The organism is Lacrimispora amygdalina, assembly GCF_900205965.1.
Taxonomy (GTDB): domain Bacteria; phylum Bacillota; class Clostridia; order Lachnospirales; family Lachnospiraceae; genus Lacrimispora; species Lacrimispora amygdalina_A.
Map to the genome: position 1 here is coordinate 1 of NZ_OAOF01000005.1, position 57,671 is coordinate 57,671.

The following is a 57,671-nucleotide window of genomic DNA, read 5'->3' on the forward strand; positions in this document are numbered from 1 at the left end:
AAATCCAGAAATAACTTGCAATCCAGTCGATACAGAGTTAACATCAACAACCAATAAAAGAAATAACTTGTCCTTTCACCCATTGGTTTGTTGTAGATAGGCTGTCGAACCCTTGCGGAGTCAATAAGAGTTTACGCTGTCATCTGAGGTTGCCGGTACGGGAACTAATTGGTTGGAAACAAGATCAGGAGGGAGAGAATTGCAGAGAAGAGAAAATCTGCTTTATGTGGGGATTGACCTGCATAAGGAAACACATACCGCAGTGATGGTGAACTGCTGGAATGAAAAGTTAGAGGTAGTAGTGATAGAAAACAAGCCCATTGAATTTAAGAAACTAGCGGAAAAGGCAAAAAGAAAATCCAATCATCTTGGTCTTGAGCCTATTTACGGATTGGAGAATGCATACGGCTACGGCAGAAGTTTAGCTGTCTGGCTGATTGAAAATGGTTACATAGTAAAATCTAATCATCCGGTATTTTATGACTACTATATGCGGTAAATTGGTGAAGGTAAGACAAAGTCTCAGATACTGGTTACTATCATGCGCCGATTGGTGAACATCGTGTATGGATGATATTATTGTTGCTGTATGGATTGCTTTCATTGATGTAAAAAAGTTAAACGTGAAATAGATAATATATTTAGACATCTTTACACTGCTGTAAATGTAAATCAGCTGTAGATCTGTAAAATATCATAAAAATCATCTCTATTTTGAAACATATTTTTCATAAAATCCCATTATCTGCTATCTGAATCACAAAAATATTTCGATATTGAATATAAGTGATATAATCTTCAGATACTGAATCACATAAACATTTTCGAACTGAATTATATCAATAGCAGACTATGGAGGGTACTATGAAAAAGAATCAGAGTGAAAACAGAATTATAACAGAAGGCGTAATCGAAGAATACTGCAAATGGCTGTACTGCCAGGAAAAGAGCCAGGTGACCATTCAGAAATACCGGTATTATCTGGAGCAATTTTCATACTTTATGGAGGGGAGAAACATAAACAAAGAGCTGGTAATCTTATGGAAAGCCCAGCTGCGAAAAAGGTTTTCCCCAGTAACTGCCAACGGAGCACTGGCTGCAGTTAATGGATTTTTTAAATACAGCGGCTGGCCGGATTTCACTGTGAGATTTTTTAAGATCAGCAGCAGTGTGTTCTGTACAGAACAGAAGGAGTTAAGTAAAGGGGAATATAAAAGGCTGGTCAAGGCAGCACAGGAAAATAAAAATGAACGTCTGGCCATGATCCTGCAGACAATCTGTTCCTGTGGTATCCGAATTTCCGAGCTGCCCTTTATTACCGTTGAAGCAGTGAGGAATGGTGTGGCAGAGGTTGAATGCAAAGGCAGGATCCGTACCGTTATGCTGACCCGCCAATTATGCGAATTATTAACAGAATATGCAAAGAAACGGCATATTGTTTCCGGTATGATCTTTATTACCCGCAATGGAAAAGCGGTAGACAGAAGCAATATCTGGAGGGAAATGAAAGCATTGGGATATCTGGCCCGAGTTGCTGAAGAGAAGATATTTCCTCATAACCTTCGTCATTTGTTTGCCAGAACCTTTTATACGATGGAGAAAGATTTATCGAGGCTTGCAGATATATTAGGACACAGTGATGTGAATACTACCCGTATTTACACAAAAGAAAGTGGTCATGCACATTTGAAAATATTGGAGCAATTAGACCTATTAGTCGCACAATACAACGGAATACCTCTTTTGTTGTAATAATACGTCGAATCTATTGAATAATATACTACATAAATCTTTAAAAGTCTACAATTATTTTAAGAAATTGTTTTAAATGTATAAATTTGTTAATTTTGGATAGCACAAACAGGCTGGAGTTGTTAAAAATTCCCCAGCCTGTTTGTGGTGTCCTCCTTTTTTTTATTAAAGGCCCACATCTGGTTAAATTTTAAGTTATTTACAACAAAAGAGGTATTCTGTTGTAACCGTTTTGAATCAGTCATTGAAACAGCATACAAGCCTTATAAGTTTAGGAACATGGGGGGAGAAAATGAATGGAATTATAGTTACTGCCGTTTTGACTGGCATAAGCTGTCTGGTTGGATTTTTTATACCGGAATTATCATATTCCTTTGCCTGTTATAAATGCAGGCGGAAGGGATATCCGGGGCCGATAAGAATCCCCGGTCTCCAGTGGAAAACTGTAAGCCTGATTTTTACCGCAGGCATAACAGGATTGTCCCGCCTTCTATTACCGTTCGATCAGGCCATATTTACGATTCTCATCTGCTATATTGCAGCTTTTGGGATTTGTGTGGACAGGTTAATAAGAATCATCGCCAATGAAATGCTGTGGGTGATTCTGGCAGCAGGTCTTATATACCGTATACATTCAGGCGGCTTGATTGGTCTTATGGGTTCAGCCGGAGCAATGGCGCTGGTTATTGCTATTTTCGGTCTGACAATGATATTCACTTATGTAAGGAAAGGAACTGCCGGAGTTGGAATGGGAGATGTAAAGCTCGCCATGATCATTGCAATAACGGTCGGCTTCCCGGGAGTGTTTTACTTCCTGACAGGGATGGCCTGTGTCATCGGATTTTATTGTGTGGCAGGAATAAAATATGGTTTCCTGGTCCGGGAAAGTACGTTTCCTATGTGTGGCCACATAATGGCAGGTTTTCTGATCGCATTGCTTTGGCCGTACATATCGATCACTATTTTGTGAAATGAGGAGAATATGAAACGATTTCAATCTGAAAATGGACAGGCTATGGTTGAATATGCAACTTTGTTTGCGACAGTAGTAATCGTAGCCGCGATTACCTTCGGAAATATGTCAGGGGCAGCAGTTAAGATTTACGATCTGATTCAGAACACTCTGCTTCCGATGTTTCCATAATATTTGGAGTAACCAGCCGGTTTGGTTAATACATATTAAAGATTTGTGATGAAATGTGGAATTAGTATAATGAAGTCTTATGCTGGTTTTAAATATACAAAAGATGGGGAGGTGAAAAATATGAAAAAACTTTGGGATAAATTTGTTTCTGAGGAAAGCGGACAGGGTATGGTGGAATATGGATTAATTCTTGCTCTGATTGCTGTTGCTGTTATTCTTGGATTACAGGCACTTGGCACTAAGGTTCAGGGTACATTTGATACAATTAATGGTTCAATGCCGTAATAAAAAGTGATAAAAAATCAAACCGGCTGTTGCTTATAGAAAGACGAGGCGAATATTCAGTGAACATCTGCGAGCCTCGTCTTGAATTGTAATGAGGCGTAATACCAGGGAGGAATTAAGGTGAAAAAAATTCGTTTGATTGCATTGGCAGTTGCATTCCTTGTGTTCATAGGCGGATACCGGATGCTTGCAATGAGAGAAAACCATCAGTCCACAACCCGGGCTGACGGTCAGAAAATCGAAGTAGTTGTTGCGGCGCAGGATCTCGCCCCCTACACAACGCTGACGAAGGATATGATAAAGCTTAAAAAGGTACTGGTTGATGAAGATATAAAGGGATATTACAGTAAGCCGGAGGAAGTTGTGGGAAAGGTATGTGTGGCAAATATCTTTCAGGATGAAGTGTTTACAAACCGAAGGCTGGCAGATGACAATGCAGAAGTTCTGGGACTTTCCTCAAGGCTTGAGGAAGGCAAGAGGGCGGTATCCATAAATACCGATTTAGAACAGGGTGTTTCCAATAATCTCAGAGTGGGAAACTATGTGGACGTTATTTTTACAGGAACATTAAAATCGTCTGTGCAGGGGAGCGAAGAAGAGATTCCGGCAGGGCTTACCATGGAACGGATTATGGGACCCCAGAATCCGGCCAATGCCCAGGTTGTAAATGATTCAATAGGCAATGAATTCTCTGTCATTGCCCTGCAGAATATTAAGGTTGCAGCGCTTGGAAACTCGTTTTCCTTTGACAGCAACAAAGACTATAAAGACGAGGAATACGTAAGTGTCACATTGGAGGTTACCCCCTCCCAGGCAGCCCAGATTGCCCTCATGAAGAGCGGGGAAGGGAAAATACAGCTGGCACTCAGACCACAGGAGGACAGCAATGTTGTTAATGAACCCCGTGGATCGGTACTTAAGAATTATGAAGGAAATTAGTTTTCTTTGGGAAAGGGGAATCAGCTTGTGAAAATTAAAATTCTGCTCCTGGGAATACCGGAGAAATGTTCACAGATAAAAACGCAGATCAAAGATGATGAGATGACCGTAGTCGGATATGTGGTAGATGAGAATCAGGTACTGAATGAAATTAACCGGACCATGCCGGATCTGATTCTGATTACAGATACTTCACCCATGGCCCTGCGGTCCTGCCAGCAGATTTATCTGCTGCGTCCGCGCTCTGTACCGATTGTGCTGTCTGATCTGGATGACAGCGATCTGATGTATAAGATCCTGCAGTCCGGAGTCCACTACATACTGCCTGAAAATATAGAACCCATTAATCTGATTGCAGAATTAAAGGGTATCTACAGCAATGAATCTAACCGGATTCTGGCATTGGAAAATACAGGAGCCAAGTCTTCCAAATCAAAAGTAATTATGGTCTTCGGACCAAAGGCTGGAGTGGGAAAGACCACTCTTGCTGTAAATATGTCAATCAAGCTGGCTCAGAAAAATAATAAGGTGGTTATTCTGGATTATGACTTTCAGTCCGGTGACGTTGGTAATCTGTTTGGTATGAATCCAAGAAATACGATTCTGGAACTGATTCAGGAACAGAGTAATCCCAACGTGGATACGATCCGGCAGTTTTTGTCCCTCCATCTTTCCGGAGTGAACTTCCTTCCCAATCCACACAGCCCGGAATACGGGGCTTCCATCACAGCCAGGCAGGTTGAAAGTATCATTGCGGCACTGCGGGTTTATTATGACTATGTAATTGTCGATGCAGTTTCAGGGTTTGATGATACATCAGCATGCTGTATTGACTGTGCCTCCACTGTTTTATTTGTAACAGTAAAAGATGTGCCTGCGCTGCACAATGCGAAGAAAAGTCTGCAGGTGCTGGCAGAGCTGACGGATAAACAGAAGATTAAACTGGTTGTCGGAAAGTCCTGTGGTTATGGAATATCAGACAGCGATGTTTCCCGTGTGCTGGGCATGCCGGTGTGGGGGTCCATCCCCTATGATGAAAAATCAGCAGTGGCAGCAGCAAATCAGGGGCAGCCACTGGTATTGTCATATCCGAAAAGTAAAATCTGCAAGGAAATTTCCAATATAACAGAACAGTTAGAAGGAATGAACGAGGGTTACAGAAATGTGAAAAGCAGAAAAAAGAAACGGATATCATTCCTTCAAAAAGGAAAGGAGACTTTGTAAGCCATGGAGTGGGTAGCTCGTCTGGGTCAGACAAAGGAAACAGACCATACTGTTTCAAAGCATTTCAACGTTTCAAACGCTGAGTCAGGAAACAGGACGGATAAAAATTATGATAAATTGAAGCAGACGGTTCACCAGGAGGTAATACGGGAATACAATGACCGTTTCTCGGACAGTACCAGTGGGAAGTTCATTGATGTTATGGATATAATCCATCAGGCCATTGCCAGGCAGGAGGAGAGTCTGACCCGTCTGGAAGAATCCAAACTTGCTCAGGAAATTTATGATGATGTTATGGGACTGGGTCCCTTAGAGCCGCTTCTTAGGGATGATTCTGTTTCTGAGATCATGGTGAACAGTGCAAGGCAGATTTACATAGAGCGGGGAGGCAGGCTGGAGATGACAGCTGCAAGCTTTCGGGATGATGCCCATGTGTTAAAGGTAATCAACCGGATCGTTTCATCTGTGGGAAGGCGCTGTGATGAAGCTACACCCATGGTGGATGCACGATTGGCAGACGGTTCCCGTGTTAATGCCATCATTCCGCCCATCGCTTTAAAAGGTCCCTCCATCACAATCAGAAAATTCTCTTCCACGCCCCTTAAGATCGGTGATTTAATCGGATATGGCTCCTTGTCCTCCCAGATGGCAGGTTTTCTGGAGGCAGCAGTTAAGGGACGCTGCAATATCATTGTTTCCGGAGGAACCGGTTCAGGTAAAACCACACTGTTAAATGTATTATCAGGGTATATTCCTGACAGTGAAAGAATCGTTACCATAGAGGACGCGGCCGAGCTTCAGCTGAAACAGGATCATGTGGTGACTCTGGAAGGGAGGCCAAGCAATATCGAAGGAAAAGGTGTTGTTTCCATCAGGGATCTGGTAAAGAATGCACTTAGAATGCGTCCGGACCGGATTATTGTCGGAGAGGTCCGTTCCGGAGAGACGCTTGATATGCTGCAGGCCATGAACACAGGTCATGACGGTTCCCTGACTACGGTACATGCAAATTCTTCCAGAGATGTGATATCCCGACTGGAAACAATGGTTTTGATGTCAGGAATGGAATTGCCGGCAAAAGCCATCAGAGAGCAGATCACCTCTGCCATTGATTTAATCGTTCACCAGTCCCGTTTACGGGATGGAAGCAGAAAAATTGTCAACATATCTGAGGTGGTGGGAATGGAAGGAGATACCGTTACCATGCAGGATATCTTCAGTTTCCGCCAGAGCGGTACAGATGGAAACGGAAAAATTGCAGGCAGATTTGAACCAACCGGAATTCATCCGAAAATTCTTGATAAGATCAGGGAAAATGGTGGTTATTGCAGGGATGACTGGTTCCTTGCGGAAAGGAGGTAAAAATGATAATGGTTTGTCTGCTTTCTGCGGCAATATTCAGCTATTTTGCCATTGAATTAATACTGGAATTCCTGTTAGTAAAACAGCTGAAGATCAATAAACGGTTAAGTGATATAAGCCGGGTAAAAAAAGAAACAGCAGCGTCTGACGGAGAAGAAAAAAAGGACAGACAGCTTTTGCGCTTTATACATATTTCCAAAAAACTGAAGGAAGAGGTCAGTTTATCCGGAATCAGGCTGCGTCCGGAGGAGTTTATCATGATCTGGTTTCTTCTTATCTTTGCTCCGGCCATGCTTTTATTTGCATTTGCTCCGGATTTAATTCAGTGTATGGGACTTTTCCTGATAGGACTGGTTGTTCCCCCGTTCTTTCTTAAAATGGCAGCTGCCAGACAGCGGTCCCTGTTCGAGGCTCAGTTAGGGGATGCCCTGATGGTGCTCTCCAATGGTCTGAGAGCCGGTTTTTCCTTTGAACAGGCACTGGAGAATGTTTCAGGGGATTTAGCCAATCCCATTGGCGGTGAACTGAACACAATTGTCAGGGAGCTTAAGCTGGGTGGGGAACTGGAACAGTCGTTTTTAATGGTGGCTGACCGAATGGAAAGCGATGATCTAAAGCTGCTGACCACAGCTGTTGTTATCCAGCAGCGGGTGGGAGGAAATCTGGCAGAAATACTGGATATCATCTCCCAGACCATTCGGGACAGACTGACAATCAAGCGCTCCATAAAGACGCTGACTGCTCAGGGAAGAATCACAGGTCAGGTGATCGGAGCACTTCCGGTCCTTCTGCTTTTTGCTCTTTCCTTTGCCAATCCTGGGTATATTTCCCCGCTGTTTTCTTCTATGATGGGACGCTTATTACTGATGCTTGGCGGAGGAATGGAGATTTTTGGCTTCTTAATGATCAATAAAATTGTAAAGATAAAATTTTGATGAAACCATAAGAGATAAAAACAGGAGAAAAAAAGATGATATTTCTGACAGCCATAGCAGGCGCAGTATTTGCTTATTTTTTTGTGGATGTATGTTTCTCAGCTGCTTTTTCTAAAACACTTGCTCTGAATGAACGCTTAAAATCTGTGGAAGACATGGGAAAACGGCAGAGAGAAACAGGGGAACTGGATGTTTCCATCGCGGAACGGATCATGAGACCGGTTTTTAACCGCATTCTTACCATATTTTCCGTATTTTCACCTAAAAACCCTGCGGCTTTAGAGAGAATAGAGCAGCAGCTAAGACAGGCAGGAATTCATATGAAATCCCAAAACTACAGCGCATCAGTTGCCTTCTTTACGGCAGTCTGCATTGGTTTGGGCGTTTTATACGGAAGGACGGGAGGTTTTTTACAGTCTGTTCTTTATGGTGTACTTGGTCTTTATGCTGGAATTGTGGTGAGCCGCTTTCATTTAAAAAGTAAAATAAAAAAACGGAAAGATGAACTATATCATCAGCTTCCGGAAATGATGGATTTACTAAGTGTCAGTGTTTCGGCGGGACTGGGCTTTGACCAGGCGCTGGGATATGTGGTAGAAAAATCCAGTGGTGCCCTGATCGATGAACTTGATGTAACCCAGAGGGAAATTTCCCTGGGACGCAGGCGAAAGGATGCCCTGCTCGGATTCGCAGACCGGTGTGATAATATGGAGATTCGCACATTTGTTACTGCTGTGGTCCAGGCCGATGAAATGGGATCCTCCATGCAGAATATCCTGTCCATTCAGGCGTCTGCAATCCGGCAGACTCATAAACAGAATGTAGAGGAAAAGGCACAGAAATTGTCTGTTAAGATATTGCTCCCCATGGTGTTATTTATATTTCCGGTCATCTTTATTGTGCTTCTGGGACCGGCAGTTATGTCAATTATGGAAATGTTTGGAGGTATGTAGCTATGATAGTACAGATTGAAGGGGAGAATGGTTTCAATGTGCAGGCAGAAATTGCCGGCACCTTCTTTAAAAGACTGCTGGGGCTGATGTTTCGCCCCAGGCTTAATGAAGGAAATGCCCTGCTTTTAGATTCCTGTTCCCGTATCCATACATGCTTTATGCGTTTTCCTATTGATGTGGTATATCTGGACCATGGTAATAAGATTTTAAAAAAGGAAACCGTGTATCCCTGGAGGCTGGGAAGCTTTGTAAAGGGAACTGGAAAGATATTAGAATTAAATAAAGGTGCTGCAAGAAAGTTGAAGACCGAAAATCAGCTGTTTATCAGCTGTGTTGAAGAAAGGAGGTCGTAATATGAATTATAATCAGGTAAATGATTTCAGACAGGATGCAGAAAACGCCGCACAGATGGGGGGGATGCTTCCTGACGGCATGGAAGGCCTTACAGGTAAGAACATGCAAAACGAGCTTGCTTCAAAGCTCCAGACAACGGTAGTCGGAGGGTATACCAAAAAGAGTGTGGAAGAATATGCTTTGGAAATGAGGAATAATCTGATGCTGATCAAGATGCAGCTGGAGCAGCAGATCCGTGAGCTGACGGCTGAAAAAGTCAGCGTTACCCAGGAATGCCAGGTGCTAAGAGAGCAGTTAAACACGGCAGAGGAAAAGCTTTCCGACGCAATTGCGCAAAAGGAAAGGGCGATGCAGGAGGCCAGGCTGTCAGCAGCAAAATTGGAAGAATTGGAGAACAAATATTCTGGTTATGAAGATATGCAGCAACAGAAAGCACTGTATGAGGAAGAGATCTCCCAAAAAGAACAGGACATTATCCGGCTGAATGGACAATTATCAAATTATCAGCAGGATTATGAAGCTCTGCTGGCAAAAATGAAAGATATGGAGGAAGACCTGCTGAAAGTATCCCTTGGTGGTCTGCCTCAGCCGGAGATGGAAGAACTGCTCCGCCAGAAAGAGGAAGCTGAGCAAAAATATGAGAAGCTTCTTATGAAGATGGAGGAAAACTCCATAGCTTTAGAGCAGGAACGCCAGGCACGAAAGGAAGAGCAGGAGCAGCGGGCCCTGGTGAATGAAAGAGGGAAATGGGAACAGCAGGCTCTGGTTGTTGAACGGGAAAAGCTGGAACAACAGCTTTTGTCAGCCGAAAAGGAGAGATTGGAACTTAAGGCTTTGATTGCTGAACGGGAAAAAATGGAGCAGCAGGCTTTAGCGGCAGAAAAGGAAAAATTTGAAAAAAAGCTTGATGAATTAAAGAAGCAATATGAAGAACAGGAGAACTACAAAAAAGAGCTGGAAGATAAGGTTGACGTTTTATATAAAAATTACGAGGAAAATTCAACCCAGATAAAAAGGCAGGAGCAGCAGATTGAAGAAAAGGACATGCTTCTGAAACATTACCAGGGACAGGAGCAGGGAGCCATACTGACCCGGCAGGAAAATCAAAAGCTAAAAGATACCATAGATTCCTTAAAAGAAACGATACAGATGATTATGGAACAGATGGAAACTCAGTCCGAAAGTATGAACCTTTACATGGAGCGTACAACCCAGGAACGGGATACCCTTAAAAAAGCCATTGGGGAACAGGCGGCGCTGAAGCTTCAGAATGTGGAACTGTTAGACATCCAAAGAGGTCTTCTGGCTCAGATTGAAGAGTTAAAATCCAGGAATATGCAGCTGGAAAAAGGAATGGAGCTGCAGAAAAAAGCTTCCTTACCGGCGGAACGGGAAAAACGGGCGGTATTGCCGGAAAAACAGCCTTCTGTCAGTGCAGAAAAACGGGAGCCTTCTGACCCGGAGCTTTTTACCTGTGACAAAGCTATGCAGAAAGCCAGGGGATTATTCTCTGTGATGGAAGGAGAGTATGCCGAGAAGACCAGGGAGGTAAAGAACATTGGCTGACTTAAAAGGGAACGATGAGAACGGGCAGTCGATACTGGAATTTGCCCTGATTCTCCCTATTATAGTGCTGCTCCTTACTGCTCCTGTGGATTTTTTTATCTGCATGAATACGAAGATGACATTAAGCAGTGCTGCCAGCGAATGCATGAGCCGTCTGGACTATTCTGATATTTCTTCAGGGACGGTGAGTAATAAGGTGACACAGATAATTACACAGAATTTCACGGAGCGGTTAGATCCTTCAAAGGTTAATATTGAGGAACTGAATGCAGCAGGCAGTCAGAAGAATGATTACAGTTATTACGTATACTCTAGCGATTTGTCCAATCCATCTGATTTTGGCAGCCAGTTTGAAGTGCGCCCCGGCAGTTATGAGTATACGGAGGTGCAGATGCAGCTTTCTTATGAGCGTTCTGCAGTAACCTTCTGGGGGACCCTTTTTCTGGGAAATACATATAAAGTGAAGACACCTGTCTATTCCCGTGATATTTATATAAACGGCTATACTCCATAGCATGTACGGGAGGAGGAGGATTTATGAAATATTTACCGGCTTTGAAACAGGATAAAGGACAGGGAATGGTAGAATTTGCACTGGTTTTTCCCATTTTTTTCATGATTATCCTTTTCATAATTGAAGTGGGCTGGATGTCATACCAGCAGACTGTATTTGATCAGAGTTACCAGTATTCCAGCTGGTCTGTCCAGGCGTCGGATTTCGGGGATTCGGATCCCATGGATACCTGCCCGTCCAAAGCTGTCTACAGCGGAAATACGGTGTCAGACCCTTTGGTGGAACGAATAAAAGAGGCCAGTTTTTGGGGCTTTTTACCGGAGAATTTAACAGTCAGTGATGCACAGGCGGTAATGGAGAATGAAGAAGTAACTTTTTCGGTGCCAGGGCGGACACCGGCGGATACCGCAACGGCTATCAGCCGGACACGCTATATGGATTTGAAAGCCACCCTGTCCTATGATATATACCCCCTTACCTTTTTGGGGCGGCAGGTTTTCGGATCCAGAGTGACGAAGGAAAAAAAATTGAGCTGCAGCAGGGTTGTTGCCACCCAGCACAGATCTGAGTAGCTTTGGTAACAAAAAAGGAGTAAAGCATGAAATGTAAATCCAGGTGGAAAAAGAAATTTGCCTGTTTTGGCCGGGAAGATGGAAATATTCTGCTGCTTTTCGCCGGAAGCCTGACTGTCCTGATTTTTTTTATCGGGATATCCATGGATCTGGGGCTCATTTACTTAAAGCGCAATGCACTAATGAATCTATGCCAGCTTGTGAAGGAAGACAGGTTTACGTTCCAGGATTCCATCCGATATTCCGATAATCCTGGGCTGGACAGTTATCACTTAATAGAAGATGCAATGAGAAGGAATCAGTTTAAAGGAACGGTGAAGGTGTATTTTAAAGAAGATACCCCGGAAACCAATTACCGGTATTACAAGATACGGACACAGCTCAGCGAAGAATACTCTTATACATTTTTAAAGATTTTTGGAGCTGATACGACTACGATAACCGTCTTTTTTGACGGAGGGGAAACGTACGGAGAAGGGATTTCGGATGTCATATGGCATCCTGCTTTACCGGTTTCCAGCTACAATGGTTCTTATACCAGCCAGCCTGACGGAAGCTGGGATTATGACAGTGCAGATATGCCGGACGGCTGGTAACGGATTAGAAATGAGGTAACTTAATGCAAAACAAAGCTTTTTCAGCGGTCGTTTTTCTGCTTGCAGCGGTTTGTTCTCTCACAGCATGCAATAAAAACGGATCTATTTTAAAAAAGAATGAGGTAAGGGAGTGCACACTTACATTTTGGAATTGGGACACCGGACATGAGGACTTTTATGAGAAAATCGCATCGGATTACGAGAAGGAGAATGACGGAGTAACTATAAATATCAGGCTGGTTCCCTATGAAACATATACGGCAGAGTGGCTGAAAGCGGCTTCAGAGGGTGAGACTGCGGATGTTTTTGCCATTCCTCCTGAAAGTCTTAAGGAATTTATAAACAGCAGAAAGCTTGAGGCGCTGACCTATGCAGATCTTATCCCTGCAGGCAGTGAAGGGGAAAAGACCTATGCACTTCCTGCAGCAGGCAGTGTTCCGGTGATATTTTATAATAAAGAAATTTATGAACAGAATCAGTTAGTGGTCCCTGTAACACTTTCGGATTTTGTAACAAATTGTGCCATATTAAAACAGTCATCCTGCCGGCCATTTGCCATGTCGCTGACAGAGGAGGGGGTCTTTGACTCTTTTGATTTTGCGGCTGGGATTCTGGCAAACGGAAAGAGTCTGAAAGGAAAAGAATCAGAAAAACAGGATTTTAAAAAGCTGCTGGGTAAAAATACCGGCTATTATGATTTGCTGGGAATTGCAATGGAGTTGTCCCTGGATAAAGAACTCTGTGTGAAGGGACACCAGGCTTTATTAGAGAATTTTGCACAGAAAAAATACGCTATGATCTGCGGCACCACAGAGGATATTGCCTGGTTAAATAATAGCATGCCATCTTCCTATGGCTGGTTCCTGCTGCCGGGAGAGGATTATACAAAAGCAGGAGTCTGGAAAGCAAATCACATGTTCGGAGCTGCAAAAAAAGGGAAATCAGTGAAGGAAGCAAAAAAATTCCTTTCCTATCTCCTGACTCAAAAGAATCAGCTGGCATTTTCTTCCGAGTTTGGGATGCTTCCGGCTGTAAGAGGCTTAAAGCCGGATGATAAGGAGATCAGGCAGGCATATGAACTGGTAAGCGGGAAAAAGGAAGTATATTATCCATTCTACCATGCCATGTCTCAGGATGAAAAAACGATATGTGCGGAGAAATTAGATATGATATTTTCAGGTAAAGTAACAGATCCGGAAGGCTTTTTGTCAGATTGGATCCGGGAACTGAAGAATTAGCTTAAGAAGGAGTGTGTGGAGGTAAAACTAATGTTTAAAATAATAAGAAAAGGGCTGCCGGTTATGCTGCTGGCACTTTTTGGACTGTTTCTTTATCCCGGGAAGGTCCTGGCAGCTTCTGTCCAGCCCCTGACTATCAATGTAACTACTGTGATTGATAATTCCTCGGATTATCCAGATCAGGCCGGAAAGATATATTCCAGATATGATGCAAAACGGATCTACCAGATGTCAAAATCCGGCAGTTATCCGGCTTATTATCCATCCGGATATGAAACAGGAGTGGTAACTGTGAGAAACGGCCTCACATCAACCGTAAAGTTCTCTGGAAAGTATTCAGGCACAAATTGCAATACAGTATGGTTCGGGGCTAATGGATACACCGATTCGCATTTGAGTCTTGTCTCCGTTGAATACGGGGAAAACGTTAGCGCCTATACCTATAACGGAACAGGGAAGGCTTCCAATCCATTTGCAACCCAGGCCTATAACTGGATTTCTATTGGCGGTAATGCAGCCAATGTCAACGTCACTCTGCATTTTAAATATAATCCGGATATTGAAGAGGTTCCGCCAAAGGAGGTGCCGGAGCCAGATCATAAGAAAGTGATCGATTATCTGGGTGACGGTGCGGAGAATCCGGATACAGATGCCCATGGGGTCAATGATTACCGGCTTTATCTGGATTTAACTACCAGCAGCGAAGAGGAAGCTAAAAAATCGGATATTATTTTTGTTTTGGATGTGAGTAATTCCATGGAAGAATCAATGGGAGGCGCCTCCAGGTTTGACGTCATGAAACAGACGGTATACAATGCGGTATCTACTCTTTCAGAGAATCCGGATAACCGCTTTTCCATCATCACTTTTGGAACAAATTCCAATCTTGTCGTTTCAGGAAGTACAGACAAGGAAAGTTTATTACATACGATAAATTCCCTGGCTCTTCCAGGAGGTGCGGAAGGTGGAACAAATTATTACCAGTCCATGAATCAGGCATCAGAACTGATCGGGGGGCTTTCCTCACCGGAAGCTGAGCAGGTTGTATTTTTTATTACCGACGGTCAGCCAACTGCAGCAACTCCTGCAGCACAGGCACTTGGGTATTCCGTTTATACAGAGGTAGGAACTATTTATGCTGCTGATGCAGCCAGACAGATGCAGGGAGTTGACCGGTTTTATTCTATATTCATGGGGAGCAGTACCGGAGGCGCATCCACACTGCAGACCATTACCCAGATGGTGAATACCGGTATTGAAAAATATATGGTACAGGCGGCCAGTGCGGAACAAATAAACAATGCATTTAACCGGTTTATGTCTCAGATCAGCAATTCGTTTTACGATGTGTCAATACATGACCAGCTTTCAGAGTACGTTGATTATATGGGAGACTTAAAGGTGATGCGTCAGACCGGCAGCAATCAGCCAGAATATCTGTCAGACGGCAGCGATTATCAGGCAGGTTACGAAAATGGGGGGATAAGTATAAAACTGTTAAGTGCTACATTGCCGGCAAGCCGTTATGTCATGTCTTTTAATGTACGTGCTTCCGATAAAGCACTGGACTCCTATGATATAAATCAAAACTATCCCCATACAGGAGATTCCGGAACGGATTATCCAGGCAACAGCACCAGTTCGGGAATGCCCGGATTTTATTCCAATACAAAGGCCGGACTTACCTATTCCTACGGCAATAGCGGCAGGGCTGAGTATACTTACAATAAACCAGTGATCCAGGTTGTTGAACCGGAGCCTGTTCAGGCTGAAATCCGTTTAAAAAAGATTCTGACAGGGAAGACACTGGAATCAGGCAGTTTCCAGTTTGAGATCAGCAGGATATCTGATGGAAATGAAATTCCTGTTGCAACAGCTTTTAATGACAGGGAAGGCAATATTTCCTTTCCTGCAGTAGAACTGAACAAACCGGGGGTTTTTCTCTATCATGTAAAAGAGATCATTCCAAAAGAGAAAATACCGGGCATGGTGTATGATACGAAGACGATTCAGGTAGAGGCAGAGGCCACAAGATCCGGAGATGAACTAAAAGCCCAGGTCCGATATCCAGCTGATGTTACCTTTGTCAATCATTATGAACCTCAGCCGGTATCTGTCAGCCTGAATGCTCAAAAAAAGCTTTCGGGACGGACTCTGAAGAAAGGAATGTTCCAGTTCCGTCTTCTTAACGGAAACAATGAGGGAGTGGAGACCGTATCCAATAATGGTTCCGGAAAAATCAGTTTCTCCCCTCTGACGTTTACAAAAGAAGGTACCTACACGTATCTGATCCGGGAATCAGTGCCCATCCCTGCCGATCCCAATATTACGTATGATTTAAAAACAATTACGGCGAAAGTTCTGGTTACAGACAACAACGGTAAGCTGAAGGCAGAAGTTTCCTACTGGCCCGATCAGGTTTTTAAGAATAGTTTTACTTACCAGACGGAATCAGCAACAATAGAAGTGAAGAAAGTCCTGACCGGAATGCAGCTTACCTCCGGATTGTTTGAATTTGAACTTAAGAATATGGAGACGGGTGACATACAAAAAGCTGTAAACAGGGCAGATGGCACTGTCAGCTTTATGGAATCCTTTGATGAACCGGGCGAGTATACATATCAGATCCGGGAAATAAAACCTTCTGATCCTATCCCGTATATGAACTATGACAGCAAAACAATAACAGTCACAGTACAGGTAGAAGATGATGGCACAGGAAATTTAGTTACTACAGTGGAATATCCTGATGATACAACTTTTTATAATACCTATAAGATCCGGGGAGGGATCTGGTAAGCATAGTTTTGCGGAGTAATTTTAAGTTAAATACATTACAAAGCTATGTTATAATTATCTAAAACTGCTATATCAATTGAATCATTAAAAACAGGAAAGGGTGTGAAAAGCCAGATGGAACCAATGGAATCAGCAAGAAGATCAAAATATAAAGAACCAATCCAGCACGGAAACGCATTTTTCCCTCTCAGCATCCATGAAACAGACATCAGACTGAGAGAAGGAAAGACCTTTCACACCTTTTTTATGAATGGAGAAAAAATAGGAGGTCTTAAGGGGCCGGGACAGGAACCGCCTCTGTACTTTCACTGTCACAGGGAACTGGAACTATTCTGGGTATGCAAAGGAACGGTCAAAATCGGCATAGAAAATGAAGTGATTCAGTTAAATGAGGGAGATGTTTTGTTAATCCGGCCAGATAGAATTCACGGCTCCAATGACTGCTTAAAAGGAGATCTTATTTACCGTACCATATTATTTAGCTATGACTTTGTGGGAAGTATGGAGAATGATGTCATCAGGCAGAACTACATTGATCCCATGTTCTCCGTAGCTACTGGACCTTATATCTTTCTTTCATCGAAGCAGCAGGGGTGTGAACGTTTATTTCACCTTTTAAATGATGCATACTGCGTTTATGAAGATAGCGGAAGGGGATTTGAGCTGCTTTTAAAAGCCAGAATACTGGAGTTCTTCTATGAAGTGGTAAAAAGCGGGAAGATATTACAAAAACCGGAACAGACCAATGCGAGAATGGGTCTGTTTATGAAAAAAATGAATCATTACATCTCAGAAAATTATTCCGACAGAATCGAACTAAATGATGCAGCAAGGCACGTTTCCATGAGTAAGGGATATTTCTGCCGTTATTTTAAGCATGCATTTCACATGACGTTTCATGAGTATCTGACCAACATAAGGCTTCGGGAGGCTGAAAATCTGGTGCGTACTACTCACCTTGGTATGGAAGAGATTGCAATACGCACCGGTTTTTCTAACTCAAATTACTTTACAGTCAGTTTTAAAAAGCATTATCATATGATTCCTACAAAATACCGGAACATATCCCGCTTATAAAGTTATTTTTTTAATAAAAGTGGTCAAGAAAAACAGGGTAACTTTATATTCATACATCTAAAATAATAGCAAGAGTTCAAAAGAAAGGGGTATACAAAGTATGAACTATATCAGAGAGGACCAGGAAGCTATTATTTTCGAGAATGATGGAGAAACCCTCCGGATTGAACCTTGGGGCGAAAATTCCCTGCGGGTGAGAGCCGTGATGATGGGGGACATCAAAGATACGGATTACGCACTTCTTCCCCCGCCGTATAAGCCAGCTAAAATCATAATAAAAGATGAGTTTAACGGAGAGATCACCAACGGATCAATTACTGCAGTTTTATCTGTGGATGACTGGCACAAACGATGCCGGGTAAGCTTTTTTAATCAGAAAGGGGAACTCCTGCTGGAGGAAGAAAGAGCGGGGGGAGCCCTTAATAAAAAAACAAGAGATTTTAAACCCAGGCTGGGAGGAAACTATGAGCTGTTGGTATCCTTTGCCTCAGACCAGTCAGAACGGCTGTATGGAATGGGACAGTATCAGCAGGAAGTTTTAAATGTGAAAAACTGTATTTTAGAGCTGGCCCACAGAAACTCCCAGGCCTCTGTTCCGTTTGTACTGTCGGATAAAGGGTATGGTTTTTTCTGGCACAATCCTGCAATCGGAACGGCTTCCTTTGGGAAAAATGTTACCCAGTGGTATGCACAGAACACGAAGCAGATGGATTACTGGATCACTGCAGGAGATACTCCGAAAGAAATCCTGAAAGCTTATACAAAAGCTACCGGAACACCGCCTCCGATGCCGGAGTATGGTCTGGGATTCTGGCAGTGCAAGCTGCGATACTGGAATCAGGAAGAGCTTTTAAACGTTGCCAGAGAATATCATAAAAGAGGAATTCCGGTAGACGTGATCGTGATTGATTTTTACCACTGGCCTAAATGCGGTGATTACCGTTTTGATGAAAATGATTTTCCGGATCCGAAAGCCATGGTTGAGGAGCTGAATGGATATGGAATGGAGCTGATGGTTTCCGTCTGGCCCCAGGTGAATTTAACCAGTGAAAATTATGAGGAAATGAAGCAGAAGGGCCTGCTGGTAAAATCTGAGCGGGGAGTTCCCATAGCTATGCGGTTCCAGGGAGAGAATGCGTTCTTTGATGCGACCAATCCAAAAGCAAGAGAGTATGTCTGGAATTTATGCAGGAAAAATTATTATGACTATGGAATTAAAACCTTCTGGCTTGACGAGGCGGAACCGGAATTTTCTACCTATGAGTATGATAATTACCGTTACTATTTGGGACCGGTTAACCAGATCGGAAACATCTATCCACAGCTTTATGCCAAAACCTTTTATGACGGTCAGATCGCTACCGGTATGGATACAGCGGTTAACCTGCTGCGCTGCGCATGGGCAGGCAGTCAGCGCTACGGTGCACTGGTCTGGTCCGGTGATATTCACAGTGATTGGAAAACGTTAAGAGAGCAGGTCTGCGCAGGGCTGAATATGGGAATCGCAGGGATTTTCTGGTGGACAACTGACATCGGGGGATTCATGGGAGGAGATCCTACAGATCCTTCCTTCAGGCAGCTGTTTATCCGTTGGTTCCAGTGGGGGACGTTCTGTCCGGTTATGCGGCTTCATGGGGACCGGACACCGTCAAAGCCAGTGAATCATGCAGATGGCACACCGTCAATGCCAACCGGGGCGGACAATGAAATATGGAGCTTTGGTGATGAAAATATACCCATTTTAGAAAAATTCATTCATTTCAGAGAGGCGATGCGGCCCTATTTACGTACATTAATGAACGAAGCACATGAGTCCGGCAAGCCAGTCATGCGCACAATGTTCTATGAATTCCCTGATGATGAAAGATGCTGGGATCTGACCAGTCAGTATATGCTTGGTTCCGATATTCTTGTTGCTCCCATCTTATATGAGGATACATATCAAAGAGAGGTTTATCTGCCGCAGGGAGCAAACTGGACCCTGATCTATGATGGAACGGTATATGAAGGAGGACAAATCATTTATCAGACAGCCAATATCAGTCAGATCCCTGTTTTTCTTCGTGACGGCAGGCAGAAAGAGTTGATTGGAAAAATATAATGGTAAAAGGCAGGGCGAAGTCCCTGCCTTTTACCATTAAGAATTCGCAGTCACACTCTAAATATGACGAATAAAATCGGAATTTCTACATGTTCCGTAATTTCTTTAGTTTTTATGTTATCTTATTTGAATGTAATAAACTTTTTCATTACCTGAGGTGAGCAAGGAATGGGGTGAGTGGTTAAACGGTATGAAGATAGATTTAATAATGCAGACCAAACAAAATGAATGCGGGCTATGTGCTACAGCTATGCTTGCATCTTATTACGGCTACAGAAAGGATATCAATTTTTATCGGTCTTTGTTTCATGTAGGAAGAGATGGAATGTCTGTAAAGAACATTTGTAATATCTTCCGAATGATTAAATTTGAACCACTATTAAGCCCTTGCAGTAATATTAAAAAAAGTGAAATGAGAGGGAAAATTCCTTGTATTCTCTATTGGAATCATCATTTTGTTGTAATTGAAAAAATAAAGAGCAACTATTGCTGCATCTGTGACCCGGCAGCCGGACGTATAAAAATAAGCCTGAGTGAGTTAAACAGTTCTGATGATAAGTATTTGATAAGTATTAAAAAGACAGACGGGTTTACAAAAGTAAAAGATAAAGCCTATATTTATCATTACATTATCCGTATGTTGAAAGGTATTGAAGTCATTTTCCTGATCGCAGTAATTGCTTCTATTTTAGTTAATGTTATGAATATAATCATACCACAGATATTACAAAGAATGATTGACTTTCTAATCAATGGGACAATCAATGAACAAAAAAGGTCAATTATAATTAATATATTTGTAGTATCTATTTTTTATATGATATTTACTAAATTGCGAAATGATAAATTAGTAGAATTGCAGGGTGTAATTATTGAAAAGTTTTCCTTGCATACCATGAAGCATTTATTTCGAGTAAGCTATGAATTTTTTGATAGCAGAAGCACAGGGGATATTCTTTATCGTTTAAATACTTTATTTGAGGTACAAAAGCAAGTTTCAGGAATCTTAATATCATTAATTATTTCAATAACTTCCATTGGTGCTATATATGTTTACATATGTATCATAAAAAACGTTTTTTTGTTCGTTATGATGACGTTAATTTTTATCACATTATATATTTTTGTTTTTATACAAAATACTTCTTTACTGGAGCGTAACCGGAGATTAGTCAGTAATAATCAAAGTTTAAATATGGTTCAGACAGAAATTATTGGTCAAATGTATCAGATAAAATGTATGAATCTTGAGGATCACTTTTTTCGTATTTATAGGCAGGTCAATGAAAAATTTAAAAAGGGTTATATACATAATCAAAAAGGATTGTCAGATTTTTCTATGATAATAGGATTATTTGAGCTGTTTATCCCTCTAATGGTAATCTTTATCATGATATTTGGTAAGTTTCAAAAGAATATTTCGGTCGGAAGTCTTTTTACCTTCTATATTATAATGGAATTATATGTAAAGTATGTAATGAGCCTTGCTAATACGTGTGTGCAAATACATACATTAAGGGGTCAGCTTTATTATATTAATGATTTACTTAATGAAAAAGAAATAAAAAAAGGAATGTTTCAGATAGACAATTTCAAACAGCTAGCTTTTGATAATGTTAGCTTTCAATATAATTCCAATCAAAAAGATGTATTAAGTAACATAAATCTAATTGTAAAACGTGGCGAAAAAATAGCAGTTGTTGGTATGTCCGGCTCAGGAAAATCAACTATTGTTAAATTAATAGCTAAGTTATATCCCTGCTCCTCAGGGAAAATAATTATTAATGAAGAATACAAAATTGAGGATATAATGGAGGATAATTACGCGAATATATTTGGAATTGTTCCACAACAGTCCGTTGTTTTTAATAAAACCATCAGAGAGAATCTGACACTATGTAATGATGATATAAGAGACGATAAATTAATTGAGGCATTAAAGATGGTTAATTTATGGGATGAAATTGAACGCATGCCCATGAAACTGGATACTATGATTTCAAATGAAAATAAAAATTTATCTGGCGGGCAAATCCAAAAGTTAAGCATTGCACGATCAGTTCTTAGAAAACCACAGATTTTAATTCTTGATGAATCAACAAGTTCATTAGATAGTACCAATGAACTAAATATACATAATAACCTCAAAAAAATGGGAATAACACTTATTGTTATATCTCATAGACTGTCCACCATACAGGATGCCAATTGTATCTATGTACTGAATCAGGGAGGGCTTGAGGAGATTGGTACACATGAAGAACTGCTTTCCAGTAACAAATTGTATCGCCAGCTATATGAAAAACAGTTTCTTCAGTCAAATGGAATTGTTGAAAAAGAAATGCAAATGGCAACTTAATAATGTAAGAAAGGAGAGATCATATGGAGAAGAATGGAATTTATGAAGTCCCAGAGTGCAACATGATTGGGTATGGAGAAATGAAAGAAGACACTATTGTAGGTGGTAAAATGTCTGAGGTAATCGTCGGCTCTGTTGCTAGTGGTGTATCTAGCGCAGTAGCAGGAGTGATAATTGATTCAATTCCTGGACCAGCAATTCCTGGCTGATCTGAAAGAGTAGCTTAAACTTATATTTGTGCCATTTTTGCATTTGGTTGCTCAAGCAGTCAGTTACGGTTTGATTTTTGTATTGCCTGCTTGAGCAATAAACTATATCTAATTGTAAATTTGAAGTAATATAAAACGGATAGAAGCGTGTATGAGGGGCAGGGTGAGGATATGAACGGATTTGTAATTTTAGAGTGCGCCAGTTGGTTCGAAGAGGATAACGGCTGCATTCAAATAACGAATAAGTATGGAAATACGGTCATTTTAAATAAGTTATTTTCACTGGTTTGGAAAACTATTGATAGTGAAAAAGAGATTTGTGAACTGAAAGAAGAATTGCATGCTGTCTTAACAGACATGCAGATTGAAGAGATTATAAATAAATTATCAGATTTTGATCTGGCTTCTGTCCGAGATGAGATTGACAGCTTTGATATCATGTTTTAAGGAAGGATAAATGTATGAGTGCAATTGACATCTTATTAATTAATTTACCTACTGGATCCTGGTATAAAGATAAAATAAAAGATACTAATTCAATGCCACCCCTGGGCTTACTTTATATAGCATCTTACTTAGAAAAATATAATTACAAAGTAAAAGTACTGGATTTTGCAGTAACTCATATATCCAGCTGTGAATTTGAACAGTTATTATTGGAAGGACAGCCAAAGATTGTTGGGTTAAGCACATATAATGAGTCCTGGAGTACGCAAAAGGTATTATGTAAGCTTGTAAAAAAGGTATTACCAGATGCAGTAATAAGTGCAGGTGGAGCATTTGCCTCTTTTTGCTATGAAGATATTCTATTGCAATCCCTTACAGACGTTGTACAAAGGGGGGAAGGCGAATATATTTTTAAAGCATTGGCTGATTTTGTTATAAGGGATAATAAATGGGGACAAAAAATAGAGATAGACGGCATTTGTTATAGAGATCCGGACGGAAATATAATTGTTAATAAAGATTCATGCCGGATTCAGGATTTGGACAATATACCATTTCCAAATCGGGATTTATTGGAACTGGATAAATACATAATGCCCTATACAATATCAACTTCAAGAGGCTGTCCTGGTAATTGTATCTTTTGTTCATCCCGGGCCTTTTGGGGAAAACAGGTCATTATGAGAAGTGCGAAAAGCGTATTTGATGAGGTAATGGATATTTATCATAAATACGGAGTTACTATATTTTACATTACTGATGATACGTTTACCGCATCCAAAAAGCGATGCCTGGATTTTTGTAAAATGCTTAAAGAGACAGGTATTAACTTTATTTGGGGGTGTGAGTCCAGGGCAGATGTAATTGATGAATCATTTATTGAGATATTATATCAGGCAGGGTGTCATAAGATTCAATTTGGATTTGAGAGTGCAGATAATGAAATTCTTAAAAAATTAAGGAAACACGTTACCATTGAACAAATTGAAAATGCTGTAAAATGTGCATGTAAAATCGGAATGCATATACAAACTTCGTATATTATTGGTCATGCATTTGATACCAATGAAACAATTGAAAAGACACTCTCTTATGCCAAATATTTTAGTGATAAATATGGAGCCAGAGTGGTTTGCAGTGTAAATACACCTTTTCCAGGAACTGAACAATATGAAAAGATGAAAGAACTTGGAATCAGTGTAAAAACAAAGGATTGGTCTAAGTATTTGCTAAATAATCCTATTATTTCTACAAAAAATCTTACTACGAATGAACTAAGGAATTATCTTGCAAAAGGTCAAAAATTAATAAAATAAGGTGGTATTATATGGCAGATGATAATTGTTATCTTTTTAATTTAAAATATTTTATGATAAAGAAGTATAAGAATAGATTTGTACTTATATCAAAAGTGGAATTTTCCATCTTATCACTAAATGAGACTGCTTATACAATTCTCTCTTTGATGGATGGGAAGCACAGTAACAAAGATATTATTCAAATAGTAAAGGAAAAATACGATATACAAGAAAATTTGATTGAGAATTATACCGTTCAATTTATAGAAAACATGAAACAAAAAGGTGTTATTCAGAAAGTAGGAGAACAAGAAGAGATTGAATATAGGCAGCAAAGTCTGAATAGGGTTTATTTGGATCTGGCAAACCCAGTCCTTACCTTTAATCAGATCAGATATATGATAGATTTAATCGAAAAGCATGAACATGAAAAATATGTTCGTTTTTTTATAAAGTTAGATGACAGATATCCTGATGACGAAGCTCTGAAAATTTTGGAATACATAGGCAATCAGTCATTTGTAAAATTATTTCTCTTTTGCAATGAAAAATGCCTGGTAGAGGATATACTAAATCAATTAAAAAAATGTGTAGATGGTATAGTACTGCAAATCAGTTCCTACGAAAAAGAAAGAGATCTTAAAAAAATTACTGCAAAATGTAAACTTTGTAACTCTAAAGATATGTCATTCTTTATTCATTTTACATTACACCCGGATAATTTAGAAGAATGTTCCTTGCTACAGCAGGATATGAGTGAGCATGGTGTAAATGGAATTTTCATTGATGATTCAGGCGTTTTTCAGTCCTCCGAGTATGATAAGATGCTTGAAAAATTTTATTTAAAAAACAATTTTATTAATTCATGGAAGAATAATAGAATTAAAGCTGAAAACCAGAGATTTTATATACTTACAGAAAATGAGTTGTGTTTAAAATCGGTTTATCCACATAAACATAAAATACACTGCGGAATAGGAATTGAGGAAATTAGTATTGATTTTCAAGGACATATATATCCTTGTCATCTTTCCGGTAAACAAGAATTCTATTTTGAGAGTATAGAGGAATATTATAATAAGAGAGACGATATGTTTGGCCAGAATCTTAAGGCAAAGTCGTGTGGTTTGTGTGACTCCTGGTATTTATGCCTGGGAGGGTGTAAACTTAAAAACAGACAATATGGGAATGCATTAAGTGATCCAATACCAGATTGTGAACATATGATTGAAACTGTAGAAAATTATTATGCAAAATTGTAGGTGATCGAGGAAATGAAAATAGTACCCAATACGGACGTATTACTTATAAATGTTCCAATGGATCGAGTTCTGAAGACAAGAGAGGAACATTCTAAATTCACCTCTATGCCTCCTTTAGGAATGTTATATATCATTTCAACTTTGGAAGCAGCGGGATTTCATGTGAGTTTTATAGATTTTTCGGTGGAGATGTTTGATAAAGCAAAATTTTTGGAATATTTAAAGATAATGTCACCAAAAATCGTAGGAATATCAACCTACGTGGAATCGTGGAAAATTCAAAATTCAGTTGCCAGCCATATAAAAAAGATAATACCAGAAGCAGTAATTGTTGCTGGTGGATATTGTGCCTCTTTTGCATATAAGGAAATGTTACAAACAAACTATTATGATTACATTATAAGAGGAGAAGGGGAATTCGCCTATATCTCTTTATGTAACCATCTGCTTTTACATAAAGGCTCGATTAATGAAGTAAATAATCTCGTCTATCAGGCAGATGGAGAAATAATAGTCAATGATTTTGAGAGAATCTCTGATCTTGACCAATTGCCGTTTCCAGCTAGAGATGTATTGGACCTTAATCGTTATAGTTATCCATTTACAATATCGACAGCAAGAGGATGTCCAGGGCGATGTATTTTTTGCTCTGCACATGCTTTTTGGGGAGACAAGGTCGTTATGAGGTCATCTCAAAGTGTTGTAAATGAGATAAAAGAGGTATACCTTACTTTTGGTCTGAAAGATTTTTTTATTATTGATGATACATTTACGCTAAAGCCGGCCAGGACAATAGAATTTTGTAAATCATTAAATGAATTAAGCAGGGAGCTTGATGTTTCATTTGTGTGGGGGTGCGAATCCAGAGTAGATATTGTTAAGTCGGATCATTATCTGTTAAAAACAATGAAAGATGCTGGATGCAGTATGGTTCAATTTGGGATGGAAAGCGGTAATGATTCCGTTTTGAAATCTATAAAGAAAAACATCACCTATGAGCAGGTTTATCTTGCGGCACAAATGGCATATGAAGCCGGATTAAAGATGAACATTTCTTTTATGATTGGACATCATATGGATACAATGGATACAATCAAAGAAACAATAGCAAAAGCAGTAGACTTAAAACAGAAATTTCATGCAAATATGCTATTCTCGATTAATACACCTTATCCTGGAACTGAGTTGCGCAATCAGTTAGAGGAACTGGGAGTGGAGTTAATTGTTAATGATTTCAGTAAATTAAAAATGAATGATTCTGCGATAAATACGGCATACTTAACGGCTAATGATATTAAAAAAGGTTTTAGTCTGGCAAATCAAATGTTATATTAAGGAGGAAACAAATGAGAGATACAACTCCTTTGGTGATGAAAGAAAAAAATAACCAACATACAATCTGTGTCACAGATGTATGCAAAAGTTTCGGAACCAAATCAGTGTTAAACGGGGTGAACTTTACCATCCATGCAGGAGAAATCACAGCACTTTTAGGTCATAATGGAGCAGGAAAGACTACTCTCTTACGCATTATACTTGGACTTGTTGACATTGATAATGGGGAAGTAAGTGTATTTGGCGAAAATCCATTATCATCAGGTGAAAGAATCCGAAAAGACTGTGGTGTGTTGTGTGAAGACACAGGACTCTATGAATCCTTAACGGTCTATGATAATTTGAAGTTCTTTGCTGAGATATATGGCTGTCCCAAGCAAGAATATGAGGAGCAGATAGATATTCTCTTAGAACGGTTTGATATACTAGAAACAAAATATCAGATCATAAAAAATTTTTCTATGGGAATGAAGAAGAAGGTTGCAATTATTAGAACCATTCTTCACAACCCAAAGATTGTATTACTGGATGAACCAGTAAATTCCCTGGATCCTGTTAGTATACTTACATTACATGATATTATTGAAGAAATGAGGGAGAAATACAATACAACTTTTCTGATTACGACTCATAATCTGGAAGAAGTAAAGAAGATATGTGATAAAATAATTATTATGAAGAAAGGTAAAAACGTAGTTGAACAATCTTTGTCACTAGATTCTTATCTAAAGACAAAGATTGATCTTGTTGGGGATATTGATGTCCAATCCGTAAAAACAATTATGGATCAGCATCACCTCACCTATGCCTTAAATGACCATCAGCTCATTACGCCTGAGACGGATAAAATAGTTATTTCAGAAATCATCAAGGAGCTGGTGTATAATAAGACAGGCATATGCGGTGTAACCAGGGAGCAATTTGATTTAAATAAATTATATCTGGAGACTGAGGAGGCAGAGCATGAATAAAGTCTTAAAAATGCAGTTTCAGCTTCTGTTTTCCAATTCAAGTCAGGTAGTGTATTTACTTCTTATGAGCGTTGCAGGGACGTTTGTATTTTTTATTATGGGAGGGAATACCAGGCTAATGTTGTCAATCTTTATTCTTGTCATTACTGCTGCCCAGATTACGCCAAAGTTATTCATTACAGAAAAAGAAAATCAGACCTTTGAGACCCTATTGACCCTTCCCCTTTCGTTTGAACAAATTGAAAGAGGAAAGTCATTCTTTTGCTTTTTTATATTTGGTAGTCTCTTATATATAACTTATACTCTTTCTTTCTCTCTGGATTTCTTTCTTCGGCACGTTCCTCTGTCAGATATATTCAGTTTACGCAATATGACAGGAATCTATCTTTTTCCTTTATTGACTATCAGAAATCTTTCCATACGACTCTCTCTCTTGTCGTTACAGTCAAATGATAGTAAGGCTTGTGCCATGGATGCTACACTGCTTTCTTTTTTGTATGGAATTCCCTGCATGGTTGCAATCTCTTGCATAGAGGTGCCATTAAACGCTTTTATAATAATAAGTATGCTGTACTTTATTATAGAAGGTGTAATTGGGTTCTCACTTCAGCGAAGAAGAAAAACATACAAAAATAAATATATGCTAAGCAATCTTTATAAGATGTAAGGAGGTGATTGAAATGAAGGAGATATATGTGGTTATTAAAAAGGAATGGAGTAATTTTCTGGTCAGACGTGCAATGATTCGTTGGTATTTGTGGATTATTATCATAAATAGTTTTATAATTATATTACCCAGATATAAGATGATTCCGGTTACGAATAACAAGGCACTTTTATGTTTGGGATTTATGGCGTTTAGTGTGTTTTTAATCCCAAATAACCTGTCCCTGGATTTGGTGGGAGGAGAGAAATATCACCGTACCATGGAAACTTTTATATCTACTTCCGTTGATATTAGAAAGGCTCTCTTTGCAAAAACATTATTTATAGAGATACTGGGACTAGTTTCGTTGGTTGCAATTACTATTCTCGATAATGTTTTGTTAAAGTTAATATTTCATATTACTTTTCTTGATGCGGGGTTTTCCCTGAGGTGGATTATTGCAATGTATTTTGTGATTGGTGCTGGAATTCTAACACTTGCACTGTTAGGTTCTTATGTTGCATTCCATGTTTCTGATTTAAAGACAGGTGGATATATTATTGCAATAGCAGATGCAATTTTGGTGTATCTGATTATGAATAACTTAAAAATAATCAATGAAGAATATTTGATTATAACAGCAATTGGAATTTTTTGTATTGTTGGTGTATTGTCGCTGTTATCTATCTTTCGATTGAATAAAGTAGATGTAATGAAAAAAATTAGATAGAGGAGGAAAGAAATGGAAGGATTGATCTATGTGGTATCTTGTATTGTATTTGGTTTGATTGGATATTTTGGGGCGTCTTGGTATCGTAAGAATCATAAGAAATGATAATTGTATATTGTTTACCCATAACCTTTCGAGACCTTTCGAGAAATCATACCATATTTTACCAAAAATTACATGTAGAGTGCTAAATATTACATGAACGGAAAAAACGCATTCTTTTGTAGTATAATCATTTTAAATAAAACAGGAGGGGAGGAGATAAGATTTTTACTTCCTTAGCATTTTTAGGAATCGGATTGTTTATGATGTTAATGCCATATGAAAAATTTCTCGAAATTTTCCCGGCAGCCAAATCAAGAAAGACGATAAAAGTTATAGGGGGCTTTTTTCTGATTATTGGTTTTGGTCTCATATTTCTGACATTGAAGGGGTAAAATTCAGTTTTTACAGTTCTGTGTTGAAATATAAAGATCTCAAACAATCAAATGATGTATGAAAAGCTGTGATTTCAATCATTATAAAATGATCGGAATAACGCAAAAGAAAGAAGCAGAGGAGGTGGTTTCCCTGCTTCTTTCTTTATTTTTAAGAACCTGGTATGTGGAAAAACTCAGCTTAAGATGCTATAATAAAAAAAATAAAGAAAAAGGAGCACAATTATACATTACATGGATAAATATCAAGTACTCAGGCACTATTTCGGTTACGACAGTTTCCGGGAAGGGCAGGAAATACTGATTGACAGCATTCTGGCAGGGAGAGATGCCCTGGGGATTATGCCTACAGGTTCAGGTAAGTCTCTTTGCTTTCAGGTTCCGGCTCTTATGACGGAAGGAATTACTTTAGTTATTTCCCCTTTGATTTCCCTGATGAAAGATCAGGTGGCTTCACTCAATCAGGCTGGCATTCACGCCGCATATCTTAACAGTTCTTTGTCCCAAAGTCAGTATCTGAAAGCCCTCACTTATGCACGGGAAGGGCGCTATCCCATTATATACGTTGCACCAGAACGGTTATTGACCGAAGATTTTTTAGAATTTTCCTTAAGTGTCCGGATTTCCATGGTGGCAGTGGATGAAGCTCATTGCGTATCCCAGTGGGGACAGGATTTCAGACCCAGTTATTTAAAAATAGTTGATTTTATTGAAAAACTTCCAAAACGTCCGGTTATCAGCGCATTTACGGCTACAGCGACGAAGGCGGTACGAGAGGATATTATTGATATTTTAATGCTGCAGGATCCCTCTGTTGTTTCAACCGGCTACGACAGACCCAATCTGTTTTTAAGTGTGCAGTCTCCAAAGGATAAGTATGCCACGATGAAGAATTTTGTGGAGAGACATCCGGGACAGTGCGGAATCATTTATTGTCTTACCAGAAAGATGGTAGAGGAAGTTTGCGGGAGATTACATAAGGAGGGATTTTCTGCCACCCGGTATCATGCAGGATTAAGCGATGCAGAGCGGAGAACGAATCAGGATGATTTTATTTATGACAAAAGTCTGATTATGGTGGCTACCAATGCATTTGGAATGGGCATTGATAAGTCCAATGTCCGCTATGTCATTCATTATAACATGCCGAAAAATATAGAATCTTATTATCAGGAAGTCGGGCGCTGCTCCAGAGACGGCGAGCCTGGGGAATGCCTGCTTCTTTATGGCGGTCAGGATGTAATCACCAATCAGATGTTTATTGACAGCAATCAGGATAATCAGGAGCTGGATCCAATCACCCGTAAGCTTGTGGAAGAACGGGACAGAGAGCGTCTGAAAAAAATGACCTATTACTGTTTTACAAACGACTGTCTGAGGGATTATATTCTGCGCTATTTTGGAGAATATAAGGACAATTACTGTGGGAACTGTTCCAATTGTTTAACAGGATTTGAAACTGCAGATGTAACAGACATTGCAGCAGCCATCATTGGGTGTGCACAAACCTGCGGGCAGAGGTATGGTGCGGCCGTGATTATGGATACATTACATGGTGCAAATACGGTTAAGATCAGAAATTACCGGATGAATGAGAATCCACATTACGCCGTTCTGTCAAAAGTACCTGTCTATAAGCTGAGGCAGGTTATGAATCATCTTCTTTTGAATGAATATCTGTCCGCAACCAATGATGAATATGCCATTGTCAAACTGACAAAAAAGTCAGGTGCCGTTTTAAATGGAGAAGAGACTGTATGGATGAAAATGGCAAAAGAAGAAGAAAAAATACCATCTGATAAGGAAAAGAAAAAAGGTAAGAAGACCAGTTCACCGGTACTGAAGCTGTCGCCGGAAGAGGAAATCCTGTTTGAGAAGTTAAGGACACTTCGGCTTAAAATCGCAAAAGAGGAAAAAGTTCCTCCCTATATTGTTTTTTCTGATAAAACCCTGATCCATATGTCCGTACAAAAACCCAGGACCCGGGAAGACATGCTTTCTGTATCCGGTGTAGGTGCTTTTAAATATGAAAAATACGGGGAAAGATTTTTAAAAATAATGGATTAAAAAATTCTGCCGGGATATGCTCTTAGGTATCCTGGCGGAATTTTTTAATTGAAATACATATTTTGGGGCATAATGAAACAGAAAAACAGATCGAAATTTTTTTGCTATCAGGAGGAAGTAATAATATGAAAAAACCATTGGCTTTCATGCTTATTGCCATAATCATACTATGCCTGAACGGCTGTGGCTCCGGTAGTGCTGAAAAAGAAAGCAGCAAAGCGGCTGAACAGACAAAGGAGGCAGAAGCAGAAGCAGCACAGGCGACAGCACAAGCGGCATTGGCAACAACCCAGGCAGAAAGAGCAACACCGTCAGAGCCTGAGCTGGTCCTGAAATATGGAGAAGTAAACCCTGAGGGCAATATTGATACAAAGGTTGCTGAAAAGTTTGCACAATATGTATATGAACTATCTGATGGAAGAATGAAAGTTGATATCTATCCGGGTGCGGTTCTCGGCGATGAAAAGACGTCTCTTAATTCATTAAGAACTGGAAACGGCCTTCTGGATTTATACCGGGCCAATACAAACGCACTGACTGGTTATGGTTTTAGAAAGCTGAATCTATTTGGTCTTCCCTATATTTTTGAGGACAGAGAAGGTATGTGGGAGGTATTGAATAATGAGGACCTTGGCAGGGCGTTTTTAGATGAGGGTCAGGAGATAGGCGCCAATATGGTAGGTCTGTTCTATACCGATGAAGGTGCCAGAAATATTTTCACAACACAACCAATCACAGGTCTTGAAGACATTAAAAATAAAAGAATCAGAGTTCCCGAATCTGTTCTTATGATGGACACCATATCAGCGCTGGGAGCCCAGCCAATCCCCCTGCGGTATGAGGATCTGTACTATGCGTTAGCAAGCGGTGATGTGGAAGGTGCGGAAAATCCCATACCGGCCTATTTGTCCAACCGGTTTTATGAGGTGGCTCCCTATTATCTGTTAAGTAACCATGTTTTCAGCCCCGGGATTGTCATGATATCAGAACGGATATGGGATTCATTAAGTAAAGAGGATCAGGAAATTCTAAGAAAAGCAGGAAGAATGGCTTCTGAATGGAACAAACAGGAGATTATTTCAGAAGAAGGGAGACTGGAAAAAGAAATGGTGGACAGGGGAGTAACCGTTATACCTTTGACCCCTGAGGAGGAAGCAGAAGCCAGAAAAGCTGAAGAAATTGTCAGAGTCAGCTTTACTCCCGGGCTTGAAAAGTACCTGCGGGAAATTATTATGATTCAAAAATAAAAGGTAACAGGTGAAATTTCACCTGTTACCTTTTTACATACCGATATATAATGGAAGGCCGTCCGCCAGTGGTATAATCAATGTCACTGACAATCTGTTTTTTGTCCAGAAGGTAATTCATATATCTGCGAACGGTTACGCGGGATAAATGAACCTCTTCCGCGACAGTTTCACTGGTGAGCGCATCATCCGGATGCTCCTTCATATAAGATAGAATAATATCCAGAGTTTTTTCCTGGAGCCCCTTACGAAGGACGTCCTGCTGGGAAGAAATGCCGGAATTAATTTCAAAAAGGGAATCCAGCTGCTCCTGGGAGAAGGTCTCCTGTTTAAGAAGCTCCTGGTGTTCCATAAACCGGGCCAGTGCATGGTTAAACCGGACGTACTCAAACGGTTTTACCAGATAATCGATCACACCCAGTCCCAGCAGCCGCTTCACATGAGAAGCATCGGTTGCTGCTGTCACCATGATAACATCCATATGTTTCTGAAGCTTCCGGATTTCGGTAAGAAGTTCCACCCCATCCATGACCGGCATATACACATCCATAATTGCCAGATCAGCCGTATGGTCCTTTAGATAGTGAAGCGCATCTTTTCCATTGGAAAACTGACCGGTTACCCGCAGATATTTGTTTAATTCCACATATTGTCTGTTAATGGAAGCTACCATGGGGTCATCCTCAATAATGATTACCTGATACATGATGTTTCCTCCTCTGTAAAAGTGATTGTAAATGATGTTCCTGTATTTTCTTCAGATTCCATTTCAATGATTCCATGATGCTGATCTATCAATTCCTTAATCAGGCACATACCCGCCCCTCTGCCGTTCCCCTTCGTGGAAAAGCCTTTGTTGAAAATTTTATCCTGCATGCTGGCTGGAATTCCTCTGCCGGTATCGTCAACGGAAAGTATGCTGCCGGATTTCCATATATTAATCCCGACTTCGATTTCTTTCACTCCATTGCTTTGTTCATTTAACTCCTCGATGGCATTTTCAATCAGATTGCCCAGAATGGTAATATATAGTTCAACGGGCAGATGAAGCTCTGATTCCTGACAGGAGCTGTCAGGCTTGATGGTCAGTCGGATACCAAGTTCGCCTGCACGGATAATTTTTCCAATTAAAAGTGCGGCTATACTGGAAACCTGAATCAGTTTTGTCACCTCGCTTACAGCCACAGTGGAGGCCATACTGGTATGAAGAATAAAATCAGTTACTTTTTCAGGCTGCCCCATCTCGATAAAACCAAGAATAACATGGAGCTTGTTTTTGAATTCATGATTTAAGGCGCGGAGTGTCTCTACCATGTATCGTGCTCCGGTCAGCTCCTCAGCCAGACGGGTGTATTCTGTCTTATTGCGGAAGATGGATACGGCTCCGGTAGTGTTCCCGTTATCTATAATAGGAATCCGGTTAGATATAATGTGTTTTCCTTTTATCATCAGACTGATATTATATTCCGGCGTACCTGACCTAAGGATGTGGGGGAGTCTGGTTTCCGGATAAAGTTCCGTCAGCTTTGTACCATATTCCGGAATGTCAGGAAGCTCTAATATCTTTTTTGCAGATTCGTTGATCAGAATCAGTTCTCCTTCGGTATTAATTGCAAAGATTCCCTCTTCCAGGGCATCCAGCACTTCTTTTCTTTCAATGTGTATTTTACGGAACTCCTCCGGCTTATATCCAAGAAGTATTTTCTTCAGACGGTTGTAGAGCAGTCCTGAGACAAGAAATCCTATGGACAGGAGTACCAGTGCCAGGAGAAAAAAGACAAGAAGGATATTCCTGGTAAGCTGGGATATGCTGGTGGTCAGCACGGAAACCATTACAAAACCAATGATTTCCCCCTCTTTGTTTTTTACGGAAAAAAAGGCCCTGCGCTGACTTCCAAGAGTTCCCTTTCCATTTGTGATATAGGGGGAAGCACCGTGTAAGATGGGACCCTCGTCGCCGCCGACAAAAGTTTTTCCGATCAGTGCCTTATTATTATGATAAAAACGAATGCTGTTTTTATTACAGATGGTGACAACATCAATATAATTCAGTTCTTTAATCAGTCTGTCCATACGATTGTTAAATGCTTCAGATGGCTGCTGTTTATTTAACATATCAGTGACTTCCGGCATACCGGAGATAAAGATTCCGGCATTTCTAATGTTCATATCCAGAGAATTTCGTTTGGTCACCAGATTATAATGGAGCGATACACCCAAAGCCAGTAAAATGGCAAGGACGATGCTGAAAATCTGGGATACATAAATCTGGTGTTCTAATGGTTTTTCTCTCATGCAATACCTCCCCTGCAAAACCTATTGTAGTAGATGTAAACGAGAAAATCAACGAGTATCGGGATAATCTTAAAACCTGTTTTCTTTACTTACATAAGTTTTTAATAAGGTTCACAAGATTTCAAAATGCCGGTACCGGTGATAACATACGGTTATATTAAAAAGTCAACGAAAGGGAAAGGTGAAAAGTTATGGATTACAACAAACTTGCACTTAAGCTGCATGAAAAAAACAAAGGAAAAATCGAAGTAACTTCAAAGGTTGATGTAAAATGCAGAGAGGATTTAAGTACTGCCTACACACCGGGAGTTGCAGAACCATGCAGAAAGATCAGAGATAATAAATCCGAAGTTTACCGCTATACTGCGAAAGGGAATCTGGTGGCTGTAGTAACTGACGGAACGGCAGTACTGGGGCTGGGAGATATCGGTCCGGAAGCAGCAATGCCGGTAATGGAGGGCAAATCCATTCTTTTTAAAGCCTTTGGAGGCGTGGATGCATTTCCAATTTGTCTTGATACAAAAGATACAGAGGAAATTATTAAAACAGTCCGCTATCTGGCACCTGGATTCGGCGGAATTAATCTGGAGGATATCTCTGCACCCAGATGTTTTGAAATAGAGCGGCGCTTGAAAGAAGAACTGAATATTCCGGTATTCCATGATGACCAGCATGGGACGGCAATTGTAGTATCCGCCGGTATTATCAATGCATTAAAGGTTGTTGGGAAGAAAATAGAGGAAGTTAAGGCCGTGATCAATGGAGCCGGATCTGCTGGAATTTCTATCTGCAGACTCTTACTGTCCATCGGAATGAAAGATATTATTCTCGTTGACAAAAAAGGTGCGCTGGCAGAAGGCGAAGAGTGGATGAACGATGCCCAGAAGGCAATGGCTCAGGTAACCAATCCGGAGAATAAAACGGGGGATTTAAAAGAGATTATGAAAGGAAGAGATGTTTTCATCGGCGTTTCTGCTCCTGGAATCGTTACTTCCCAAATGGTTGCCTCTATGGCAAAGGATCCAATCGTATTTGCAATGGCCAATCCAACTCCTGAGATCATGCCCGATGAGGCAAAGGAAGGCGGAGCAAGAATCATTGCCACAGGACGTTCTGACTTTCCAAACCAGATCAATAATGTACTGGTATTCCCAGGTATTTTCCGTGGTGCTCTGGATGCAAAAGCTACTGATATCACAGAAGAAATGAAGATTGCCGCTGCTTATGCCATTGCTGGAATCATAAAGGAAGAAGAACTGACAGAGGAATACATTATACCCGGTGCATTTGATGAACGTGTTGCAAAAGAGGTTGCAGAAGCGGTGAAGAAAAAAGCTGTGGAGCAGGGGGTTGTAAAGTAAGATGGAAAATGAAAAAAACACTATGGGTAAAAAGATTATAAGCATTAAAATATCCGGAATTTCATTGCCTGTTTATCTTGCTTTTACTGCAGTCACTGCAGTTTCTATTGCTATGAAATGGCTTCCTTCCGGTATGATCGGTGCTCTGCTTGTAATGATGATTTTCGGCGGACTGTTTAATATCATTGGTAATAATCTTCCCATTGTTAAAACCTTTCTGGGGGGCGGTGCGATTGTCTGCATCTTTGCTTCCGCTGCTCTGGTTTATACGGGTCTGATCCCGGGATATGTAGTGGAGAATGTTGACCAGTTTATGAATAAAACCGGATTTTTAAATTTTTACATAGCAGCGTTAATTACAGGCAGTATTCTGGGTATGGACCGGTCTCTTCTGTTAAAAGCTGCAGTCCGGTTCCTCCCGGTTGCTCTTTGTGCAATGACCATGGCTATCTTAAGCGTTGGCGTAGTGGGAGCTTTGGTTGGATATGGTTTTGTAGATGCAGTGATGTATGTGGCAATTCCCATGATGGGCGGCGGTATGGGAGCCGGAGTGGTTCCGCTGTCCGGTATGTACGCAGAGGCGCTTCACACAGAATCTGCCGCAGTAATATCAAGAATGATTCCAGCGTCTACTCTGGGTAACGTAATGGCAATTGTAGGAGCCGGAATGCTGGCAAAATTTGGAGAAGTTAAGCCAGGCTTAACAGGAAACGGACGTCTTATGAGAAATCACAATTCTGATTTAAATGAAAAAAACAAGTCTTCTGTCAGTCTGGAAGAGCTGGGAATTGGATTAATTACCGCTATGTTATTCTTTTTAACAGGTGTGATTATTAATAAATTTGTTCCTGCGGTCCATTCTTATGCCTGGATGATTATCCTGGTTGCTGTAAGCAAGGCGTGTGGATTTATTCCCGTAAAATTTGAGGATTCCGCCCGCCAGTGGTCCCAGTTTGTTATGAAGAACTGGACCAGTGCACTTTTAGTGGGAATTGGAATTTCTATGATAGATTTAGGTGCAGTAGCAAAAGCGGTCACCCCCATGTACCTGCTCCTGGTTTTTGTAGTAGTTGCAAGTGTATCGATTGGTGCCGGAATCGGCGGTTATCTGGTTGGGTTCTATCCGGTGGAATCCGCAATTACGGCCGGACTCTGCACCACCAATATGGGGGGAACCGGTGATATTGCTGTTCTTTCCGCAGCCAGAAGAATGGAACTTCTTCCATTTGCCCAGATCGCTACCAGAATCTGCGGTGCACTCATTCTGATAGTAGCCAGTCTGCTGACTCAGTTATTATTTTAGATTGTGGTATAGAATATAAAACGATCCTCCAATAAGGAAAAATCCATTCTTTATTGGGGGATTTTTTTGCGCAGTATGAGATATACTGCGAAACGGTTTGCGGGCGGAGGGATTTTATGACAAAGAGATAAATGCGGGAATCAGTTACTTGCAGAAAAACAAAAGAAAAGACCGGTAAAAATAATCCGGAATAAATGAAAGAGGGTTGTAAATGTGAAAAAGTGGTTTGAAGATTTAAAGGTTGCGAAGAAACTATTAATCAGCTATCTCTTGATTTCAGCATTAACAGTGGTTACTGCCGGTGTTGGGATTGTATCTGTAACTGCTGCTGCGGTAAATTCCAATGCCAGGAATGTAATGGCTGCTGTTATTATCATAGTATTCATTTCAATTGCTGCAATAATTCTTTCTGTCTCTCTCTCCCGTTATATGTCAGATATCATTGCTTATCCTCTGTATATCTTTGAGGCGTTTGCAGGCATGGCAGCTGTGGGGGATTTTGGGGTTGATAAAATAGCAGGTGAAAAAGAAAGAGCCTGGGCATCCAGGAAGGATGAAGTCGGCGGTCTGGCAAGTGCGTTCGACCAGATGATTATCAATAATATAGAACAGGCCCAGACAACCAGGACAATTGCAGACGGTGATTTAACAACGGTTGTTACCATACGGTCTGAAGAGGACATACTTGGGAAGGCACTGGCAGAATTAGTTGAGAAATTCCACAATCTGGCTTCTTCTATTACAACCATAGCAGAACAGGTTAATTCGGGATCTGGCCAGGTCTCTGACGGAGCACAGGCTTTATCCATCGGTACAACTGAACAGGCTGCAACACTGGAGGAATTAAACGCTTCCATCAGCAGCGTGGCCAGACAGGCATCTAAGAATGCAGAGAGTGTTGAAAAAGCTGCCGGATATGTAGGTCAGGCGGGCCAGGGCGTTATGGAAAGCAACCAACTCATGCAGGAAGGAGTTAAATCTGGCAATGAAAGAGATTGGAGCGTCGTCACATGAGATATCCAAGATTACAAAGCTGGTGGAGGACATTGCATTTCAGACTAATATTCTTGCACTTAATGCTGCTGTAGAGGCGGCTCGTGCAGGTGATGCCGGAAAAGGCTTTGCTGTGGTGGCCGACGAGGTGCGCAGTTTGGCAGGAAAATCCGCCGATGCAGCAAAACAGACAGCGGATCTGATTCAAAAATCAGTTACAATGGTATCACACACAGAGCGGCTTGCCGATGATACTCTTAAGCTGTTATCCTCTGTGGAAGAACAGGCACAGATGGTGGAACATTCCATTCAGGAAATTGAATCTGCCTCCACCGAACAGGCAGAAGCAATTGAACAGATAAACCAGGGACTTTCCCAGGTGGCAGCTGTTGTACAGACTAACGCAGCAACGGCGGAAGAAAGTTCTGCAGCCAGTGAAGAACTTGCAGCACAGGCGGAAATGCTGCAGCAGGAGGTGAAGAAATTCAAGCTGCATGAAGCAGGACTATCAAAAAACACAAAACTTTCATCTGATGCTTCAGCCGGTTTCTATAATAAGTATTAATGAAAAACAATATAAAAAGACAGAATGAATCAGGGTTGAAAAACATGGATTGTTTTAACCCTGATTTTTATTTATCTGGAACAAACCAGAAAATTTATGATATACTTTAAACAGTACCGTATGATGGAATTGAGAGAGGAATTATTGATAATATGATGGCAGAATCCATGTTAAATGGCCGTATGCTGGCCGGGGGAGCTGGAAAGAACGATCATAATAATACCCAGCTTCTGTATATTACGTCTTCTTCAGTCAGCGAGAATGATGAGCGGCTCTATATGATCTGTGATAAAGGGGGCAACCCCAATGTTTTGGTTAAAGACCTGCTAACGGGTAATGAAAGTGACTGGCTGGGTCAGGATGCGCATCCTCACCCGATTTACAGCCATGCAGGGGACCGGATAATCTTTAACAGCCGTATGGACCAGTATGTAAATGTATACTGTGTTTCCTCTAAAAACCCTATTTCCCGGAAGCCCACAGATAGAGGAGAGGAAGAACGATGAAATTATTTCATTTGTCGGATTTACACATTGGAAAACAATTAAATGGTTATAGCTTAAAAGAAAATCAGGAAGCTGTTTTAAAGCAGATCGTGGATTATGCGGCCACACAACAACCCGATGCCATTTTAATCTGTGGTGATATTTACGATAAGACAGCCCCATCGGCGGAGGCCTATACCATATTCAGCGGATTTTTAGATGCACTGTCCATGCTCCGCCCACAGCCTGCTGTTCTCATTATTGCCGGGAATCATGATTCTCCTGAAAGACTCTCCTATGCTGGATCATTTTTGGAAAAGCATTCCATTCATCTGTCGGTAATGCCGCCCCAAAATCAGAATGAATACATAAAAAAAGTGGTGCTTTCTGATGAAAAGGGCCCCGTTAATTTCTATCTGCTGCCTTTTTTAAAACCAGGATATGTAAGAAATCTCTTTGGGGACAGTCAGCCCCAGGGATACGAACATGCGGTTAAGGAAGTTCTGGCAAGAGAAAACATAGACACCGTGGAGCGTAATGTACTGCTATCCCATCAGTTTTACGCCGGGGGAAGCTCAGATCCGGAGACCTGTGAATCAGAGCAGGCAGTTATTATGGCAGGAGGGCTGGACCGTGTGGATGTTTGTGTGCTTCCGGCCTTTGATTATGTGGCACTTGGGCATCTCCACGGACCACAAAGAGTTTCAAAGGATTGGATCCGTTATAGTGGAACGCCATTTAAATATTCCGTCAGTGAGGAGCACCATAAAAAAGGAATCACTGTGATTCATATGGGTGCAAAGGGGGAGGCGCTGACCTATGATGTACTTCCTCTTCGGGGGATTCAGGATGTAAGGCGTGAAAGAGGAACCTTAAAGGAGGTACTAGACCGTGCGGATGATACGAACTGCCATGATTTTATCAGCGTGACCCTTACCGATGAAGACGAGCCTTACCGGATCAGAGAGCAGTTAAAGGAAGTCTATGATCATCTGCTGGAACTGAAGGTGGACAATGTGCGCACCAGGGAACGAATGATGGAGGAAGAGGAGCGTGTACCTGTTTTAAATCCTCTGGAAGCATTCCGGCAGTTTTACAGGACTGTGAGAGGGGAAGAGATGACAGAGGAAGCCTTTCATGCCATGGAGAGAATCGTACAGGAAGCAAAGGAGGAAGGTGCATGAAACCATTGAAGTTGAAGATGTCCGCATTTGGTTCCTACAAAGATGTGGAAACAGTGGATTTTGAAATAGCCGGGCATGGGATTTTTCTCATTACCGGAGATACCGGTTCCGGAAAAACCACGATTTTTGATGCGCTTTCCTATGCGCTTTTTGGAGAAACAAGCGGACATCGAAGAGATCCTTCCATGATGCGCAGCCAGTATGCAGACGGGGATATGGAAACTTTTGTGTCCTTTCGTTTTTCCGAGCAGGGGGAAATCTATGAAATTACAAGAAGCCCTTCCTATTTAAGAAGCAGTAAAAGGAAAAACAAGGAAGGTGAGTACACCCAGATCTCAGTTCCTGCAAAGGCTTCCCTGTTACTGCCCACAGGTGTGGAATTTGCCGGTAGTATCCGGGACATTAACCAGAAGATTGAAGAGATTATCGGTGTGGATTCCAGCCAGTTCTCACAAATCGCCATGATAGCCCAGGGAGATTACTTAAAGCTTCTTCTTGCTGCCTCGAAAGAGAGAAAAGAGATCTTCTCCAGAATATTTAACACAGGGATATACAGCCGGATTCAGTATAAATTAAAGGAAAAAAATAACTTCTATGCTGGAAAGCTGGAGGATAACCGTAAGCTTTGTGTTCATGAGCTGGGGAATCTGGAACTGCTATGTGACAGTGTTTACAAAGACCAGTGGACTCATCTGCTGGAATTTCCGGAGACGAAAACGGAAGAAATTATCAGCCTGCTGTCAGCAATTTTAGCTGAGATCCGTGATAAAGAAGAGAAGCTGTCGGTTAAAAGGGAAGAAAACAGTGAGCGTCTTTCCAGCGTGGAAAGCAAGAGGAATCTTGCCATGGAGCAAAACCGCCTGTTTGATAAACGAAAGGAAGCTGCTGACCGCATGGAGGCATTAAAGCTTCAGAATGAGGATTGGAAGCAAAGGCGGGAGCGGCTTGCGAGAGGGGAACTGGCGGAACAAGTCTCTACTGCAGAGGCACAATATAAGGAAAGAAAAAATGACTGGGAAGCAGCTATGAAACGGGAGCTGCAGATTGAGGAAGATTTAAAGAATGCAGGGGAAATGCTTGCTTTGGTAAAGAAAGCTGCATTTGAATGCAGGGAAGCGTCAGAAAAGGAGGTTCCCCAGCTGTCGATTCTCTTAGACCGCCTGAATTCCTCCATGCCTCTTTATGAGGATTGGAAGAACATGGAGGAACTGTGCCGCATCAGAAAAAGAGAAGAGGAGGAGGCCAAAAAACAGTTTGAGGAAGCAGCTAATGAGTTAGAACGAGTCAGTCTGCGCTTAAAAGAATACGAAAAGCAGCTGGATACACTGACTGAAATCGCGAAAAGGCTTCCGGAACTGAAACAGTTAAAAGGAGAGTATACGAGAAAGGAAGAGGCTTTAAAGGGATTGTTTGTGCCATTAAAACAGGTCAGGTCTTGTCAGCTTGAATTAACAGAATTAAACAAGTCAGAAAAAGCCGCCCAGGCTGCCTATGAGGAGGCACAAGCCCTTTATAACACCTTTTATCAAAGCTTTTTTGCCCAGCAGGCAGGAATGCTTGCAAAGGAACTGACAGAGGGAGAACCCTGCCCGGTATGCGGCTCCTGCCATCACCCGCAAAAGGCAGAGCTTTTAAAAGACGGTATTTCTGCCAGGATGGTGGATGAGGCCAGAATTTCAAGAGATAAAGCCAATGAGCGCCGGTCAGAAGCCGCTCTGCTTGTGGTTCAAAAATATGAAGACTGCCGTTACCGGGAAGAATTGATAAAGAAGGAGGCAGGTCTTTTTATTGGTCCCTGTACAGACTTGGATTCTCTGGGAGAACGTCTTATATCGGAAGAAAAAGAAACCAACCTCCTGTTGGTCAATACGGAAAAAGAGGAGAAGAGAGCAAGGGAAGCGGAAGCGTTTTTAAAGGAGATCAATGAAAAAAAACGAAATGATATCAGCCGTATGACAGTACTGGAACAGGAAAAGGAAGCCTTTCGCGGAGCCTGGCAGGATAAGAAAGTGAAAAATTCCGCTTTATTTGCGAAACGGGAGCAACTGGAAAAAAGTCTTCCCTATCCGGACGAGAAGCAGGCAAAACTCCAGCAGGAACGATTAAAAAACAAAAGGGATCAACTGCTGGCAGCTGAAAAGAAGGCAAATGAGAGGTTTCTTCTTCTGTCGGAAGAGGAACGGGAAAAGAGGGGCCGCCTTGCTTCATTAAAAGAAAATACACAAGAGCTTTTCAAAGCACAGGAGAGTACAGGAAAGGCTTACCATTCGCTTCTGATAAAGCTGGGATTTTCTGATGAAGCAGATTATATCCAGGCTAAGATGCCCTCTGACCAGAGGAAGGCATGGCAGCAGGAAATACGGGAATACGAGGAAGCGTGTCTCACTGCCAGGACAATCTATGAGCAGTATAAAGAACAGACAAAAGGAAGGGAGCGTGTGGATACATCGCATTGGGATGAAGAAGCGTATGCATTAAGGGAGGAGCAAAAGGTCCTTCAGTTAAAGTCGGCTGAACTTGCAGGGATTGAAAGCCGGGCTGAACGGGCAGAAGGAAATTTAAAGAAGCTTTGGAAGGAGCGGCTGGAGCTTGAGACGGAATATCAGCTGTATCATAATTTAAACCAGACAGCCAATGGAAAGCTTTCAGTAAGTCTGGATTTTCAGACTTATGTGCAGCGTCAGTATTTTAATCAGATGGTTCATGCTGCCAATAAGCGGTTAAAGATCATGTCTGACGGTCAGTTTCTTTTACAATGCCGGGATTTAAATGCTTTAGGAAAGCAGGGGGAGGTTGGACTGGATCTTGATGTGTACAGCCTGGCAACCGGTCAGGTAAGGGATGTGAAAACATTGTCAGGAGGAGAATCGTTTATGGCAGCTCTTGCAATGGCTTTAGGAATGGCGGATATTATTCAGAGAACGGCAGGAAATGTGCGGCTGGATGCAATGTTCATTGATGAAGGCTTCGGATCTTTAGATGAGGAATCCAGATTAAGGGCCGTGCGGATCCTTCTGGAACTGGCGGGGGAACACAGGCTGATTGGGATTATCTCTCATGTAAGTGAACTGAAAGAACAGATTGATAAGAAGCTGTTGGTTACGAAGAATGAGAGCGGCAGCACAATCCGGTGGGATCTTGATCACATAAGTCCCGTCTGATAAGTGGTGGAAGCGGGAGACTGGAATCAGTAACGATCCGTTTTCCCGCTTTTTCTGCCGCTATTTTTTTAACTTTTTCTGACCTTCTAAAAGAAGGTTAAACAGATTGTCAAAGTCCTGGTCTTTTAATGGCGTCAGTTCTGACATCAGTTTATGAAGCAGGAGAGGATTTGCATTTTCTTCATCAAAAAACTCCCCTGGAGATATCCCGAAAAATTCACAGATCAATAGAACGTGTTCCATAGACGGTGTGGTATTCTTTGATTCTATATCACTGATGTAATTATCCGCCTGTCCCAGCAAAAGACTCATCTCAGTGGCTGATATCCCCTTTTTTGTCCGAAGCTGTTTCAGTCTTATCGGTATGTAACTTTCATCCATTCGTAACTTTCTCCTTTACAAAAACTCAATATTACAATTATAAAAGACGATTGGTCATGATTCAATAGATAACAGACATTTCTTTTAATATAATTTTATTACGATAATATTTGACTTGATTTATATATATTTACTACAGTTACTCCAGTATTAATAAATTTTGGACCTGTATCAAATCCCTTTAATGATGCAACTGCCTGGGCCATACCCAGATAGCCCATTGTAAATGGATTTTGTATCAAAACAGCTTTTATTGTATTATCTCTTATCATTTCCTGAATTATCTGTGTGATATCAAATCCAATACCGATAATATTTGTGTCATATTCTCTCAAAGCATATCCCATCCCTAACGTAGATCCTTCATTCGTTGAAAAAACACCAACAAGATTGGGATTGTCTCTTATATATTTTTCCGTTGCTTGTTTTGCTAACTCCGGGTCACCATTCGTATATATTGTATCCAATATCTGATATCTGCCAAACAATTTAAAATAATCGCGAAATCCTATTTCCCGATTTACAGTCGTTCTGTTTTCCGGTGTTACCCCAATGATTCCTATTAAACCATAAGTGACACCAATTGCCTCTAATTCGTAAAACATATTTTCTCCAGCTAACTTACCAGCTGTATAATTATCTGTAGCTAAAGTTATGACTGCTTCTTCAAACGCTGGTGCATCAACATAAATAATTTTTACCCCCTTCGCTTTCGCTTCTTCCACTGGTTCGGAAATCTTTAAAGGATCACTAGCCGCTAACATGATTGCATCTGCTCCCGCTGCTACGGCATTATTAAATATTTGAATTTGTTTATTTACATCTCTCGTTAAGGGGGCGTCCCATTCATATGTAACACCTAACATAGCAGCCATTTCTCTGGCACCATTATCCATAACCATCCAGAATTGATCACTTCTATCCATGGTTATTAAATAAATATTATAATTATCATTTACTATATGGTTCAATTCCACATCATCTCCTATATTATGAATATAGATTTACCATGTGAAGGAGATTTCGATAATAGTATTATTACTATTCAATAATCCTGTGGCATGGATATTCAAATATATGCGTGGAAGGGTTCTTAATATTACTTTATTATGATTTATATGTAATTCCCACCCACTCCCTATAATTCATTTAATAAAGGAATGGACGAAACAAATGTTTTGTTTTATAATGGATGGGACTATGAAACAGGGAATCCGCAGTTAGAAAGGAAGATACCATGTTAAAGTGTGAAAAAACCAGTGTTATGAATATAGAAAATGCCATTCGGGGTGCAAGAAATCCCATGAACAGCTGGGACCGTATGGATAGTGAATACAATGAACAGGGCGAATACATACTTGGACCAAACGATCTGGGACTTGCCAGACGCTTAAGAAAGGCCGGAAGCGACCATAGAAAGTTTATACGCCAGATTTTTGTCTCCGTAGATGTAACGGCACCTTTATACTGGTGGAAGGAATACGATACCTATAAAGTATCTACCGTAGCCAATTCCACAAGCACTATGCATAAGATTCATTCAAAACCATTTGGTATTGAGGACTTTAGCCATGATCATATGACAGAACGAACGCTTGCTTTTATGGGAACGGTTGTGGAAGAACTGGAAAAGATCCGTCTGCGTTATATTAAGACAAAGAATAAAGAAGACTGGTATGATATGATCCAGCTCCTGCCCTCCAGCTATAACCAGATGCGCACCTGTACATTAAATTATGAATCTTTAATCAATATCTATTTTGCCAGAAGAGGGCACAAATTAAAGGAATGGCATACCTTCTGCAGATGGATTGAGGAGTTGCCCTACGCAAAAGAACTGATCCTTGCAGAGGAAGAATAAAAGGTGGACAGGCATATGAATTTAATTGTTGCAGCAGATAAAAACTGGTCGATAGGGAACCAGGGACAGCTTCTGGTATCCATACCGGAGGATAAACGATTGTTCCGGGAGGAAACTCTTGGAAAGATTATTATTATGGGACGCAGGACATTAGAGAGTCTTCCGGGTAAACAGCCGTTATACGGAAGAACCAACATCGTTCTTACCAGAAATCCTGACTATCAGGTGAAAGGTGCTGTGATCTGCCACAGTCTGTCAGAGGTGATGGAAGAACTTAATAAATATCCGGAAAAAGAATGTTTCGTTATTGGAGGACAAAGCATCTATGAGCAGTTTCTTCCTTATTGTGATACAGCTCATGTGACGTTTATTGATTATACTTACAGCGCCGATACCCAATTCCCGGATCTGGATAAGGATCCATGCTGGGAGATGACTGCAGAAAGTGAAGAACAGACATACTTTGATTTGTGTTATACGTTCCGAATGTATAAAAGAACGGGTCAATCGATAAAAAAGTAATGATATTTATCGAATTATATTGTCTTTGACCCTTAAAAATGATAAGATAAACCGAGTACCATTTCACCTGATTGTCAGGAAGGCTTTCAGGAACGGTGCATAGGTATATTCACGAAGACATTAGGAGGATGAAGATGTACAGGATTTTAAAAGCAGAGATGTTAGCTGACAAGATCTATCTGATGGATGTGGAAGCACCCCGGATTGCCAAAGCCTGCCAGCCTGGAGAGTTTGTTATCGTAAAGATGGATGACAGAGGAGAGCGGATTCCGCTTACAATCTGTGATTATAATCGTGATAAGGGAACCATTACCATAGTATTTCAGACAGTGGGTGCCAGCACGGAAAAGATGGCCGATTTAAAAACGGGTGACAGCTTTGAGGATGTAGTAGGACCTTTGGGCAACGCATCAGAATTTGTAACAGAAGATTTAGAAGAAGTAAAGAAAAGAAAGTATTTATTTGTAGCCGGCGGTGTGGGAACTGCTCCTGTATATCCACAGGTGAAATGGATGAAGGAACACGGAATTTCCGTTGATGTGATCATGGGTTCAAAGACAAAGGATTTATTAATTCTGGAAGATGCCATGAGAGAACAGGCCGGTAATTTATATGTGACCACAGATGACGGTTCCTACGAAAGAAAAGGAATGGTTACCGAAGTAATTAAGGATCTGGTGGTAAATCAGGGAAAACAGTATGATGTCTGTGTTGCCATCGGCCCCATGATTATGATGAAGTTTACCTGTCTCATGACAAAGGAGCTGGGTATTCCTACGGTTGTCAGCTTAAACCCTGTTATGGTGGACGGAACTGGAATGTGCGGAGCCTGCCGTATTACTGTAGGGGATGAAGTCAAATTTGCCTGTGTGGACGGACCGGAATTCGACGGCCATAAAGTGAATTTTGACGAAGCCATGAAGCGTCAGATGATGTATAAGAGCGAAGAGGGACGTGCGATCTTAAAGTCCCGGGAAGGCGATACTCATCATGGCGGCTGCGGAATGTGTGGAGGTGACAACTAATGGACGTTTTAAAGAAAGTACCAGTCAGAGAACAGGATCCTAAAGTGAGAGCAACAAACTTTGAAGAGGTTTGTCTTGGATATAATGAAGAAGAAGCGAGAGAAGAAGCCAGCCGCTGTATTCAGTGCAAAAATCCAAAATGCGTAAAGGGCTGCCCGGTATCCATTAATATTCCGGGATTTATTAAGGAAGTGGAACAGGGCAATATCGAGGAAGCTGCAAAAGTGATTGCAAAATCCTCCGCGCTGCCCGCTGTATGCGGCCGTGTATGTCCTCAGGAAAGCCAGTGTGAAGGCCAGTGTATCCGCGGAATTAAGGGAGAGCCGGTTTCCATCGGTAAACTGGAGCGTTTTGTTGCAGACTGGTCCAGAGAGCATGGAATTGTACCGGAGGCACCTGAAAAAACCAACGGCAAGAAGGTGGCAGTGATCGGTTCCGGTCCTTCCGGCCTTACCTGCGCAGGTGATCTTGCAAAGCTTGGATACGAAGTTACCATATTTGAAGCTCTTCATGAGCCGGGCGGTGTACTTACATACGGTATTCCGGAATTCCGCCTTCCAAAAGAAGGAGTGGTACAGCCGGAGATCGACAATGTGAGAAAGCTGGGCGTTAAGATTGAAACCAATGTGATTGTAGGAAAATCTGTGACTATAGATGAACTTCTTGATGAAGAAGGATTCCAGGCCGTGTTTATCGGCTCCGGAGCCGGACTTCCGATGTTTATGGGAATTCCGGGAGAGAATGCAAACGGTGTGTTCTCTGCCAATGAGTACTTAACCAGAAGCAATTTAATGAAAGCATTCCGCGATGATTACGACACTCCGATCGTAGCCGGTAAGAAGGTGGCAGTTGTTGGCGGCGGCAACGTTGCGATGGACGCAGCTAGAACTGCTCTCCGCCTTGGCGCTGAGGTGCACGTTGTCTACAGACGAAGTGAGGCTGAGCTTCCTGCCAGAGCGGAGGAAGTACATCACGCAAAAGAAGAAGGAATTATATTTGATCTTCTGACGAATCCAGTTGAGATTCTCACCGATGAGAAGGGCTGGGTAAGCGGAATGAAATGTATCAGAATGGAACTTGGAGAACCGGATGCTTCCGGCAGAAGAAGACCTGTAGAGGTAAAAGGATCTGAATTTGTCATTGATGTAGATACTGTCATCATGTCATTGGGAACATCCCCTAATCCTTTAATATCCAATACCACCAGGGGACTGGATATTAATAAGCGCAGATGTATCATTGCGGAGGAAACTACAGGAAAGACCAGTAAAGAAGGCGTATATGCCGGAGGAGATGCAGTGACAGGAGCTGCAACTGTAATTCTGGCCATGGAAGCCGGACGTGCCGGCGCAAGAGGAATTGACGAATATCTTTCTGCCAGGGATTAATCCGGACAGAGAAGGGCTGCCGCTAAGCCGGCAGCCCTTTTGAGACGGAGAAAACAATAGATGAATAAAAAAGTAGATTTACTAAAAGGACATATATTTACTTCTTTGACGGAGCTGGCGCTTCCAATTATGATCTCCGCACTGATTCAGATGGCTTACAATCTGACAGATATGGCATGGATCGGCATCGCCGGTGCGCCGGCAGTGGCGGCGGTGGGAGCAGGCGGAATGTATGTCTGGCTCTCTCAGGGAGTTGTGGCACTGGCTAAAATGGGCGGACAGGTAAAGGTTGCCCATGCCCTTGGCGGAGACAGGAAAGAGGAAGCAGCAGTTTATGCATCAGGAGCCCTTCAGCTAGGTCTTCTGTTTTCCGTACTTTTTGGAGGGCTGTGTATATTTGGAGCAAAACCACTGATCGGTTTTTTTGGACTGAGTGACAGTCTGATTATGGAGAATGCCCGGACGTATTTAAGGATTACCTGCGGTTTAATTGTATTTTCTTTTATGAATGTAATACTGACTGGTATTCTCACAGCCATGGGGGACAGCAGAACCCCTTTAAAGGCCAATACAATAGGAATGGTTTTGAATATGATTCTGGATCCTTTTTTGATTTTCGGAGCAGGACCGGTGAAAGGTTTTGGAGTAGGCGGGGCAGCAGCAGCCACGGTAATAGCGCAGGCAGTTGTTTTTCTCGTATTTTTAATAGCTATCCGCAAAGACAGGCTGGTATTTGATAAGGTACGTCTTATCCAGAAGGTCCCCGCAGATTTTATAGTATCCATGATCAGGATTGGATTCCCGGCTTCTGTTCAGAATTTAATTTATACCAGTATTTCCATGATAATCACCCGGTTTGTGGCAGAATTCGGCGATGCGGCTGTGGCGGTACTCCGTGTAGGAGGGCAGATTGAATCCATCTCATGGATGACTGCAGATGGATTTGCAGGTGCTATTAATTCATTTGTGGGACAGAATTATGGGGCAAAGCAGTACACAAGAGTGAAAAAGGGATATTTTACTGCAGCAGCAGTGATGTTTTTCTGGGGTATATTTTGTACCTTTTTGCTGATTGTTTTCCCGAAGCAGATATTCGGACTTTTCATACATGAGTCAGATGTGATTCCAATGGGAGTGCATTATCTGGTTATCCTGGGAGTGAGCCAGATGTTCATGTGTGTGGAACTTACAACGGTAGGTGCATTATCGGGACTTGGAAAGACTTTATTAAGCTCAGTAATCAGCATTGTATTTACTTCAGCCAGGATTCCCCTCGCCATGCTTTTAGGCAGTACAGTTCTGGGACTGGACGGAATCTGGTGGGCTTTTTCCATATCCAGTATCCTGAAGGGGATTTTGTTTTTCCTGTGTTTTATCATCGTATCCAGGAGGCTTAATGTCTGTCAGGAGAAATCTTTTTTATAAATTTATAATTTGGACTTGAATTTTACCCTCTGTTTACGTTAACATAGAGGTAGGTTAAAGATAGAAAAAATGCAAAGGAACTGACGATGAAACGAAAAGTACAGATTATATATCATAAATATGCGGGATTACTTCGCAGGCTGTTCTGTGGTGTAATGGTAAGTGCCATGGTCTGCACACAGACTGTTCCGGTCTTTGCAACGTCAAAGGCAGAAAAGGAAAAGCAGGAAGCTCAGAAGAAACTGAATGAGGCTAATAAAAAGGCGCAGGAAGCGGAACATAATAAAAGTGCAGCGCAGAATCAGGTATCTAAGCTTACCAAAGATTTAACAGCTCTTTTATCGGATATTAAGATACTGGAAAATGATATGGCAAATAAGGAAAAGGAAATCAAACAGGCCGAATCGGATTACCAGGAAGCGAAAAAAGAGGAAGAAAAGCAGTATATTGCCATGAAAAAAAGAATCCAGTATATGTATGAGAAGGGTGATACCCAATATCTGGATATTTTTCTACAGGTAAAGGATATGTCTGATCTGCTTAATAAAGCGGAATACGTGGAAGATATCTATACATACGACCGGAAGATGCTTGTGAAATTCCAGGAGACGAAGCAGCAGGTAGCGGATTATAAGTCTGATCTGGAAGAGGACAAGAATGAGATGGAAGTGATGGAGCTGGAGTATAAGGATCAGAAGAAACAGCTGGAAACGCTCATTGCAACCAAGAAAAAAGAAGTCAGCAATTTTGACAGCCAGCTGGCTACGGCTAAGAAGGATGCAGATCTCTATGCACAGACGGTAGCGAAAAAGAATGAAGAGATCCGTAAGGCAAAGGAAGAGGAAGCGAGAAAAATAGCTGAACAGGCGAGAAAAAAGGCTGAAGAGGATGCAAGGAAAAAGGCCGCTTCTAACAAAGGAGGCCGCAGTTCCAGCAAAACTAATAAATATTCCGGTCCTAACGCGTCTAAGAGCAGCGGCGGAACTGTTCAGGGAAGGGCGGTTGCAGATTACGGTCTGCAGTTTGTGGGGAACCCCTATGTGTTTGGAGGAACCAGCCTGACCAATGGAACTGACTGTTCCGGATTTGTGCAGTCTGTGTACAGGCATTTCGGATATTCTCTGCCCAGAAGCTCTTCCGAGCAGCGCTCTGCAGGAACCGAGGTCTCTTATTCGGATGCCCAGCCGGGAGATTTGATCTGTTATGCAGGTCATATCGGGATCTATATCGGGAACGGCCAGATTGTTCATGCCAGTTCTCCCGCTACCGGTATCAAGGTTGGTACGGCTACCTATCGTACCATATTGTCGGTAAGAAGAGTGATACAGTAATTAGTACGCCAGTAGGCCGAAGATAGGAAACAGGTCGGTTCCTCTCTTCGGCCATTAAATTGTATGGCCTAAAAAACACTTGCGGAATTCGACATAATATGAGAAAATGATATCAAGTATGATGTGATATAATTAACAAAGTACTTTTCATGATGATTACTTATTTGAAAGGAGTTTTAACATGATTTATTCACATGAAGTAGAAGAGATGTGCACAGTAGCACAGGGCGTTCATCACGGCGCTGCTCCAATCCCAGAAGAAGCAAAATGGGTAAAATCAAAAGAAGTTAAAGATATCTCCGGTCTGACACATGGTGTTGGCTGGTGTGCTCCCCAGCAGGGCGCATGCAAGCTGACTCTTAACGTAAAAGAGGGTATTATTCAGGAAGCATTAGTGGAAACTATCGGATGCTCCGGTATGACACACTCTGCTGCTATGGCAGCCGAAATTCTGCCAGGACTGACCGTTTTAGAGGCATTGAATACAGACCTTGTTTGTGATGCCATTAATACAGCAATGAGAGAATTATTCTTACAGATCGCATACGGAAGAACCCAGAGTGCATTCTCAGAAGATGGACTTCCGGTTGGTGCAGGTCTGGAAGATTTAGGAAAAGGTCTTCGTTCCCAGGTTGGTACCATGTATGGAACATTAAAGAAAGGTCCCCGCTATCTGGAAATGGCTGAAGGCTATGTAACCGGAATCGCTCTGGATGAGGAAGATCAGATCATCGGATATCAGTTCGTAAGCCTTGGTAAGATGACTGACTTCATCAAGAAGGGTGATGATCCCAATACTGCCTGGGAAAAAGCAAAAGGACAGTACGGCCGTGTAGCGGAAGCTGCAAAGATCATTGACCCAAGACACGAATAATCGGTCGGCGAAAGCCTGCCGGTATCCGGTTATGAAAGCGAAGAGATTTGGCCAATAATAAGGAGGACAAGATAATGGCTTTATTTGAATCATATGAGAGAAGAATTGACAAAATCAATTCTGTTTTAAACAGCTATGGCATCGCTTCTATCGAAGAAGCGGAAAAGATTACAAAAGATGCAGGTCTGGATGTTTACGAACAGGTGAAGAAGATCCAGCCTATCTGTTTCGAAAATGCTTGTTGGGCTTACACGGTAGGCGCAGCGATTGCAATTAAAAAAGGATGCAGAAAAGCAGCAGATGCAGCAGCAGCAATTGGTGAAGGTCTTCAGGCTTTCTGTATTCCAGGCTCCGTTGCAGATCAGCGTAAAGTAGGTATTGGTCATGGAAATCTTGGAAAGATGCTTCTGGAAGAGAATACAGACTGCTTCTGTTTCCTGGCAGGCCATGAGTCCTTTGCTGCAGCAGAAGGTGCTATTGGTATTGCAGAGAAGGCAAACAAAGTACGTCAGAAACCACTGCGTGTTATCTTAAACGGTTTGGGAAAAGATGCAGCTCAGATCATTTCCAGAATCAACGGATTTACATATGTAGAAACTGAGATGGATTACTACACAGGCGAAGTAAAAGAACTGTTCAGAAAATCCTATTCAGAAGGTTTAAGAGCAAAGGTTAACTGCTACGGCGCTAATGACGTAACAGAAGGTGTTGCTATCATGTGGAAGGAAGGCGTTGACGTATCCATCACAGGTAACTCCACCAACCCAACCAGATTCCAGCATCCGGTTGCAGGTACCTATAAGAAGGAATGTACCGAAAAGGGCAAGAATTACTTCTCCGTAGCATCCGGCGGCGGTACAGGACGTACCCTTCACCCAGACAACATGGCAGCAGGTCCGGCTTCCTACGGTATGACAGATACCATGGGACGTATGCACTCTGACGCTCAGTTCGCAGGTTCTTCTTCCGTTCCGGCTCACGTAGAGATGATGGGTCTGATCGGTATGGGTAACAACCCTATGGTTGGTGCCACCGTGGCTGTAGCTGTTGGGATCGAGGAAAGTGCTAACGCAGGTAAATTCTAAGGATAAACCTTGATTTTCAAGGGGAAATACCATTTGATATAGAAAAGAGGAGTTCGCTTTGGGCGGCTCCTCTTTTTGCTTGGATGGGGTAAAATGATGCTTTTGTCTACCGTTTGTCTACCAAAATTATTAGTGGTAGACACTGTATTTAATTCAAATTCAATATAGCTTTGGAGGTTTTTTTGTTTGAACTCCAGTCCCATAATTCTTCAAGAATGAGTGTGACATCGCTTTTGTCTGAAATTTTAAAAGCTTCTGCTACATTAAGAGTTATTCCGGGCATAACATTTTTATAGTAATTATCAATGGCATTATTACTGGAAGAAGCTATAGTACTGTCACATTCTATTCCGTTTTGGTAAGCTGTTATATAGCTTCCGCTTCCCAATGCGCTTTGAGCCTCATTTGCTTTATTTGTAAAACCATAGTATACAATTACGCAAGCATTGCCATCATAATCGGTGGAGATCTCGTGTTTGGTATATTTAACATGACTGTCGCTTATATCAAAATCGAAGAGTGGAGCTTGTACCATTGATCCATCTGCCCCGACTTGTTTTCCGTCAGGAGTAGATGTATTAGTTAAGATGTAGCCTGATTCGTTAAAATAATATTGTTTACTGTTTATATCTTGCCAACTGTTTACCGGATAGCTTCCATCATCGTTTTGATACCACCACCCCTTAGCGTCCTGTTTCCATTCTCCAGCAAAAGCCACGGTACTCATCATCGCCGGGCTGGATCTAAATCGTATATATCGCATAATGCGCAGAAAGTATCTATGTCTGGCTCTGATATACCATTTTCATAATTGCTAAGTATATTACCTTTTACACCTATTTTTCTTGCGACATCACTCTGTATAATAAAAATATCAAGAAACACGAAAAAAGCATTTAACATCACAAGAAACATATATTGGAGTACTAATGAACAAATTTCTAAATCCAAGATCACCGAACGTGAAAGGAGCGTAAATAACGAAACTAACCGGAGTTTGATGGATCTGTGAAGAGATTGTGAAAGGAGAGAAAGAATGGGTGTGTGTTATTTCTTTAAATATTTGATACAACATAGAAAAACCATAATGTAAACAATAAATTTGAAAATTTCACATGCATAAATAAACAAAGGAATAGCAGCCATAGTGTATACCTCCAATCATTTTTTTATTAGATTGTAATATAAAAAGTTAGAAAATAATAGTGGTTATATTATTAAAAATATTTATAAAATCAGGATTTAACGTATTACTGTACATTGAAAACTTAATATTGATAGTTGGTAGTGCAAAATGGTATTATATAATTAAGTCATAATATTGTAGGAGGGGATTTATGAATATTGGATTTTGGATGTGTATTGTTTTGGTGCCGAGTTTTGGAATTATAGGCTTACTTTTTGGAATCTTCAAGGAGAAAGCGGCAAGATTCGTTTCAGGATTTAATACATTATCTGAAGGAGAGAAAGCTTTATATGATAAGGCCTATATAGCTAGGGATATTAGAAATTCATGTTTTATATGGACAGCTATTATGCTTTGTGGTGCGTTAGGCTCTCTTTTTCTTACACAGTATTTTGCAATTGCAGCATATATCATATGGGGGATTTTATTTTTCAAAGATGTTCACATTGATACAAATAAGGCATTTGAAAAGTATTTATTAAAATGAATGGGGTTCCAAATAAATAATCTCTTTAACTACTAACTATCAGTATTGAGCTGGTAGTTTTTTATTGTCAGAAAGAGAAAGGAGCTTAAGTTGGCAGAACAGAATGAAATGTTATAGATTGTCACTCCGATGATTGAGCATGTATGATCACCTGTGCGGTTCCCTGGGGATATCATATCTGCAATATCCTGAATACATATAACCGGATCAAAAGAAGCTATGAATGTATTAATTGCATTTGCTTTGTGTCACTTAGATGATCAGTGACCGTGAGGTAGATGCCCGGCATCTGGCAATGATATTGCTGGCTGAGACAACGAATACACCAACAAAGAAAAGCTACGGGAAGCGGTTGAAATTGTAGATTGTTTGAGCAATTAAACTGAAATCTAAAACAACTGAGAGATAACAAAAACCCGCCAATCCTTTAAACGAACTGACGGGCAATAATTAATAATGATTTACATCTGTTTCTGCAACAGCTTTTGTTTGGTGAATAGTGCCCCAAGGGTGAGCATACAGGCAGAGGCGGATGCAGCTGCAAAGATCACGGGAGATTGTTTGCGGTAGGGACGTATTACGAGAAAAAGACAGCAGGGAGGTGACGGTTTGGGAAATGTAAGACCATTGAACCACAGTAAGTACGGGATAAGTAAAAATCGCTTCTGAGAACTGTATTATCGAGCCGGAATGTTGGTGACGCTACTCAGCAGCTGGCTATGAGACGGGCTATGCAAAGCAGAAGCATTAGTTTGAATCTTATTTATTGCTTTAATGTTCATGAGCTACGGTAAATCGAAATTTGCTGAATTAATAATCATTGAAAACTTAATATTGATAGTTAGTTGGAAATGTAGTAGCCTATAATTATAAAGATAATTATGTTCGGAAAGGTAGATGAAAATGAAGTACTATAAACTGGTAAAACTGAAAAATGGAAAAGCATGTATCCTCCGGAATCAAAATTGTGAAGATTCAAATGAAATTCTACAGCATATTATTTTAACGTCCGCTGAAACTGAGTATATGTTAAGTTACTTTGATGAAATTACAATGACCGAAGAGGAGGAAAGGATACATCTTAGTAATATTGAAGCTAGTCCGGATGAGCTTTTAATTTCTGCGGTTGTAGACGGTAAAATTGTCGCTAATGCGGGATTGAGCCCGGTCTCAAAACTTGATAAATGCAAGCATAGAGCAGAATTTGGGATCTCCATCGAAAAGAAATACTGGGGTTGGGGAATAGGATCTTTCATTATGTCTGCAGTTCTTGAAATAGCTCGTCAGGCTGGTTATGAACAGATTGAATTAGAAGTTGTAACAGATAACCAACGTGCAATCTCTTTATACGAAAAATATGGATTTAAAATATTTGGTAAAAATGAAATGGCGTTTCGCTGCCGTGATGGACAATATCAATCCCTGTATTTAATGTCTTGCAGATTATGATAAACCATAAAATAAATATGTCAAATATTACTAACTATCTGTATTAAGCTGGTAGTTTTTTAATACCGTAATTTAGCACGTAAAACTGAGATTTAGCTAACATATTTCGTCTGCTTCATCGGAACATTCGGTTGTATTTAGTGGAATGTTTGTACATGTATTAGAAATCGAACGTCTAGCTGCAATTGCACTTAGTGAATCACTTAATAATTCAAGGTCAGCTGCTAATATGGATAATTCATTTTCATTTAAACAATCTGCAATCTGACAAGCTAACGTAGTAATAAATAATAAATCGCAACAATAACCCATAATATCTGTTATGTATATGTTTAAACCAACATAATATACCTTTAAACGTTGAAAATGCACGGGCTGGTTAAATAATTAATTTGATAGTTAAAATAGTTTCTTGTATAATATAAAAAATCAAATTAATGGAGGAATAAAACGTTGAAACTTCAATTAGTGAAATTAGATGAGAAATATAAACTGCATCTGAATAATATGATGGAAGAATGGTATGCCTCGGAAGAAAAAATTGTTCCAGCTGCAATTGTGAAAGTTGATTATCATGATTTTAATAATTACATACTTAGTATGAATGAAGATGAAGAAAAAGAAGGGTTTGTGCCTTATTCAACATATTTCTGTCTGGATGAGGAGAGAGATCTGTTCGTCGGAGCTGTTAATATCAGACATTATCTAAATGAATCTCTGCTGTTAAATGGAGGACATATTGGAGATGGTGTACGGCCTTCGGAAAGAAGAAAGGGAATAGCAACTAAAATGATTAAACTTGCCCTCAAGGAGTGCAAAAAGATCGGATTAGATAAAGTTTTAATGGTATGTGATAAAAAGAACATAGGTTCCGCAAAAAGCATAAAGAAT

Annotated in this window: 55 protein-coding genes (1 of these 55 running past the window's edge); 48 read left to right on the forward strand and 7 right to left on the reverse strand. The window is 41.0% G+C overall.

Annotated elements, in window-relative coordinates; translation table 11 throughout:
- Positions 1-199: 199 nt before the first annotated feature.
- The 30 genes from CRO04_RS08380 to CRO04_RS08520 all read left to right on the forward strand — a co-directional run bounded on the left by CRO04_RS08380 (position 200) and on the right by CRO04_RS08520 (position 32,419).
- A complete protein-coding gene (locus CRO04_RS08380) occupies positions 200-499 on the forward strand; it encodes a transposase (RefSeq protein ID WP_207654423.1) in 300 nt (99 codons plus the stop codon).
- A gap of 365 nt (positions 500-864) precedes the next feature.
- Positions 865-1,752, forward strand: a complete 888-nt coding sequence (locus tag CRO04_RS08385; protein ID WP_097003800.1) for a tyrosine-type recombinase/integrase — start codon at positions 865-867, stop codon at positions 1,750-1,752.
- A 292-nt stretch (positions 1,753-2,044) separates the two neighbouring features.
- Positions 2,045-2,722: a prepilin peptidase gene (locus CRO04_RS08390; RefSeq protein ID WP_097003801.1), complete on the forward strand. Its 678-nt coding sequence runs from the start codon at positions 2,045-2,047 to the stop codon at positions 2,720-2,722.
- Positions 2,723-2,734: 12 nt separating this feature from the next.
- Positions 2,735-2,896, forward strand: coding sequence for a hypothetical protein (locus CRO04_RS26140; protein ID WP_166432504.1), 162 nt, complete (start codon positions 2,735-2,737; stop codon positions 2,894-2,896).
- Between the two features lie 120 nt (positions 2,897-3,016).
- The gene (locus tag CRO04_RS08395; RefSeq protein ID WP_097004054.1) at positions 3,017-3,181 is read left to right on the forward strand and encodes a Flp family type IVb pilin; all 165 of its coding nucleotides are present in this window, start codon (positions 3,017-3,019) and stop codon (positions 3,179-3,181) included.
- Between the two features lie 120 nt (positions 3,182-3,301).
- Positions 3,302-4,120: a Flp pilus assembly protein CpaB gene (cpaB, locus tag CRO04_RS08400; protein ID WP_166432505.1), complete on the forward strand. Its 819-nt coding sequence runs from the start codon at positions 3,302-3,304 to the stop codon at positions 4,118-4,120.
- A gap of 27 nt (positions 4,121-4,147) precedes the next feature.
- On the forward strand, positions 4,148-5,344 hold the full coding sequence (locus CRO04_RS08405; protein ID WP_097004055.1) for a P-loop NTPase: 1,197 nt from the start codon (positions 4,148-4,150) through the stop codon (positions 5,342-5,344).
- A gap of 3 nt (positions 5,345-5,347) precedes the next feature.
- Positions 5,348-6,706 (forward strand): CpaF family protein, encoded by a 1,359-nt coding sequence (locus CRO04_RS08410; RefSeq protein ID WP_097003803.1) that lies wholly within the window; start codon positions 5,348-5,350, stop codon positions 6,704-6,706.
- A 2-nt stretch (positions 6,707-6,708) separates the two neighbouring features.
- Positions 6,709-7,641, forward strand: a complete 933-nt coding sequence (locus CRO04_RS08415) for a type II secretion system F family protein (protein ID WP_207654424.1) — start codon at positions 6,709-6,711, stop codon at positions 7,639-7,641.
- A 35-nt stretch (positions 7,642-7,676) separates the two neighbouring features.
- On the forward strand, positions 7,677-8,594 hold the full coding sequence (locus CRO04_RS08420; RefSeq protein ID WP_097003804.1) for a type II secretion system F family protein: 918 nt from the start codon (positions 7,677-7,679) through the stop codon (positions 8,592-8,594).
- A gap of 2 nt (positions 8,595-8,596) precedes the next feature.
- Positions 8,597-8,947 (forward strand): DUF192 domain-containing protein, encoded by a 351-nt coding sequence (locus CRO04_RS08425; RefSeq protein ID WP_097003805.1) that lies wholly within the window; start codon positions 8,597-8,599, stop codon positions 8,945-8,947.
- Position 8,948: 1 nt separating this feature from the next.
- Positions 8,949-10,514, forward strand: a complete 1,566-nt coding sequence (locus CRO04_RS08430) for a hypothetical protein (RefSeq protein WP_097003806.1) — start codon at positions 8,949-8,951, stop codon at positions 10,512-10,514.
- Positions 10,507-11,028, forward strand: coding sequence for a TadE/TadG family type IV pilus assembly protein (locus CRO04_RS08435; protein WP_097003807.1), 522 nt, complete (start codon positions 10,507-10,509; stop codon positions 11,026-11,028). The genes CRO04_RS08430 and CRO04_RS08435 overlap by 8 nt, the downstream gene beginning before the upstream one ends.
- Positions 11,029-11,051: 23 nt before the next feature.
- On the forward strand, positions 11,052-11,600 hold the full coding sequence (locus tag CRO04_RS08440) for a TadE/TadG family type IV pilus assembly protein (RefSeq protein WP_097003808.1): 549 nt from the start codon (positions 11,052-11,054) through the stop codon (positions 11,598-11,600).
- A gap of 26 nt (positions 11,601-11,626) precedes the next feature.
- Positions 11,627-12,196 (forward strand): hypothetical protein, encoded by a 570-nt coding sequence (locus tag CRO04_RS08445; RefSeq protein WP_097003809.1) that lies wholly within the window; start codon positions 11,627-11,629, stop codon positions 12,194-12,196.
- A 23-nt stretch (positions 12,197-12,219) separates the two neighbouring features.
- A complete protein-coding gene (locus CRO04_RS08450) occupies positions 12,220-13,434 on the forward strand; it encodes an ABC transporter substrate-binding protein (RefSeq protein WP_097003810.1) in 1,215 nt (404 codons plus the stop codon).
- A gap of 30 nt (positions 13,435-13,464) precedes the next feature.
- Positions 13,465-16,233 carry a Spy0128 family protein gene (locus tag CRO04_RS08455; protein WP_097003811.1) on the forward strand — a complete coding sequence of 923 codons (2,769 nt, stop codon included), beginning with the start codon at positions 13,465-13,467 and terminating at the stop codon, positions 16,231-16,233.
- A 102-nt stretch (positions 16,234-16,335) separates the two neighbouring features.
- On the forward strand, positions 16,336-17,310 hold the full coding sequence (locus tag CRO04_RS08460; RefSeq protein WP_097003812.1) for an AraC family transcriptional regulator: 975 nt from the start codon (positions 16,336-16,338) through the stop codon (positions 17,308-17,310).
- A gap of 100 nt (positions 17,311-17,410) precedes the next feature.
- Complete coding sequence (locus CRO04_RS08465; protein ID WP_097003813.1) at positions 17,411-19,411, forward strand: TIM-barrel domain-containing protein; 2,001 nt, start codon at positions 17,411-17,413, stop codon at positions 19,409-19,411.
- A gap of 190 nt (positions 19,412-19,601) precedes the next feature.
- Complete coding sequence (locus CRO04_RS08470) at positions 19,602-21,770, forward strand: peptidase domain-containing ABC transporter (protein ID WP_097003814.1); 2,169 nt, start codon at positions 19,602-19,604, stop codon at positions 21,768-21,770.
- A 23-nt stretch (positions 21,771-21,793) separates the two neighbouring features.
- Positions 21,794-21,979, forward strand: a complete 186-nt coding sequence (locus CRO04_RS08475; protein WP_097003815.1) for a hypothetical protein — start codon at positions 21,794-21,796, stop codon at positions 21,977-21,979.
- A 171-nt stretch (positions 21,980-22,150) separates the two neighbouring features.
- Positions 22,151-22,426, forward strand: coding sequence for a hypothetical protein (locus tag CRO04_RS08480; RefSeq protein WP_097003816.1), 276 nt, complete (start codon positions 22,151-22,153; stop codon positions 22,424-22,426).
- A 14-nt stretch (positions 22,427-22,440) separates the two neighbouring features.
- Positions 22,441-23,742 (forward strand): B12-binding domain-containing radical SAM protein, encoded by a 1,302-nt coding sequence (locus CRO04_RS08485; RefSeq protein ID WP_097003817.1) that lies wholly within the window; start codon positions 22,441-22,443, stop codon positions 23,740-23,742.
- A gap of 11 nt (positions 23,743-23,753) precedes the next feature.
- Positions 23,754-24,986: a PqqD family peptide modification chaperone gene (locus tag CRO04_RS08490; protein ID WP_097003818.1), complete on the forward strand. Its 1,233-nt coding sequence runs from the start codon at positions 23,754-23,756 to the stop codon at positions 24,984-24,986.
- 12 nt (positions 24,987-24,998) lie between these two features.
- The gene (locus CRO04_RS08495) at positions 24,999-26,321 is read left to right on the forward strand and encodes a B12-binding domain-containing radical SAM protein (RefSeq protein WP_097003819.1); all 1,323 of its coding nucleotides are present in this window, start codon (positions 24,999-25,001) and stop codon (positions 26,319-26,321) included.
- A gap of 11 nt (positions 26,322-26,332) precedes the next feature.
- The gene (locus CRO04_RS08500; protein ID WP_097003820.1) at positions 26,333-27,292 is read left to right on the forward strand and encodes an ABC transporter ATP-binding protein; all 960 of its coding nucleotides are present in this window, start codon (positions 26,333-26,335) and stop codon (positions 27,290-27,292) included.
- Positions 27,285-27,959 (forward strand): hypothetical protein, encoded by a 675-nt coding sequence (locus tag CRO04_RS08505; protein WP_097003821.1) that lies wholly within the window; start codon positions 27,285-27,287, stop codon positions 27,957-27,959. The genes CRO04_RS08500 and CRO04_RS08505 overlap by 8 nt, the downstream gene beginning before the upstream one ends.
- Positions 27,960-27,972: 13 nt before the next feature.
- Positions 27,973-28,668 (forward strand): hypothetical protein, encoded by a 696-nt coding sequence (locus tag CRO04_RS08510; protein ID WP_097003822.1) that lies wholly within the window; start codon positions 27,973-27,975, stop codon positions 28,666-28,668.
- Between the two features lie 671 nt (positions 28,669-29,339).
- On the forward strand, positions 29,340-31,172 hold the full coding sequence (recQ, locus tag CRO04_RS08515; RefSeq protein ID WP_097003823.1) for a DNA helicase RecQ: 1,833 nt from the start codon (positions 29,340-29,342) through the stop codon (positions 31,170-31,172).
- 125 nt (positions 31,173-31,297) lie between these two features.
- The gene (locus tag CRO04_RS08520) at positions 31,298-32,419 is read left to right on the forward strand and encodes a TRAP transporter substrate-binding protein (RefSeq protein ID WP_097003824.1); all 1,122 of its coding nucleotides are present in this window, start codon (positions 31,298-31,300) and stop codon (positions 32,417-32,419) included.
- Between the two features lie 25 nt (positions 32,420-32,444).
- Here CRO04_RS08520 and CRO04_RS08525 read toward each other — a convergent pair whose 3' ends face one another.
- Positions 32,445-33,125, reverse strand: a complete 681-nt coding sequence (locus tag CRO04_RS08525; RefSeq protein WP_097003825.1) for a response regulator — start codon at positions 33,123-33,125, stop codon at positions 32,445-32,447.
- Positions 33,113-34,714, reverse strand: coding sequence for an ATP-binding protein (locus tag CRO04_RS08530; RefSeq protein ID WP_097003826.1), 1,602 nt, complete (start codon positions 34,712-34,714; stop codon positions 33,113-33,115). The genes CRO04_RS08525 and CRO04_RS08530 overlap by 13 nt, the downstream gene beginning before the upstream one ends.
- A 191-nt stretch (positions 34,715-34,905) precedes the next feature.
- Between CRO04_RS08530 and CRO04_RS08535 the strand changes: the two genes are divergently transcribed.
- The 7 genes from CRO04_RS08535 to CRO04_RS08560 all read left to right on the forward strand — a co-directional run bounded on the left by CRO04_RS08535 (position 34,906) and on the right by CRO04_RS08560 (position 43,766).
- Positions 34,906-36,075, forward strand: a complete 1,170-nt coding sequence (locus tag CRO04_RS08535; RefSeq protein ID WP_097003827.1) for a malic enzyme-like NAD(P)-binding protein — start codon at positions 34,906-34,908, stop codon at positions 36,073-36,075.
- Between the two features lies 1 nt (position 36,076).
- Positions 36,077-37,378: a 2-hydroxycarboxylate transporter family protein gene (locus CRO04_RS08540; RefSeq protein ID WP_242974397.1), complete on the forward strand. Its 1,302-nt coding sequence runs from the start codon at positions 36,077-36,079 to the stop codon at positions 37,376-37,378.
- A 213-nt stretch (positions 37,379-37,591) separates the two neighbouring features.
- A complete protein-coding gene (locus tag CRO04_RS27025; RefSeq protein WP_141400958.1) occupies positions 37,592-38,392 on the forward strand; it encodes a methyl-accepting chemotaxis protein in 801 nt (266 codons plus the stop codon).
- The gene (locus CRO04_RS26780; RefSeq protein ID WP_141400959.1) at positions 38,364-38,936 is read left to right on the forward strand and encodes a methyl-accepting chemotaxis protein; all 573 of its coding nucleotides are present in this window, start codon (positions 38,364-38,366) and stop codon (positions 38,934-38,936) included. Before CRO04_RS27025 ends, CRO04_RS26780 begins: the two co-directional genes overlap by 29 nt.
- Before the next feature lie 152 nt (positions 38,937-39,088).
- Complete coding sequence (locus CRO04_RS08550) at positions 39,089-39,442, forward strand: hypothetical protein (RefSeq protein WP_097003828.1); 354 nt, start codon at positions 39,089-39,091, stop codon at positions 39,440-39,442.
- Positions 39,439-40,605 (forward strand): exonuclease SbcCD subunit D, encoded by a 1,167-nt coding sequence (locus CRO04_RS08555; RefSeq protein ID WP_097003829.1) that lies wholly within the window; start codon positions 39,439-39,441, stop codon positions 40,603-40,605. Before CRO04_RS08550 ends, CRO04_RS08555 begins: the two co-directional genes overlap by 4 nt.
- On the forward strand, positions 40,602-43,766 hold the full coding sequence (locus CRO04_RS08560) for an AAA family ATPase (protein WP_097003830.1): 3,165 nt from the start codon (positions 40,602-40,604) through the stop codon (positions 43,764-43,766). Before CRO04_RS08555 ends, CRO04_RS08560 begins: the two co-directional genes overlap by 4 nt.
- A gap of 60 nt (positions 43,767-43,826) precedes the next feature.
- On the opposite strand, the gene CRO04_RS08565 is transcribed toward CRO04_RS08560, so the two are convergent.
- On the reverse strand, positions 43,827-44,147 hold the full coding sequence (locus tag CRO04_RS08565) for a helix-turn-helix domain-containing protein (protein ID WP_097003831.1): 321 nt from the start codon (positions 44,145-44,147) through the stop codon (positions 43,827-43,829).
- A 98-nt stretch (positions 44,148-44,245) separates the two neighbouring features.
- Positions 44,246-45,124, reverse strand: a complete 879-nt coding sequence (locus tag CRO04_RS08570; RefSeq protein WP_097003832.1) for a substrate-binding domain-containing protein — start codon at positions 45,122-45,124, stop codon at positions 44,246-44,248.
- Positions 45,125-45,384: 260 nt separating this feature from the next.
- Between CRO04_RS08570 and CRO04_RS08575 the strand changes: the two genes are divergently transcribed.
- The 8 genes from CRO04_RS08575 to CRO04_RS08610 all read left to right on the forward strand — a co-directional run bounded on the left by CRO04_RS08575 (position 45,385) and on the right by CRO04_RS08610 (position 53,658).
- Positions 45,385-46,008: a hypothetical protein gene (locus CRO04_RS08575; protein ID WP_097003833.1), complete on the forward strand. Its 624-nt coding sequence runs from the start codon at positions 45,385-45,387 to the stop codon at positions 46,006-46,008.
- Between the two features lie 15 nt (positions 46,009-46,023).
- Complete coding sequence (locus CRO04_RS08580) at positions 46,024-46,530, forward strand: dihydrofolate reductase (RefSeq protein ID WP_097003834.1); 507 nt, start codon at positions 46,024-46,026, stop codon at positions 46,528-46,530.
- Between the two features lie 134 nt (positions 46,531-46,664).
- On the forward strand, positions 46,665-47,555 hold the full coding sequence (locus tag CRO04_RS08585) for a sulfide/dihydroorotate dehydrogenase-like FAD/NAD-binding protein (RefSeq protein WP_097003835.1): 891 nt from the start codon (positions 46,665-46,667) through the stop codon (positions 47,553-47,555).
- A complete protein-coding gene (gltA, locus tag CRO04_RS08590) occupies positions 47,555-48,943 on the forward strand; it encodes an NADPH-dependent glutamate synthase (protein ID WP_097003836.1) in 1,389 nt (462 codons plus the stop codon). Before CRO04_RS08585 ends, gltA begins: the two co-directional genes overlap by 1 nt.
- A gap of 60 nt (positions 48,944-49,003) precedes the next feature.
- Entirely contained in the window at positions 49,004-50,368 is a 1,365-nt protein-coding gene (locus CRO04_RS08595; RefSeq protein ID WP_097003837.1) for an MATE family efflux transporter, read from the forward strand.
- 86 nt (positions 50,369-50,454) lie between these two features.
- Positions 50,455-51,699, forward strand: a complete 1,245-nt coding sequence (locus CRO04_RS08600) for a C40 family peptidase (protein ID WP_097003838.1) — start codon at positions 50,455-50,457, stop codon at positions 51,697-51,699.
- 181 nt (positions 51,700-51,880) lie between these two features.
- Entirely contained in the window at positions 51,881-52,573 is a 693-nt protein-coding gene (locus CRO04_RS08605; RefSeq protein WP_097003839.1) for an iron-sulfur cluster assembly scaffold protein, read from the forward strand.
- 74 nt (positions 52,574-52,647) lie between these two features.
- Positions 52,648-53,658 (forward strand): GGGtGRT protein, encoded by a 1,011-nt coding sequence (locus CRO04_RS08610; RefSeq protein ID WP_097003840.1) that lies wholly within the window; start codon positions 52,648-52,650, stop codon positions 53,656-53,658.
- A gap of 148 nt (positions 53,659-53,806) precedes the next feature.
- Here the strand turns inward: CRO04_RS08610 and CRO04_RS08615 are convergent, their stop codons facing one another.
- On the reverse strand, positions 53,807-54,376 hold the full coding sequence (locus tag CRO04_RS08615; RefSeq protein WP_207654425.1) for a DUF5067 domain-containing protein: 570 nt from the start codon (positions 54,374-54,376) through the stop codon (positions 53,807-53,809).
- Positions 54,377-54,384: 8 nt separating this feature from the next.
- On the reverse strand, positions 54,385-54,573 hold the full coding sequence (locus CRO04_RS27415) for a helix-turn-helix domain-containing protein (protein ID WP_141400960.1): 189 nt from the start codon (positions 54,571-54,573) through the stop codon (positions 54,385-54,387).
- 422 nt (positions 54,574-54,995) lie between these two features.
- Between CRO04_RS27415 and CRO04_RS08625 the strand changes: the two genes are divergently transcribed.
- Positions 54,996-55,331 (forward strand): DUF3784 domain-containing protein, encoded by a 336-nt coding sequence (locus CRO04_RS08625; RefSeq protein ID WP_097003843.1) that lies wholly within the window; start codon positions 54,996-54,998, stop codon positions 55,329-55,331.
- A gap of 903 nt (positions 55,332-56,234) precedes the next feature.
- Positions 56,235-56,780, forward strand: a complete 546-nt coding sequence (locus CRO04_RS08630) for a GNAT family N-acetyltransferase (RefSeq protein WP_097003844.1) — start codon at positions 56,235-56,237, stop codon at positions 56,778-56,780.
- A 96-nt stretch (positions 56,781-56,876) separates the two neighbouring features.
- Here CRO04_RS08630 and CRO04_RS27420 read toward each other — a convergent pair whose 3' ends face one another.
- Complete coding sequence (locus tag CRO04_RS27420; RefSeq protein ID WP_420323208.1) at positions 56,877-57,092, reverse strand: DUF6774 domain-containing protein; 216 nt, start codon at positions 57,090-57,092, stop codon at positions 56,877-56,879.
- 141 nt (positions 57,093-57,233) lie between these two features.
- Between CRO04_RS27420 and CRO04_RS08635 the strand changes: the two genes are divergently transcribed.
- Positions 57,234-57,671 carry the 5' portion of a GNAT family N-acetyltransferase gene (locus CRO04_RS08635; protein WP_097003845.1) on the forward strand. It continues 75 nt past the right edge of the window, so 438 of the gene's 513 nt are visible here — the first part of the coding sequence; it begins with the start codon at positions 57,234-57,236; the stop codon falls past the right edge of the window.

What these genes read in the sequence shown, in the direction of transcription:
- CRO04_RS08445 (WP_097003809.1), top strand. Translation starts at nt 11,627, where the DNA reads ATGAAATGTAAATCCAGGTGGAAAAAGAAATTTGCCTGTTTTGGCCGG.
- CRO04_RS27420 (WP_420323208.1), bottom strand. Translation starts at nt 57,092, where the DNA reads ATGGGTTATTGTTGCGATTTATTATTTATTACTACGTTAGCTTGTCAG.
- CRO04_RS08385 (WP_097003800.1), top strand. Translation starts at nt 865, where the DNA reads ATGAAAAAGAATCAGAGTGAAAACAGAATTATAACAGAAGGCGTAATC.
- CRO04_RS26780 (WP_141400959.1), top strand. Translation starts at nt 38,364, where the DNA reads ATGAAAGAGATTGGAGCGTCGTCACATGAGATATCCAAGATTACAAAG.
- CRO04_RS08425 (WP_097003805.1), top strand. Translation starts at nt 8,597, where the DNA reads ATGATAGTACAGATTGAAGGGGAGAATGGTTTCAATGTGCAGGCAGAA.
- CRO04_RS08500 (WP_097003820.1), top strand. Translation starts at nt 26,333, where the DNA reads ATGAGAGATACAACTCCTTTGGTGATGAAAGAAAAAAATAACCAACAT.
- CRO04_RS08595 (WP_097003837.1), top strand. Translation starts at nt 49,004, where the DNA reads ATGAATAAAAAAGTAGATTTACTAAAAGGACATATATTTACTTCTTTG.
- CRO04_RS08510 (WP_097003822.1), top strand. Translation starts at nt 27,973, where the DNA reads ATGAAGGAGATATATGTGGTTATTAAAAAGGAATGGAGTAATTTTCTG.
- CRO04_RS08440 (WP_097003808.1), top strand. Translation starts at nt 11,052, where the DNA reads ATGAAATATTTACCGGCTTTGAAACAGGATAAAGGACAGGGAATGGTA.
- CRO04_RS08625 (WP_097003843.1), top strand. Translation starts at nt 54,996, where the DNA reads ATGAATATTGGATTTTGGATGTGTATTGTTTTGGTGCCGAGTTTTGGA.
- CRO04_RS08450 (WP_097003810.1), top strand. Translation starts at nt 12,220, where the DNA reads ATGCAAAACAAAGCTTTTTCAGCGGTCGTTTTTCTGCTTGCAGCGGTT.
- CRO04_RS08560 (WP_097003830.1), top strand. Translation starts at nt 40,602, where the DNA reads ATGAAACCATTGAAGTTGAAGATGTCCGCATTTGGTTCCTACAAAGAT.
- CRO04_RS08390 (WP_097003801.1), top strand. Translation starts at nt 2,045, where the DNA reads ATGAATGGAATTATAGTTACTGCCGTTTTGACTGGCATAAGCTGTCTG.
- CRO04_RS27415 (WP_141400960.1), bottom strand. Translation starts at nt 54,573, where the DNA reads ATGTTTCTTGTGATGTTAAATGCTTTTTTCGTGTTTCTTGATATTTTT.
- CRO04_RS08395 (WP_097004054.1), top strand. Translation starts at nt 3,017, where the DNA reads ATGAAAAAACTTTGGGATAAATTTGTTTCTGAGGAAAGCGGACAGGGT.
- CRO04_RS08565 (WP_097003831.1), bottom strand. Translation starts at nt 44,147, where the DNA reads ATGGATGAAAGTTACATACCGATAAGACTGAAACAGCTTCGGACAAAA.
- CRO04_RS08525 (WP_097003825.1), bottom strand. Translation starts at nt 33,125, where the DNA reads ATGTATCAGGTAATCATTATTGAGGATGACCCCATGGTAGCTTCCATT.
- CRO04_RS08580 (WP_097003834.1), top strand. Translation starts at nt 46,024, where the DNA reads ATGAATTTAATTGTTGCAGCAGATAAAAACTGGTCGATAGGGAACCAG.
- CRO04_RS08480 (WP_097003816.1), top strand. Translation starts at nt 22,151, where the DNA reads ATGAACGGATTTGTAATTTTAGAGTGCGCCAGTTGGTTCGAAGAGGAT.
- CRO04_RS08530 (WP_097003826.1), bottom strand. Translation starts at nt 34,714, where the DNA reads ATGAGAGAAAAACCATTAGAACACCAGATTTATGTATCCCAGATTTTC.
- CRO04_RS08585 (WP_097003835.1), top strand. Translation starts at nt 46,665, where the DNA reads ATGTACAGGATTTTAAAAGCAGAGATGTTAGCTGACAAGATCTATCTG.
- CRO04_RS08475 (WP_097003815.1), top strand. Translation starts at nt 21,794, where the DNA reads ATGGAGAAGAATGGAATTTATGAAGTCCCAGAGTGCAACATGATTGGG.
- CRO04_RS08550 (WP_097003828.1), top strand. Translation starts at nt 39,089, where the DNA reads ATGATGGCAGAATCCATGTTAAATGGCCGTATGCTGGCCGGGGGAGCT.
- CRO04_RS08520 (WP_097003824.1), top strand. Translation starts at nt 31,298, where the DNA reads ATGAAAAAACCATTGGCTTTCATGCTTATTGCCATAATCATACTATGC.
- CRO04_RS08575 (WP_097003833.1), top strand. Translation starts at nt 45,385, where the DNA reads ATGTTAAAGTGTGAAAAAACCAGTGTTATGAATATAGAAAATGCCATT.
- CRO04_RS08600 (WP_097003838.1), top strand. Translation starts at nt 50,455, where the DNA reads ATGAAACGAAAAGTACAGATTATATATCATAAATATGCGGGATTACTT.
- CRO04_RS08465 (WP_097003813.1), top strand. Translation starts at nt 17,411, where the DNA reads ATGAACTATATCAGAGAGGACCAGGAAGCTATTATTTTCGAGAATGAT.
- CRO04_RS08630 (WP_097003844.1), top strand. Translation starts at nt 56,235, where the DNA reads ATGAAGTACTATAAACTGGTAAAACTGAAAAATGGAAAAGCATGTATC.
- CRO04_RS08540 (WP_242974397.1), top strand. Translation starts at nt 36,077, where the DNA reads ATGGAAAATGAAAAAAACACTATGGGTAAAAAGATTATAAGCATTAAA.
- CRO04_RS08485 (WP_097003817.1), top strand. Translation starts at nt 22,441, where the DNA reads ATGAGTGCAATTGACATCTTATTAATTAATTTACCTACTGGATCCTGG.
- gltA (WP_097003836.1), top strand. Translation starts at nt 47,555, where the DNA reads ATGGACGTTTTAAAGAAAGTACCAGTCAGAGAACAGGATCCTAAAGTG.
- CRO04_RS08410 (WP_097003803.1), top strand. Translation starts at nt 5,348, where the DNA reads ATGGAGTGGGTAGCTCGTCTGGGTCAGACAAAGGAAACAGACCATACT.
- CRO04_RS08455 (WP_097003811.1), top strand. Translation starts at nt 13,465, where the DNA reads ATGTTTAAAATAATAAGAAAAGGGCTGCCGGTTATGCTGCTGGCACTT.
- recQ (WP_097003823.1), top strand. Translation starts at nt 29,340, where the DNA reads ATGGATAAATATCAAGTACTCAGGCACTATTTCGGTTACGACAGTTTC.
- CRO04_RS08610 (WP_097003840.1), top strand. Translation starts at nt 52,648, where the DNA reads ATGGCTTTATTTGAATCATATGAGAGAAGAATTGACAAAATCAATTCT.
- CRO04_RS08415 (WP_207654424.1), top strand. Translation starts at nt 6,709, where the DNA reads ATGATAATGGTTTGTCTGCTTTCTGCGGCAATATTCAGCTATTTTGCC.
- CRO04_RS08495 (WP_097003819.1), top strand. Translation starts at nt 24,999, where the DNA reads ATGAAAATAGTACCCAATACGGACGTATTACTTATAAATGTTCCAATG.
- CRO04_RS08420 (WP_097003804.1), top strand. Translation starts at nt 7,677, where the DNA reads ATGATATTTCTGACAGCCATAGCAGGCGCAGTATTTGCTTATTTTTTT.
- CRO04_RS08535 (WP_097003827.1), top strand. Translation starts at nt 34,906, where the DNA reads ATGGATTACAACAAACTTGCACTTAAGCTGCATGAAAAAAACAAAGGA.
- CRO04_RS26140 (WP_166432504.1), top strand. Translation starts at nt 2,735, where the DNA reads ATGAAACGATTTCAATCTGAAAATGGACAGGCTATGGTTGAATATGCA.
- CRO04_RS08605 (WP_097003839.1), top strand. Translation starts at nt 51,881, where the DNA reads ATGATTTATTCACATGAAGTAGAAGAGATGTGCACAGTAGCACAGGGC.
- CRO04_RS08505 (WP_097003821.1), top strand. Translation starts at nt 27,285, where the DNA reads ATGAATAAAGTCTTAAAAATGCAGTTTCAGCTTCTGTTTTCCAATTCA.
- CRO04_RS08490 (WP_097003818.1), top strand. Translation starts at nt 23,754, where the DNA reads ATGGCAGATGATAATTGTTATCTTTTTAATTTAAAATATTTTATGATA.
- CRO04_RS08430 (WP_097003806.1), top strand. Translation starts at nt 8,949, where the DNA reads ATGAATTATAATCAGGTAAATGATTTCAGACAGGATGCAGAAAACGCC.
- CRO04_RS08555 (WP_097003829.1), top strand. Translation starts at nt 39,439, where the DNA reads ATGAAATTATTTCATTTGTCGGATTTACACATTGGAAAACAATTAAAT.
- CRO04_RS08470 (WP_097003814.1), top strand. Translation starts at nt 19,602, where the DNA reads ATGAAGATAGATTTAATAATGCAGACCAAACAAAATGAATGCGGGCTA.